A 55,204-nucleotide genomic window follows, 5' to 3' on the forward strand; every position below is an offset into this window, starting at 1 on the left:
TCAAATGCCGTGAAGCTGGCGCTTCACAAAACCATGCCGTCAGGGGTTGACGGGGGAGTCCATACATGAATTGTTAGCTGGCGGTGCCGGCAGGAGATTGAAATGCATTGGTACGCACTGAGCAAAACAAGCGGAATAGCAACGCTTTGCGCAAGCGAAAGTGATGCACGAAAGGCTGCGCAGGAATACGACGAGACATGGCCGATGGCGGCCCCGCATGTTGCAACGCGCCTGCAACCGATCGATGCATACGACGGAATAGACGTCGCCGAAGAATTGCGCAACGTGCTGAGGTGGGAAGAAAAACGCATGGGCGCGGTGTCGGCTGGCGTGCTTAAGGAAGTAATTGAGCGGCTGGGAAAGATGCTTGTACCGGCTAACTACAATTCGATGATAAATCGCTGCGTAATCCGACAACCTAATCCAGGATTTAGCAGCACGTTCAGAAAAAATCTCACATTAGATCAAACATTTGCGGGATCTCCACCACCTAATCCCACCACCTAATCTGCCCGCATTTGCAGTTCAGCTGAGGTCGCGGATCCATTCTCGCACAGGGTGGATGGGTGGACAAACAGTATCGCCGAGGCGCTCCTGCGGGCGTGGCATCGATTCCGGCGCCCTTGATGGTCACGAAGTCGGGTCGCTTGTGGTCTGGAGGCGCGGATTATGGAGAAATGCATGTATCAGCGGATTTTTCTGTGGGTTGTTCTGGTGGCTGTGCTTGCGGGCGTGGTCTGGTTTTCGTTCAACGGAGCCGAGTCATCCGCCCCGCCCGGGCTGGCCGCCGGCATCACGGCGGCCGCCCAGCAGGATGCTCTGGCAGAAGACCGCGCTGCACCCGCCCCGCTTCCTGCGATGGAGCTGGCATCGCTGCGAACACGCGTGATTGGCCATCCAGATCGCTGGAATATCGGTATGCGCAGGCAGTTGCTCGCGCTGGACCCCGCACAATTGCTCGATCTGCTCGACGACGACGAAATGCTGGTCCGTGAGGATGCCCGGCATCTGGCCGAGGAAATTTTCAGCGTCTGCGCCTTCGGGATCGCACGCGCCTCCTTGCCCGAAGATCAGGCCGGGCAAGTTTCCCGCCTGGCCCTGTCACTGGATTCACCCGGAAACACATGGTGCTAGCGCCTGCTCGGCGATGAACACGGGTCTGTAGCCTGGGATCGCCTGAAAACCCTGCTGGCGCTGGCGCAGCACGCTGATCCTGCGCATGTCCCGTATTACCAACGTGCCATCGAGGCCGCCGCCAGGGCCGATGGCAGTCTGTTGTCTCTGCTGCTGGAAGACGATTCCGTGCAGGTGACTGCGGCCTTGGCTGCAATGCTGGACGCGGGCGACGACAGCGTCATTGCGGACTGGAACAGCGTGGAACAACTGGACATTCAACAGCAAAACCAGATCTGGCACGCGCTGTGGCATGGCCTGGATTGCCAATGGACCGGCCACTGTTCGGAAAACAGCTTCGCCGTGGCGGCGTTGTGCAACCGGCCCAGCTTCCAGTGCGATGCGGGCGCTGATTACTACGCCATCGTTCGCCGCAGCCTGAGCCCGGCCCAGTTCGAAGCGTTGACGATGCTGATGAACCGGATCAATGCCTGGCGCCACCAGCACGGCGGGTGAGTGGTTCGAGCCGCTACTCGTCCCGCGTCACCCGCAGCACTTCATCGGCGCTGGTGATGCCGGCGATGACCTTGTTCCAGCCGTCTTCCAGCATCGCGGGCGTGTTTTTGCGGGCGTGGCGCAGGAGGTCGGCTTCGGAGACGCCTTCGTGGATCAGGCGGCGCATGGTTTCGTCGATGACGATCAGTTCGTAGAGGCCGGTGCGGCCTTTGTAGCCGGCATTGCGGCCGGCTGCTTCGGGGCCGGGGCGGTAGAAGCGCAGGTTGGGATCGAAGGGTTTACCGAAGGCGGCGCATTCGGCTTCGCTGGGGGTGTAGCTTTCGCGCGTGGCCGGGTCGAGCACGCGCACCAGGCGCTGGGCGAGCACGCCGAGCAATGAGGAGGAGAGCAGAAAGGGTTCGATGCCCATGTCGTGCAGGCGCGTGACCGCGCCGACGGCGCTGTTGGTGTGCAGAGTGGACAACACGAGGTGGCCGGTGAGGCTGGCCTGCACCGCGATTTCGGCGGTTTCCAGATCGCGGATTTCACCGACCATGACCACGTCCGGGTCCTGGCGCAGGATGGCGCGCAGGCCACGCGCGAAGGTCATGTCCACGCGCGCGTTCACCTGGGTCTGGCCGACGCCGTCGAGGTAATACTCGATCGGGTCTTCGACGGTCAGGATGTTGCGGGTGGCGTCGTTCAGGCGCGTCAGCGCGGCGTACAGCGTGGTGGTTTTGCCGCTGCCGGTGGGGCCGGTGACCAGCAGGATGCCGTGCGGGCGGTGGATCAATTGATCGATGCGCGCGGCGGTGGTGGCGTCCATGCCGAGCTGCGAGAGATCGAGGCGGCCGGCCTGTTTGTCGAGCAGACGCAGCACGACGCGTTCACCGTGACCGGCGGGAATGGTGGAAACACGCACATCGACCGGGCGGCCGGCGATGCGCAGGCCGATGCGGCCATCCTGCGGCAGTCGCTTTTCCGCGATGTCGAGCTTGGCCATGACCTTGATGCGGCTGACCACCGGCGCGGCGACGGCTTTTTTCGGTGCCAGCACTTCGCGCAGCACGCCATCGACGCGGAAGCGCACGACGAGTCGATTCTCGAACGGTTCGATGTGGATGTCCGAAGCGTTTTCGCGCACCGCTTCGGTCAGCAGCGCGTTGATCAGGCGGATGATCGGCGCGTCGTCTTCGCTTTCCAGAAGATCGGTGGGCTCGGGCAACGCCTCGGCGATCTGGTTGAGATCGAGCGCATCGTCCATGTCGGCGGCCACGGCCAGCGCGTCATCGGAGCCGCCTTCGTAAAGGCCGCGCAAGAGGCGTTCGTAGGCATCGGCATCGAGCCGTTCGAGCTTCAGCGGCAGGCCGGCGCTGCGGCGCAGTTCGGCCAGCACCTCGGGTTTGACGCCCGGGCGGCAGGCCACGCGCGCGGCGTCGGGCTCGAACGCGACGATCGTGGCGCCGTGACGCCGGGCGAATCCGAAGCCCGGCCGGGTGCGTGCCGGCGCGGTTTCAGTCATCGGCGGCGGGCCTGTCCGGCAGGTCGGGCATGATCGGCGGCGGATTGCGGAACAGATCGCGCGGCGCGATGTCTTCCAGCTCCGGCAACAGCGGCTGCTTGTCGCCGCGATAGCGCAGTTCCTTGTTCTCGCGCATGCGCAGCTGCTCGGTGCGCAGGTAGTTGTATTTCTCGCTGGATACCGCCGCCTCGGTGGCAGCATCGCGCAGGATGATCGGGCGCAGGAAGATCATCAGATTGCGCTTGCTGCGGGTCGCGCTGCGGCTCTTGAACAGGTGGCCGAGCACCGGGATGCGGCTGACGCCGGGCACGCCCTGCATGCTTTCGCTGGTTTCCTCCTGCTTCAGCCCGCCCAGCACCAGCAGGCCGCCATCGGGCACCAGCACGCTGGTGGTCAGCTCGCGCTTGTTGGTGATCAGGTCGACCGCGCCGGCCACGGTACTGGCCAGGGCCGAGACTTCCTGCTTGATCTCCAGCCGCACCGCGTCGCCTTCGTTGATATGCGGGGTGACGGTCAGGATCAGGCCGACATCCTTGCGCTCCACGGTCTGGAACGGGTTGTTCGGCAGGTTGCTGCCGCCGCTGGAGGTGTTGGTGTACTGGCCGGTCAGGAACGGCACTTCCTGCACCACCTTGAACTGCGCCTCGGTGTTGTCCAGCGTCACCACGGACGGGTTGGACAGCACGTTGGCGCGGCCATCGCCACGCAGCGCCTTGACCAGCGCGCCGACCTGGAAAATGGTCGTGGTGCCATCGCCGGTCGGCAATTCAATGCTGCCTCCGACCCAGCCCAGGTTCATGCCGTTGCTGCCGGCCAGTGCACCGAGCGGATTGGTCATCGCGCCCAGGATGCTGCCGGCACCGCCGACGCCACCGTAGTTGGTGCCGCCGATGTAGCCGCGTTCGCCATCGAAGTTGGTGCTCTGCCACTGCACGCCCAGCTCGTCGGCCAGCTCGTCGGTGACTTCGGCGATGATCGCTTCCACCAGCACCTGGGCGCGGCGCACATCGAGCTGGCGCACCACGGCGGAAAGATCGCGGAACACGGCCGGGGCGGCAGTGATGATCAGGGCGTTGGTTTCACCATGGGCCTGGATCGTCGCGCTCTTGACCGCGCCTTCGCCGCCGGCCTGGCCGGTCAGGGTGCCGGCGACCGAATCCAGGATCGGCACCAGTTCCTCGGCCTTGGCATTGCTCAGATAGATCACCTGGGTGTTTTCGCCGCCATCCAGGGGGGTGTCCAGATGCGCGACCAGGCTGCGCAGGCGCAGACGGTTGGCGCGGTCGCCGGAAAGCAGGATCGAATTGGTGCGCTCATCCGCGATCAGTTTCGGCCCGGCGTTGCCGGCACCGTTTGCGGCAGCCCCGTCGAGCGTGGTCAGCGTGCGTGCCACTTCGGCGGCACTGGCGTGGCGCAGCGGGATCACTTCGACCTCGGCATCCGAGGCGGTGTCCATGCGCCGGATCAGCTGCATCAGGCGCTCGACGTTGCCGGCGCGGTCGCTGATCAGGATCGAATTGTTGCCGGGGTTGGCGGTGAACGTGGCCTGCTGCGGCGCCAGCGGGCGCAGCAGTTTCACCACATCATCGGCCGACACGTGCTGCAGCGGGATCAGCCGCGTGACCAGCGCATCCGGGCCGCCGCCGCCATTGCCGACGCTGCCGTCCTGCGCCGCGACCGCATCGGGCACCAGCTTGATCATGTTGCCGGCCGACACCGCGGCAAAGCCGTGCACGCGCAACACCGACAGGAAGGTTTCGTAGATTTCCGCAGGCGTCTGCGGCTTGGCCGAAATCACCGTGACCCGGCCTTCCACGCGCGGATCAAGGATGAAACTCTTGCCGGTGATTTCGCTGACCGTCTGCACCAGCACGCCGATGTCGGCGGCGCGCAGGTTCAGCGTGTGGCGGCCGTCGGCGGTCGCGGTGCTGGCCGGTTCCGCTGTGGCCGGGGTCACGCCGGGCGGGGTTTGCGCGTGCAGCGGCAGGACAAGCGCCAGCAGGGCAGCACAGGCGATGGTGCGAAGGGGGCGGGATGAGCGCATGGTGCGGGACTCTTCAGACAAGCCGATCCCCTCTCCCCCGCTGACGGAGAAAAGGGACAGGGTGAGGGGCGAACGGCGGAGCCGCGAATGCTTTTGACTCGCGGCAGGAAAAGCCCCCCTCACACCAACCTTTTCTCCCGCTGGCGGGGGCGAGGGAGCAAGCAGGGCGAGCGGTGGACTTGAACGCATGGTGTCGATGTTTCCGTGATGGCCCAGGCTTACAGGCCAAGCTGAAGTTTGACGGTCTTGCCGTCACGTTCGACATCGACCTGCACCTGGCGCGCGTCGCGCAGGTTGGCGAGCAGTTCGCCCTGGCGGGTCGGGCTGTCGAGCGGGATGCCGTTGACGGCGGTGACGATGTCGTTGGGTTTCAGGCCAGCCTTTTCCAACAGATCCGAATCGCGCCCGACACTGATCCGCACGCCGCGCATACGGCCGTTGACGAAGGCCGGGATCACCTGCACCTGCTTGGCCAGTTCCTGCACATTCGGCAGGTTGGTGGTGCGGTAGGTCTGCATATCGACCGCGCCCGGCGCGATCACCGGATTGACCGAAAGCGAACCCATCACCGAACCGCTGCCACCGGGCAATGGCGCACGGGCCGGAGCGCGGACCGGAGATGCGGCAACACCGCCGGAATCGGTGACGCGCAGGCTCAGGGTTTCGTTGACGCCGCCGCGCGACAGCACCACGACGCCGGCCATGATCTGTTCCAGCTTGGCGTCACCGGGCAGCAGATCACCGACACGGTAGGAGCGGTCCACGCCCTGCTCATCGGCAATGATCGCGATGCCGCCTTCGGGCCGGGTTTCGTTGAAAGTGCCGCGCAGGGTGAGCTTGAGCGCGGTCTCCTGCATCCGGACCTGGGCCAGCGTGGCCAGATCGATGCCGGCTTCCGCCGTGCCGAACAGATGCCATTTCGCCAATTCCCCCTGACCGGCCGTCTGCACGGTCTGGCTGGGGGCCGGCACCGGCGTGGCGGCCGGCAGGTCCGGCCCGAGCAGCAGCAACCAGACGAACTGCACCGCCTTGAACACGAAAAACACGAAGGCCGCGGCCACGGCCACGCGCGCCAGCCAGGAGGAGGCGCGCAGCGGGCGGGGCAGGGTCAGCGCATCGAGCATGAGCAGGGCGAAGCCGGGTGGTGAAGCGCTGAACTGTAGCAAACCGTCCCGCATGGCGTCGCGCCGCAGCGGCCCGGTGGTGGGCACCACGGGCCGCATCCGCTGTTACACCTCCGCAACAGGCGTCAGTGACGGCCCGGGGGGCGGTTGAAGAAGCGCCCGACCCGGCGCTTCAGGCGCGACAGCAGGCTGTCGTCCTGGGTGCTGTCCTTGGCAGGAGGCGGTGCGGGCGGAGTGGCTGGTTCGATCCGGTCGCCGTGCAGTAGTCGGGCCTCGACACGCTCGCGCGCTTCGCGCTGGCGACGTCCGCCACGACGGCGGCGCGGCTTGCGCGCTGTGGCGTTGTCGCCCTCCGCACCGGCGGCGGGCGCGGGATGTGCGGGCTTGGCTTCCGCGCCGTTGCTGTTGTCGGCAGCGGCTGCGGCGTTGCCGCCATCACGCGGCGGACGACGCCGCGAGGAGGAGCGCGCGGCACCGCCTTCGCCGCCAGCGGCACGTTCGCCATGCGCAGCACCGGCGGCATTGCCACCGGCACCGCCACCGCTGCGGCGTCGACGGCGTGGCTGGCCTTCACGCTGGCCTTCGCGTGCGCCCCGGCCACCACGGCCACCATCGCGCTTTTCGGCCGCCTTCTGTTCGTGCACCTCGCGGAAAATCTCGCCGATGCTGTCGCCTTCTTCCTCATCGCCATCGCCGCCTTCGGGGCGGACGCGTTCGGGGCGCGGCAAGGCGGTCATCAATTCCGCAGTGACCTGACCAACCGGGATCTTCTGTTCGATGTAGGCCTCGATGTCGGGCAGGCTCATCGCGTACATCTCGCATGCGAAGCTGACCGCATCGCCTTCCTCGCCCAGACGCGCGGTGCGGCCGATGCGGTGCACATAGTCTTCGGCGTCGAACGGCAGGTCGTAGTTGTAGACGTACTTGATGCCGTCGATATGCAGGCCGCGCGCGGCCACATCGGTGGCGACGAGGATTTCGAGCTGGCCGGCCTGAAAGCGGCGCAGCAGGCTCTCGCGTTTTTTCTGCGGCACGTCACCGCTCAACACGCCGACGCGGTAACCGGCCTTTTCCAGCGCCCGGGCAACGCGCTCGACGAACACCTTGGTGTTGACGAACACCATCGTGCGCGCGCCTTCACTGCGTGACAGCAGGCCCAGCAGCAGCGGCAGTTTTTCCTCGTTGGCCGGGAAATAGACGATCTGGCGGACCCGCGCCGCGGTGATGGTTTCCGCTTCGACGACGAGCTTTTCCGGCTCGTTCATGTGCTCGTAGGCCAGTTCCAGCACGCGGTGGCTGAGCGTGGCCGAGAACAGCAGGGTCTGGCGCGTGGTGCGCGCCGGCATACGGCGCAGCAGGAAACGGATGTCCTTGATGAAGCCCAGATCGAACATGCGGTCGGCTTCGTCCAGCACGCAGATCTCGCAGGCGTGCAGCGAGACCACCTTGTGCTGCTTGACGTAGTCGATCAGGCGCCCGGGCGTGGCGATGATGACGTCGGCGCCCTGCTGCAGCAGTTCGCGCTGCTTGTCGTAATCCACACCGCCGTAGACCAGCGCGAACTTCAGGCCCAGATCAGCGCCCATCTTCACCGCGTCCTTGTGGATCTGGATCGCCAGTTCGCGTGTGGGCGCCAGGATCAGCGCGCGCGGATCTTCCGGCTTGCGCTCGGCCAATGCCGGCCGCGCGAGCAGGCGGTTCACCACCGCCACCAGGAAGGCCAGGGTCTTGCCGGTGCCGGTCTGGGCCTGACCGGCGACATCGCGGCCGGCCAGCGCCACCGGCAGGCTCATCGCCTGGATCGGAGTGCAGCGGGAAAAGCCGGCGGATTCGAGGCCGTTCAGCACGGAAGGTTCCAGCGGAAGGCTGGAGAAGGAAATATCGGTCAGCGGTTTGTCGCTCATGGGTTCCCTGATGGAAAGGCGTGGCTTTCCCTGGTGATGTGCGGTGGCCGGCGCAGAGGCTCAGCTCGCGGGAGGAGGAAATCGCGGAAGGGCCGTTTCGTCCCTGACATGCCGCCGGCTCATCTTGCATGAGCCTGAAGCGTACGGCCAGATTGCCGGGCAGCGGATGGCCTGCGGATTATAATCACCGGCCAACACTCCGTCGCAGGCGGCTGCCGGAAGCCGGCAGAGGCCTTGAAAAGGCGCCAGCGGCCACCAAGTGTAGCCGATACGGCGCCTTCCGGCGTGCCCATTCCCCCACAGGAGACCCAGATGAGCGACAACGTGATCCACGTCGGCGATGCCGATTTCGAAACCCAGGTACTGAATTCGGAGCAGCCGGTGCTGGTCGATTTCTGGGCCGAATGGTGCGGGCCGTGCAAGATGATCGGGCCGATCATCGACGAACTGGCCGATACCTATGCCGGCCGGGTCAAGGTCGCCAAGCTCAATGTCGATGCCAACCGCCAGACGGCGGCCAAGTTCGGCATCCGTGGCATTCCGGCGCTGCTGGTGTTCAAGAACGGCCAGATCCAGGCCAGCCAGGTCGGCGCCGTCGGCAAGGCGCAGCTGGCACAGCTGATCGAAAGCGCGATCTGATTTCCAAACCGGCATCGCGGCGGCAGGGCGCCAAGCGCGCCCCGCCAGCCCGGGCCGGTGCCGAAGCGACAGCATCAGCATGAATCGACGCTGCAATGCGTCTTTACGCCGCGCAGCCGGCGGTGTACCGTGGAACCCTGCTGCTGGCGCGCGTCCGCGCCGCTCCTTCTGATTTTCGACTCCCCCTTTCTCCCACTCGCACCTCAGGCGAGATCATTCCCGTGCAAGAAAACGAAACCGATACCCCGGTGGTCGATTCGACCGCTGCTGCGCGCGCCGGCAACGACGCCCAGCCCTCCACTCCCGCACCTGCCGCCACTTCCGAAGGCGCCGCCTCGGCGTCGGACGATAGCGGAGGCAACGCCCCCTCCAAGCCGGCCTCCGGCAATGGCGGCGGCGGTAGCAACCGCAATCGCAACCGTGACCGGCGCGATCGCCGGCGCGGACGCGAGCGGCCCAATGAGCGTCAGCAACGCGATAGCGACGACGACGGCGAGGATTTCGTGCCCGAGCCGCAGCGCGCGCCGGTCGCGTTGCCGCCGGATTTCCCGACCTACAGCCTGGCCGACCTCAAGCGCATGCCGGCGCACAAGCTGCTCGACATCGCCGAGCAGCTGGGCATCGGCGAGAGCGTGGCGCGCCTGCGCAAGCAGGACGTCACCTTCGCGGTACTGAAGATCCTGACCCGCCATGGCGACGGCGTGGCCGCCGATGGCGTGTTGGAAATCCTGCCCGACGGCTTCGGTTTCCTGCGCTCGGCCGATGCCAGCTACCTGGCCGGCCCGGACGACACCTACATCTCGCCCAGCCAGATCCGCCGCTTCAACCTGCGCACCGGCGACTTCCTGACCGGCCGCATCCGCAGCCCGAAGGACGGCGAGCGCTACTTCGCGCTGGCCAAGGTCGACACCATCAACGGCGAGCCGCCGGAAGCCTCGAAGAACAAGGTGCTGTTCGAGAACCTGACGCCGCTGTTCCCGCGCGAACGCTTCCATCTGGAGCGCGGCAACGGCTCGTCCGAGGACATCACCGGCCGCATTCTGGATCTGGTCGCCCCGATCGGGCGTGGCCAGCGCGGCCTGATCGTCAGCCAGCCCAAGGCCGGCAAGACGATGCTGATGCAGAACGTGGCCCAGGCCATCATGCACAACCATCCGGATGTGCATCTGATCGTGCTGCTGATCGACGAGCGCCCGGAAGAAGTCACCGAAATGCAGCGCAGCGTGCGCGGTGAAGTGGTGTCCTCCACCTTCGACGAACCGGCCGCACGCCATGTGCAGGTGGCCGAGATGGTGATCGAACGCGCCAAGCGCCTGGTCGAACACAAGAAGGACGTGGTGATCCTGCTGGATTCCATCACCCGCCTGGCGCGCGCCTACAACACCGTGGTGCCGTCCAGCGGCAAGGTGCTGACCGGCGGTGTCGACGCCAACGCGCTGCAACGCCCGAAGCGCTTCTTCGGTGCCGCACGCAAGGCCGAGGAAGGCGGCTCGCTGACGATCCTGGCCACCGCGCTGATCGAAACCGGCTCGAAGATGGACGAGGTGATCTACGAGGAGTTCAAGGGCACCGGCAACATGGAAGTGCACCTGTCCCGTCGCATTGCCGAAAAGCGTGTCTACCCGGCCATCCACATCAATGCCTCCGGCACCCGCCGTGAGGAACTCCTGATCGAGCCCGACTACCTGCAGAAGATCTGGATCCTGCGCAAGCTGCTGCATCCGATGGACGAGCTGGCCGCGATGGAGTTCATGCTCGACAAGATGAAGAACACCAAGACCAACGAAGAGTTCTTCAGCTTCATGAAGCGCTGAGTCCGATCCGCGCTTCCACACGAACGCCGGCGCCTGCCGGCGTTCGCGTTTGTGCAACAGGGTCCAACGCGCCCAAACGTGTTTGCGTGACCGCGAGGGTGCGAATCGGTGGCATCAAGCAACTGTCTGGTCCGTCCTCGGCTGATGACACGAGGCAGATCGTCGGCATCGCTGCGATTTGCGCGCGCCGTGCCGGAGATGCCGCGCCGGTTCCAAGCATCGGCAACGCCTGTTCCGGCTCGCCGCGGCGCGAGGGGGCTCAGCCCGCGTTCGCGGACCAGCGCATCAGATCGTAGACCCCGTGTTCACCGACCCGGATGAATCCCAGGCGCCGGTAAAGCGCCATCGCAGGGTTCATCTTCTCCACATGGATGCTGACATTCAGGGTATGGGACTGCGCCAGTGCGCAGAGCGCGTGCAGCAAGGTGCCGCCGATTCCAGCACCACGATGCTCGGGCAGCAGGGTGATATCGACGATGCGCAACTCGTCGTGGCGCCAGTGCAGGTAGAGTCGCCCGACTACCTTCCCGTCCTGCTCGATGACGAAGCGCTCCGCGTCTGCGTAATGGATACCGTAGTGCTGATGCTGGGCGTGGAACTGGAAACTCAGGAAAGCCGCCTTCTGCGCATCGTCCCAATCGGTTTGCGCCAGTTCCGCGGTGCGGGTGCTGGCGTAGATCCGTTCCAGCAACGGCATGTCATCCGTGGCCACCGGCCGCAGCCCCAGGCCGGAAGGCAACTCGAGCTGGGTGCCGCTGGGCGCCGTCCTCACGTGAAAACGGCCTCGTAGCGCATGCCTTGTGCGTCTGGCCCTAGGCAGACCAGAAACAGGTCCTGCGGCGGGAGCGCCGGATGCAGCACGCGATAAATGCCCTGATCCAGCACCGCACCCGGCGGGCCCCGCCAGACCAGCGAAAACTGCCGGCTCAGCCGACCTGCACCCTGGGCTTCGCGCAGGCTGCACGCCTCGATCAGCGTCGCAATCCGCTCGCCACCGTCCACTACGATGCGGAAATCCTGCCCCACCAGGGGCTCGAACATGTCCAAAGAAAATGACATTGCCGGTGCTGCCGTCAACGCTTCAGCCCCGCGCCCGGCGCAGGCGATTGATGCACGCCACCGCGCCCGTCGCGCCGGGTTGCAGGTACAACGGGTTTTCGCTGCCGCCGCAACGCAAGGCCTGGATCCCGGCAGCGCTGAACTCGCCCTGCAACACTTCGAAATGCAGATCGGCCTGCATCGTGTCCCGATCCACACGCACCGCCTCGACCTGCGTCAGGCGCAGGCGCAAGCCCTCGTCCGAGACGAACTCCTCGCCCAGCCATGCGCGCGGATCGTCCAGCAAGGCCGGGCGGCGCGCGGCGGACACGGCCAACGGCAGCGCCGTCCCCGTGGCGGCAACACCGGCACCCAGCAGGAAGTTTCGGCGTTTCATGTCAGCTCCTTGGTGGAAAGACGCCCTGCAGCGCGATACAGAAGTAGAAGGTGAGGTACGGCATCATGTTGTTGTGTGGCTGATCTCCACCACTTGGTATCAATGCCGAGGGTGACATCGGCACCGCGCCCACTGGAGCGCCGTACAACAGGCCGCCGGTGGAGCGCGCCAGTGCCGAATCCGGCGTCGGGATACGATCGTCACCGATATCGTTGACCACGACCAGCGCATGCGTGTGTGCCGGAATCTCCGATTCCAGCAGCGTCACGGTTTCACTGCCACCGGTCTCACCCAGATCGTGCAGGCTCAGCCCCGGCCCTTGGCTCGGGTGCATCGGAGCCCGGCCTTGCAGGTCCGGCAGCGCGAAATTGGACTTCCCATTACCGCCGTAGGTCGTGCCCAACAGCGAGAACAGCGCGGTGTTCTGTGACAGCGGCAGCAGCTGTCCATCACACCACGCCCACCCCTTGGGAGCGAAGTTGAAGGGGAAGATGCGGATCTCCGCAACAAATGGGTCGGCCATGGTCTTGCGTCCGCTCAGGTGGGCGACGGGAAAATCCCGAACAGTGAAATGATGAAATTCACGCACAGGTAGGGCTGGAAATTGGTATGTGGCTGGCTGCCACCCGTGCTCGTGATGGCCTGGGCATTCAATGCCGTGCCGGGTGCGCCGACGAAGTACGGCGTTGCCGTGGCCGGCGCCGCCAAGACGTTGCCGGCCGGGCTGGTCGTCGTGGCCGGATCGGTGGATACCAGCAGCGGATGGGAATGGGCCGGTATCTGCGAGGTGTTCAGGACCACCTCCTCCACGCCGCCGGTTTCAGCCAGGACGTAGCTGTTCCCCTGATGGATCGGCAAGCGTCCACGCAGGTCCGGCAGCGCAAATGTGCTCTGGCCGTCGCCGCCATAGGTCGTACCGATCAACTGGAACAAGGTTTCGTTGTCGGCAATCGACAGCAGCTGCCCTTCGCAGAACATCCAGCCACCGGGCGCGAAATTGCCGGCGAACATCCGGATTTCTCCAACATAGGGTTGGGCCATCGTGGGGCTCCTCAGGTCGGGGATGGAAAAATGCCCTGCAAAGCAATGCAGAAGCTCAGCGTCAGGAACGGTTGCATATTCAGGTGTGCCTGGCTGCCACCGACGTTGGACACACTGCCGGCATGCAGCGTCGACAGCGCCGTGGCCGCCCGATAGGCCTCGAAATTGCTCGACGCAGCCGGTATCAGGCTGCTGCCTGGAATCATCTGCGCCCCGGCGGCGGCACTGGCCATGGCGTAATGCGTGTGCATAGGCAGTTCCGCAGTCGACAGGCTATGCGCTTGCTCCCCACCCGACTCACCCAGGGTGTGACCATTGCCGACGTGGATCGGGGTACGTCCGCGCAAATCCGGCAAGGCGAAATTCACCTGGCCATTTCCGCCAAAGGTGGTGCCCAGCAACGAAAACAGCGCCTGGTTCTGGTTGATCGGCAACAGCTGGCCGTTGCACATCGCCCAGCCCTTGGGTGCGAAATTGAAGCTCATCAATCGCACTTCACCCAAAAACGGCTCTGCCATATGTTCTCTCCGTCAGCGGCACCGGTCCGGTGCCAGTTCGACCCTTGCTGCCCGCCCGCTCATGACGGGCGGGGCCGATTGTCTTTCCTGCTCAGGCCGGCGGCGCAGGACAGGTGCCATTGGGGACGACCGTGACACTCCCGGCCACCGCTGTAGTGGTTCCGGTCGGATGGTTGTCCTGCAATACCTGGGCGGCGGAATCGGAGCCGGATGCACCTCGCTCCAGTTGCACCGCACCCGGCACCACCTGGCGGACCCGGATCCCCGGGCCGACGACGACGTTGTCGCGGACGTTCAGGCACCCCGTGCCACGCCGTGCGCTGATGTCGCTCGTCACGCCGACGCCCGGATCGAAAACCGCGATGTCGTTGTTACGTACCGTCGCACTGAACATCGGCGTGGTGTTGGCATCCGGAGTATCAACGAGGATCGGGCGGGTCGCGCCCTCCATCAGGACCGTATTGGCCTCGATCACGATATTGGCGCGCGAGACCTGGCTGATCGTGCTGGTCAGGTACGCGATGATCGCGTGGTTGGTCGCCGTTGCCGGCGCGCTGACGGTGTTGCCGTCAATGCGCGCGATCAATCCGACCGCATCGCCGGGTAGGGCGTTGGCATTGCCGGGAACCTGACCCACGAAGATCGAGGTACCGCCGAAGTTGTTGAGTGTGTTGCCGGTGATCTGCGTGGCCAGACGGGCATTGCCGCCGTTCTGGATCACGAAGCCCTCGCTCCCCGCCGTCAGCCTGCGTGCAAAGGATTCGCTGATGCGGATCCACGCCACGGCGTATTCCAGCACCGAGGCCTGGACCGCCTGCGACCCGTTGTCACGGAACAGGCAACGCTCGATGTCGATGCTGGAAGCCGCAGTTCCTCTGGTTTCAATCTGGATGCCGTCGACCGCCGCACCATCAATGCTGCACGCGGCCACATCATCGGCAGGATCGAGGGTGTTATCGCCTTCACTGACCGCGATCGTCCCGTCGATGAGCAGCTCCATCGTGCCCCTCTGGTTGTAGATTTCCAGATTGTGTTCGACCCCCCCGCTGATGCGGACATTGCGAATCAACGAATGCCCCTGCAGGCCATTGGCGAACACCGGGCCGGGCAGGCCGAATACGATCGGCGCTTCCACCGCCGCCGCGTTGTCGCCGATGACGCCGTCGAGCACGCTGTCCTGCAACACGAAGTCGGTGACATTGCGGCCGATGATGCCAGAGTTGCTGAAACCGCTCAGATGCATCCAGCGCAGCGAAACGCCGGCGGTGTCCTGCAGCACGATGCCGGAACCCGCAGTCAGCTCGCTGGCGTCGCTGCCGGATTTGTTGGAAATGCTGCCACCCGAACCCGGTGAGCCATTGCCCTTCACCACCAGCCCGCCGTCGCTGCCGGTGTTGCTCAGCGCGATGCCGACGCTGCTGCCACCGCTGGACGTGATGCTCCGCAATTCCAGGTTGGCCGGCCCGATGCGGGTGTCGCTGACCTGCAGTGCAGTGGCCGTGGTGGTGCTCAGGGTATTGAGCAGCGAGCCGGTGGTTTCTGGATCGCAGGGATACTCGTCGCAGATTTCGATCGTGCCTCCCCCCGTGGCGACGAAAGCCGGCGCGGCGCCGGTCGACAGGCTCAGGCCGCCGGCCAGGCGCACGGTGGCGCCGGTATTGTTCGTCAGCCGCACGCCCTGGCCGGTGCTCGACACGGGGCCACGCAACACCACCACGCCGCCGGTGGCGTTTTCGATGTCCAACGGCCGCTGCCCGGGGCCGGCGAAGACACTACCCGCATAGTCCAGCGTGACGCTGCCGCCGGAGATCTGCCACGCGGTGCCGTCCGAGCCCTCCAGGCTGCCACCGCCCAGATGCGCAATGCCGTCGACATTGCTCAGCACGATGTTGTTCGGCCCGCTGGAGGAACTGATCTGGTCGAAGGCATCCAGCCCACTGATCTGCGCGAGGGTGCCCGCGGAAAGTGCCAGCGCCTGACCACTGCCGCTGATGCGGTTCTCGGCCAGCGTCAGCGTGCCGAAGCCGTTGCCGGACAGCGCCGCACCGGTGGTATGGCCGATCTCGATGCCACGCACGGTGTTGTCGGTGTCAAGCACGATACCCGGCGTAGCGACACCATCCGTGGTCAGCAGCGGCCGCGTGCCACCCACGGTGGGCCGTGGCAGGCTCTCCGTCGGCACGGTGATGCCGAACAGCGCATCAAAGCTGGCGGCCGTCGCGGCCTGGCCGATCAGCCGATGCCCTTTGAGCAGCGTGAAGCCGCCGCTGTAATTGCCGCTGGCGACAAAGATGCTGTCATTGGCCCAGGCAACGCCCAGCGCGGCAGCCACTGACTGGAACGGACGCGCCAGGGTGCCATCACCGCCGACCGGCGCGCTGGCATCGACAAACCAGATGTGCGGGCCGGACAGGGCCAGCGACACGGTGGCGGTAGTGCACTGGCGCGGCAGCGGCACGCCCTGATCGCAGACCTCGATGTCGAAGCTGTCGTTGTGAAGGGTGTTGCTGCCGGTGGCCGGCGGATCGTAATGCCAGCTGCCGTCGGCGAAAACGCTGTAGCGGCCTCCTTGCGCACTGGGCTGGCTGGTCTGCGGCGAGAGCTCGAACGGCGCCGCATCCGGTCCGTCGACATCGGTGACATGGGCCAGCAGATTGTGCGCATGCGAGGCGGGAATCCGGATGCCGATGTGGCGGTGTACCGGCACATTGGTCGGCGCCACAACGACGGGTGGATCGTTGACGGCGGCCACGCTCAGCATGAAGTCGACCGGATCGGACGTATCCCTTCCCGCGTTGGCCGTACCGCCATCATCCTGCAGGCGCACCGTGACGGTAGCCGTTCCGAAGGCGTCAGGCGCTGGAGTGAATGAGAGGTTGCCGCTCACGGCATCGATGGCAGGCGCCACCGCGAACAATGCCGGGTTGTCGTGGCTGACGATGAAGCTCAGGCTCTGGGTGCCATCATCCCCGTCATGGATGCCGCTGGCCCAGGGCAGATCCTGAGCGCCGGAATCCTCCAGCACGCCGACAGGCCCGCCCGAGGTGAATCCGGGCGCGTCATTGATGCCGGTCACCTGGATGCTGAAGCTGCGGCTGAAGCTGTCACTGCCGCCATCCGCGTTGCCGCCATCGTCGTGCAGCGTCGCGCTCAGGCTGGCACTGCCGTAGGCACCGGGGGCAACCGTATAAGTGAGCGTTCCGGTGGCCACATCGATGGCAGGGGCGGTACTGAAGGCCAGTGTCGCGTCGCTGCTGTCCAGGCTGACGGTGAAGCCGGTCAGCGTCTGGCCGGACTCGTTGGCCGGCCCGGTGACCAGGTTCGACGCGAAACCCGCCACGGCCTGCGCACCGGCATCCTCAAGCACGGCCGGTGCCGCCGCCGGAAGGTCGAAACCAGGCGGGTCATTGATGCCCTGGATGATGATCTCGAAAGTCGCCTCGCCGGAGGTGTCGGCACCGCCATTTTCGGTGCCGCCATCATCGCGCAGGATCAGCGTGATGCTGGCAGTGCCAAACGCGTCCGTCACCGGTTCGAAGGTCAGCTGGCCGCTGTCGGCGTCCACGTGCGGGCCGCTGGCAAACAGCTCGGGGTTGCTGTTGTTCTGGACGATGAACTCCAGCGCCTGCACCTCATCCAGATCACCGTCATCGATGTTGCTGGCCAGCGGTCCACTGTAAGGGCCGGAATCCTCATCCACCGCGACCGGTCCGCCCACGGTGAAGGTGGGTGGGGAGTTCACCCCCAGCACCTCGATCGTGAACGTTCGCACCTCCGAGGTGTCGATGCCGCCGTCTGCGGTGCCGCCGTCATCCACCAACCGCACCGCCACGGTCGCACTGCCGGAGGTGTTGGACTGCGGGGCGTAGGTCAAGGTGCCGGTTCCCGCATCGATCTGCGGTGCCGTGGCGAATGCCAGACTGCCGCTGGTCGCAGTGACTTCCAGCGTGAACGCCATGGTCTGGGCCGCTTCATCCGACGGTCCGGCGCTGATCGCGGTGGCGAAGCCGGCCACGCTCTGGGCGCCGCCGTTTTCCAGCACCGACGGCGCGACGGCCGGAATCGTGAAATCGGGTGCGTCGTTGACCGGCGTGATGTTGATTGAAAACACCTCGGCATCCGACGTGTCGCTGCCGCCATCGGCAGTACCACCGTCATCGCGCAGCGCCAGCGTGATCTGGGCGCTGCCATTGGCATCCTGGGCCGGGGTGAACGTGAGCGTGCCGGTGGCGGCATCCACCGCAGGTGCAACAGCGAACAGGCCAGGGTGGCTGTTGCTCTGGACCACGAAGGCCAGCACCTGGGTGCCGCCGTCGCCATCGTCGATCGCGGTGGCCCAGCCCGACACGGCGTGCGCGCCGGTATCTTCCAGCACCGTGACGTTCTGGCCCGGCTCGAAGCTCGGCGGATTGTTGATTGCTTCGACCGAAATCGTGAAGGTCTGCGGCCCGGACAGGTCCTCGCCGCCATCGGCGGTGCCGCCCTCATCACGCACCCGGACAGTGAAGCCCGAGTTGCCGCGTGCGCCGGTCGCCGGGGTGTAGCGCAGCGTCCCGGTGGCAGCCTCCACATTCGGCGGCACGCTGAACAACGCGGGATTGTCGATGTCCGAGACCTGGTATTCCAGCACCTGCTGCGTGGATTCGTTGGCCGCACCAGGATCGAACACCGCCCAGCCGGCTACCTCCGCTGCGCCGCTGTCCTGCAGCACCGGCGGCGGGTTCGAGGCGGCAAAACCCGGGGCATCGTTCACCGGCCTCACACTGATGTTCAGCAGATGCGACAAGGAGCTGTCCTGGCCACCCAGATCGGTGCCGCCGTCATCGCGCAACAACACGGTGATCTGGGCCGAGCCATTGGCGTCAGCGGCCGGGGTGAAAGTCAGATTGCCGGTGCCGGCATCAATCGCCGGCGCGGTGCTGAACAGTGTGGGGTTGCTGTTGACCAGCACGAACTCCAGCCCTTGGCCGCCGCCATCACCGTCGTCGATGGCGCCCGCCCAAGGGGCATCGAAGGCAGCCGAATCCTCAACAACCTCGACATCCGCCCCGGGTGTGAAGGTGGGAGGATCGTTCACATCGACCACGGTGATGCTCATCGACGCGGTGGCGTCCAGCGGCGGGCTGCCGCCGTCGCTGACCCTCACCTCCAGACTGAAGGGGGACTGTGCCGGGGTGATGGCGCTCGCGTCCGCCACGCTGATCTGACCACTGGCGGCATCGATGGCGAAGATCGCCGCACCGCTGCCACCGATGATAGCGAACGTCAGTTCACCATTGACGCCAGCATCCGGATCGCTCGCCACCACCTCCCCGACAGCGCTGCCGTCGGCGGCGGTTTCCCGCACGCTGAAACTCTGCGCCGCGAGCGTTGGCGCCTCGTTGACATCGCTCAGTTCGACCCACACCTGCCACGGCAGGCTGAAACCGGGCAGCGCCGCTGCGGTGACGCTGAATTCAAGCTCGAACTGCGGCTGGGTTTCGAAATCCAGTTCGCCCGAATTGGCCACCGTCAGCTGGCTGCTGGACGGATCAAAGGCGAATGCCGTGGCCGGCAGCTGGCTGTCCAGCACCAGCTGCAGCGCCGCGCCCAAACCTGCGGTATCCGTCACGACCGGACCCAGCACCGTGCCGTTGGCGGAATTCTCCGCCAGCGACCACTGTGACTCCAGATGCGCCGGCAACAGCTGCGACAAGCGGGTTTCGCTGACATCGATGCGGAAGTGCGCCTGTCCTGCAGATGCGGCGGCAAATACCTGACGGATGTCGATCGGCGGTTCATCCGCGCTGGCATCGTTTGCCGGATCGGTCAGCAGCGGGCTTGCGGGCCATTCGCCAATCTGCCCATCCAACACATGGGCGGCGGCCCAGACCAGACCGCTCAGGCCCGCGGCACCGACGACCAACAGCACCGAAAACAGCTGCGGATGGCGGCGCCCCAGCCGCACCACGACGATGGCCAGGGCCAGGGCCAACAGCGCCAGCGCGCCTACCGATGTGGTCGGAATCAAGGTGGGGGCCGCGCTGCCACCCAGCCCTTGCACCAGCACGGCATCGGTCATGTCGGCGCCGTCCAGCAGCGCACCGCGGCTGGTGAACACCAGGCGCCAATCCCCGCTCTGGCCCGCACCGGCGCCGAATGCCGCCAGCGGTGCTCCCAGTTCGATGACGTCGAAGCTTTCCGGACCCTGATCGAAACCGACCGCATAGGCACCGGCGATCGGCGTGGGCGCTAGCATGGCGCCGGCTTGGCAACGCGCCAGGTCCTGCCCCGATACACGCGGCGCTTCGACCGCGACGTGTGCGCTCAGTACCGCCTCGATGCCGCTGATCGTCCCTGCGGGCGTGGTGATGGTGCAACCGGTAGCGGGGTTGTTGTCCTGGTCCACATGGACCGAATAGGTATAGGTTTGCGCGCTGCCAGACGCACACCACGCCGCCCACAGGATCAACGCCGAGCCTGCTCGGAAGAAACCCATTTTCGTCCCCTTGGTTGCGCCCGGACGGGACACTTCCCGTGTTGAAGGCGGCAAAAGCGTATGCCTTTGCCGCGACGTTGTCGATAACGTCATGGAACAACGCTGCGCGACTGCCACTGCTAGAGTTCCTTCGATCCGCGATCGAGTCGTAGCTGCCATGTCACTGCGCGCGAAACTTTTGCTGCTTGCGCTTTCCACCCTGGTGCTGCCGGTGGCCGGCTGGTTGCTGGTGCGCCAGCTCGAAGTACTGCTGCGCGAGGGCCAGGCCCAGGTGCAGCTGGCTTCGGCGCAGATGCTGGCGCGCGCGGTGACGATGCAGGGCGATGTGTTTCCCGTCGCCGGGCCTGCGCTGTTCGTGCAAGCCGCCAACGCGCCACTGGTGCTGGATGGCTACGACCTGGACTGGCGCAGCCAGGATCTGCTCGATCACGGCATCACGCCGGGCCTGCGGCTGGCGCTGGCCCGTTCCGAAAACCAGTTGCACCTGCTTGCGACGGTGCACGATGCCAGCCGCGTGCGTGCCGATGCCCACTGGCCGCAGGCCGCCAGCGCCGACCACCTGCAGCTGGCGATCGAGGACGAGCACGGCCTGCATCGCCTGCGCCTTGCCAGTGCCGCGCCCGGCCCGCTGATTTCGGTATCCCTGGAGGGCGAGGGTGGGCCACGGCTGCGTGGGGAATGGCAGGAAGACGCGCAGGGCTACCGGATCGAACTGCGCTTCCCCCCCGGCTATCTGCCGCAGCGGCTGGGGCTGGACGTGGTGGATTTCTCCGATCCGGCTCTGCCGCCCCGACGCTTTGGCAGCGGCGCCGAACTGGCCGAAGGCCGCTGGACGGTACAGACCGCACCGCCCGGCCTGCAATTGCTGTTGGCACAACTGTTACCCGAAGGCGTGCAGGCGACCTTGACCCAGGCCGATGGCTGGGTGCTGGCCCGCGCCGGCGAATTGCCGTTGGATCCGCCGCAGGGCCGCACACCGTGGTGGCGCAGCCTGCTGTACCGCCTGCTGACACCGTCGCCACCGGCATCGGCGCCGCAGCACGCCAGCCCGATGCGGCTGGACACGCCGGAACTGTGGCAGGCGCTGTCGGACCGGCCGGCACTGACCTGGTACGAACTGGACGAAGGCCGTGGCCTGATGCTGGCCAGCGCGGTACCGATCCGGATTGATGGCCAGGTGCGCGGCGCACTGCTGCTGGAACGCCCCGGCGAAGCCCTGCTGCTCAGCGGCCAGGCATTGACCGGCCTGATGCTGGCCACAGTGCTGGCGATGTCGGCGGTCGGGCTGGTGCTGTTCGCCTTCGCCGGGCGCCTCAGTGCGCGTATCCGCAATCTCAGCCGTGCCGCCGAACGCGCGATTGCACGCGAAGGGCGCGATGCCGAAGCCGGTTTCGTGCCTTCGCGCGCCGGCGACGAACTGGGCGATCTGTCGCGAAGTTTCGGTCGTCTTCTGGAAGAGGTCGGCGCCTATTCGGACTATTTGCGCGGTCTGGCCGGCACCCTGTCGCATGAGCTGCACACACCCATCGCGGTGGTGCGCTCGTCGCTGGAAAACCTCGAGTCCGAACCGCTGCACGAATCTGCGAAAACCTATGTCGGCCGCGCCCGCGATGGCGTCACGCGGCTGGCAGCGATCGTGCGCGCGATGAGCGAAGCCAGCCGGGTGGAACGCGCGATCGCGCAGGCCGAGGCCGAGAATTTTGACCTGCGCGCGCTGCTGGCCGACTGCGCCGAAGGCTATCGCGCGCTGCTGGCGCCACGCACGCTGCAAACCATGCTGCCGCCCCAACCGCTGCCGTTCCGTGGTGCGCCGGATCTGATCGTGCAGGCGCTGGACAAGCTCGTCGATAACGCCAAAAGCTTCTGCCCACCCGATGGCTGGGTGCTGCTCGCGCTGGCGCAGACCGCCAACGGGGTCGAGATCGCGGTCGCCAATGCCGGCCCGCCGCTGCCGCCAACGATGCAGGAGCGCTTGTTCGATTCGCTGGTCAGCCTGCGCAGCAATGCGCAACGCGGTGACGGCAGCCCACATCTGGGCTTCGGCCTGCATGTGGTGCGGCTGGTGGCGCAGCGTCATCATGGTCAGGCGCGCGCCGCGACACTGCCGGGCGGCGACGGGGTCGAGTTCCGCCTGGTGCTGCGCGGCATGGACGCGGATTGAGCCCCACACAGCACACTGAACGCGGCGACTTGACCTTCCCACGATGGGAAGCCTTAGGCTGGGCATCCTCCAAGGCTGCACGGGAACCGTCATGAACACCTCCAGCGATGCCATCGTCCAGTTGCCGGTGCAGGGCATGAACTGCGCCTCCTGCGCGGGCCGGGTCGAGCGCGCGCTGGCCGCCGTGCCGGGCGTGAACCAGGCCAACGTCAATCTGGCCACCGGCAACGCCACGGTGCACACTGCGCCCGGCACCGCGCACGAGACACTGGTGCAGGCGATCGAACAGGCCGGCTACAAGGTTCCCGCCCGGCACATCGAACTGGCGGTGGAAGGCATGAGCTGCGCTTCGTGTGTGGGACGGGTCGAACGTGCGCTGGCCGCGGTGCCGGGCGTGAACCAGTCCAGCGTCAATCTGGCCACCGGGCGCGCCACGGTGCACGGCGTGGCCGATGTCGATGCGTTGGTGAAGGCCATTGCTTCCACCGGCTATCACGCACGTGCGGTGAGCGGCAGCGCCGCGCTGGACGAGGAACTCCAGGCCGAAAAGGATGCCGAACGCGATCACCTGCGTCGTGATCTGATCCTGGCCGCGGTGTTGACGCTGCCGGTGTTCGTGCTGGAAATGGGCAGCCACCTGTTTCCCGCCATGCACCACTGGATCGAGGCCACGATCGGCCTGCGCAACAGCTGGTATCTGCAATTCGTGCTGACCACGCTGGTGCTGCTGGGCCCGGGCCGGCGCTTCTACCAGCGCGGCCTGCCGGCGCTGGCACGGCTGGCGCCGGACATGGATTCACTGGTCGCGGTCGGCACCTTGGCGGCGTGGGGATTTTCACTGGTCGCAACCTTCGCACCGGGCCTGCTGCCTGAAGGCACCGTGCATGTGTATTACGAAGCGGCGGCAGTGATCGTCACGCTGATCCTGCTCGGGCGCTGGATGGAAGCGCGCGCCAAGGGCCGCACCTCGCAGGCGATCCAGCGTCTGGTCGGGCTGCAACCGCGTCTGGCGCGGGTGTCGCGCGATGGTCACAGCGTCGAGATTCCGATCAGCGACGTGGTGCTGGGCGATCAGGTCGACGTGCGGCCCGGCGAGCGCGTGCCGGTCGATGGCGAGGTCATCGAAGGCCGCAGCTTCGTCGACGAATCGATGATCAGCGGCGAGCCGGTGCCAGTGGAAAAGACCGCCGGCGCACAGGTTGTGGGCGGCACCGTCAACCAGCAGGGCGCACTGACCCTGCGTGCCACTGCGGTCGGCACGCAGACGGTGCTGGCGCAGATCATCCGTCTGGTGGAACAGGCGCAGGGCTCCAAGCTGCCGATCCAGGCGGTGGTGGACAAGGTCACGCTGTGGTTCGTGCCGGCGGTGATGGGCGCGGCGCTGCTGACCTTCATCGTCTGGCTCGCATTCGGCCCGACGCCGGCGCTGACCTTCGCACTGGTCAATGCGGTCGCGGTGCTGATCATCGCCTGCCCCTGCGCGATGGGGCTGGCGACGCCGACGTCGATCATGGTCGGCACCGGCCGTGGCGCGGAGATGGGCGTACTGTTCCGCAAGGGCGAAGCACTGCAACTGCTCAAGGACGCGCGCGTGGTCGCGGTCGACAAGACCGGCACGCTGACCGAAGGCCGCCCGGCGCTGACCGATCTGGAGCTGGCCGCAGGTTTTCAGCGGGACGAGGTGCTGGCACTGGTGGCGTCGGTGGAATCACGTTCCGAACATCCGATCGCGCGCGCCATCGTGCTGGCCGCCGAAGAGCAGGGCATCAGCGTGCCAGAACCGGCCGGTTTCCAGTCGGTCACCGGCATGGGCGTGCTCGCGCAGGTCGATGGCCGCCAGGTGCAGGTCGGTGCCGACCGTTACATGCAGTCGCTGGGGCTGGACGTGGCGGAATTTTCCGGCGTCGCGCAGCGTCTGGGCAGCGAGGGCAAGTCGCCGCTGTATGCCGCCATCGATGGTCAGCTCGCTGCGATCATCGCGGTGGCCGATCCGATCAAGCCTGATACCCCGGCCGCAATCGCCGCGCTGCACGCACTCGGTCTGAAGGTCGCGATGATCACCGGCGACAACGCCCGCACCGCGCAGGCCATCGCCGCACAACTGGGCATCGACGAGGTCATCGCCGAAGTGCTGCCGGAGGGCAAGGTCGAGGCGGTACGCCGGCTCAAAGTCGAACACGGCCGCGTCGCCTTCGTCGGTGACGGCATCAACGATGCACCGGCATTGGCCGAATCCGATGTCGGGCTGGCAATCGGCACCGGCACCGATGTCGCGATGGAAGCGGCTGACGTGGTGCTGATGTCCGGCAGCCTGCGCGGCGTGCCGAATGCGATCGCGCTGTCGCGCGCCACGCTGGGCAACATCCGCCAGAACCTGTTCTGGGCCTTCGCCTACAACACCGCGCTGATTCCGGTCGCGGCCGGTGTGCTGTACCCGGCCTTCGGCATCCTGTTGTCGCCGATGCTGGCGGCGGCGGCGATGTCGCTGTCCAGCGTGTTCGTGCTGGGCAATGCGCTGCGGCTGCGGCGCTTCCAGCCGCCGCAGGCGGTCGCGTGAACAGGCCGGGCGCATGAATATCGGAGAAGCCGCCAGCGCATCCGGCGTTTCGGCCAAGATGATCCGCTACTACGAGCAGGCTGGGCTGATCCCGCCCGCTGCACGCAGTGCGGCCGGCTACCGGCTCTACGGTGATGCCGATGTGCACCGGCTGCGTTTCATCCGGCGCGCGCGCGATCTGGGTTTTTCGGTGGCCGAAATCGGCGAACTGCTGGACCTGTGGCACGACCGCTCGCGCCGCAGTGCCGATGTGAAGCGTCTGGCGCAGGCGCATATCGCCGATCTGGAAGACCGCATCGCGCGCCTGCGGCAGATGGCCGACACCCTGCAGCACCTGGCCGGCTGTTGCGCCGGCGATCACCGCCCGGATTGTCCGATCCTGGCCGGACTCGAGCAGGCACCCTGATCCGTTCGTGATGATCCGGTTGGCGGGCAATCATCGCCGCTGCACATTGTTTGCTGCGATGCGGCATGCGGCGCTGGCATACTGGCCCGCCGCCCCTGCCTGTTGCCTGCTACCGTGATCGACGCCGACACCTTCCACGCCCTCGCCGCTGCCGGCCACACCCGCATTCCCGTCGTACGCGAGGTGCTGTCGGATCTGGACACACCGCTGTCGGTGTATCTGAAGCTGGCCGATGGGCCGCATACCTATTTGTTCGAATCGGTCGAAGGCGGCGAGCGTTTCGGGCGCTATTCGATCATCGGCCTGCCGGCACGGCGCGTGTTCTGTGTGTACGGCCACCGCCTCGACACGCTGGAACATGGCGAAGTGGTCGAATCGCGCCAGGTCGATGACCCGCTGGCGGAAGTCGAACGCCTGCGCCTGGCCTATTCGGTGCCGAAGATCGATGGCCTGCCCGGGTTCACCGGCGGGTTGGTCGGCTGGTTCGGCTTCGAATGCGTGGAATACATCGAGCCGCGCCTGGGCCACAGCGGCCTGCCGGACGAACTGGGCACGCCCGACATCCTGCTGATGCTGTCCGAGGAGCTGGCGGTGTTCGACAGCCTCAAGGGCCGGCTGTACCTGATCGTGCACGCCGATCCCTCGCAACCACAGGCCTGGGCGCAGGCGACGCGCCGGCTGGACGCGCTCGAACACCGGCTGCGCCACAGCGGCGCGCCGTATCCGGAAACGCTGCACGGCAAGGCGCTGGATGAAACCGATTTCGTCAGCGGTTTCACCCGTGAGGGCTTCATCGACGCGGTGCACCGCTGCAAGGACTACATCCGCGAAGGCGACGCCTTCCAGGTGGTGCTGAGCCAGCGCCTGAGCATTCCATTCCATGCGCGCCCGGTCGATGTGTATCGCGCGCTGCGCGGCATGAATCCCTCCCCATACATGTATTTCCTCGATACCGGCGCGACCCAGGTGGTCGGTTCCTCGCCGGAGATCCTGGTGCGGCTGCAGCAAGGTGAAGTCACGGTGCGACCGATCGCCGGCACCCGACCACGCGGGCGCACGCAGGAAGAGGATCTGGCGCTGGAAGCCGAACTGCTGGCCGATCCGAAGGAACGCGCCGAACACCTGATGCTGATCGATCTGGGGCGCAATGACGCCGGCCGTGTATCGGAACCGGGCACGGTCGAAGTCGGCGAACGTTTCGTCATCGAGCGCTACAGCCACGTGATGCATATCGTCAGCGAGGTCACCGGCAGGCTGCGCGACGGGCTGTCCTATATGGACGTGCTGCGCGCGACCTTCCCGGCTGGCACGGTGTCCGGCGCGCCCAAGGTGCGGGCGCTGGAAATCGTGCGCTCGCTGGAACCGGTCAAGCGCAACATCTATTCGGGCGCGGTCGGTTATCTGGGCTGGCACGGCGATGGCGATACCGCGATCGCGATCCGCACTGCGGTGATCCAGGACGGCCGCCTGCATATCCAGGCCGGCGCCGGCATCGTGCACGACTCGGATCCGGAAACCGAGTGGGACGAGACGATGAACAAGGGCCGCGCGCTGTTCCGTGCCGTGGCGCAGGCAGCGGGTGGGTTGTAAGCGGCCTGACGGAAGCGGAACTGCTTTCCCGGCCACAGGCATCGCGGGGGGAGCAGTGCTGCTGTGGAGTTCCGGGTTTCACATGCCACAGGAAAGCCGGAAGATCATCCACGCGCCTAACCGTGCTTCGTCAGCATCGCCCTGGCCATCAGTTTTGGTGATGGCAACGAAGCCTTACCCGGCAGTGCTCGCAACCGGGTTACCGGATGCGGTTTCCAGGTATTCGCGGATCTGCGCGGCGGCCAGTTCCGCCCATTGCGCATAGGCGAGGGCGCTGGGGTGAAAGCCGTCTGCCGCGATCAGGTCGGCGTCCGGATTCCAGTGCAATTCCAGAACCCGGCAATCCGGGCAGGATGCCGCCCAGCGCCGCAGATGCCGGTTGAACAGCGCCGCGCGTACGCCCAGATAGCCGCGCAGCGGGCGTGGCAGCGCGGTGAAATGCTGCATCGGCGGCAGCCCGGCGAACAGGATCAGCCGCGCTCCTGCATCCTCGCACAGCAAGCGCGCCAGCGCATCGACCTGTTCGATCCAGCGCGCTGCCTGCACATCGGACGTGACATCGTTGACGCCGGCGGACACCAGCGCGATATCGGTCTGCAACGGCAATGCCGCACGCAGGCGCGAGGTGATGGCCGAGGTTTTCAGGCCGGTGCGGGCCAGCAGTTTCCAGTGCACCGCATGGCCCTCTGGCAAGCCCTGCAGCAGGCGGCCGCACAACGCCTGATCCTGCTGTTCCACCCCGACACCGGCAGCGGCGGAATCCCCGAGCACCAGCAAGCGCAGCGCCGGGCCCGCCCCGACAACCCCTTCTCGCGGGCCGGAAGGTTCGGGCAGACGCATCATGTTCCGCCGCACCGAACGCGCCTGCGCCAGCAGGAGCGGAGCCAGCAACAATCGGCGCAATGACAGCAGCAATTCCGGTTCGGGACGGATCATGCGCGCCATTGTCGCAGGCTCGAACGGTTCTCCATGCCGCCACTGCCCCTATGCGACAAGGCGGCGCGCACGGATAATCGATCACTTGCGCGGCCCGCCGGATGGCCCGCGCACGCCACAGGACCGATGCCGTGCTTTTGATGATCGACAACTACGACAGCTTCACCTTCAACCTGGTGCAGTACTTCCAGATGCTCGGCGCCGAGGTGCGGGTCGAACGCAATGATGCGTTGACGGTGGATCAGATCGAACAGCTGGCGCCCAGCCACATCGTGATTTCTCCCGGACCGTGCACGCCGGATCAGGCCGGGGTGTCGGTGGAAGTGATCACGCGGCTCGGGCCGCATATTCCGACGCTGGGTGTCTGCCTGGGTCACCAGAGCATTGGCCAGGTCTACGGCGGCACCGTGGTGCGGGCCGGGCAGATCATGCATGGCAAGACCTCCGCGATCCGACATGGTGGGGAGGGCGTGTTTTCCGGACTGCCGGACGGTTTCCGGGCCACGCGCTACCACTCGCTGGTGGTGGACAAGGACCGCGTGCCCGAGTCGTTGGAAGTGACCGCTTGGACAGAGAACCCGGACGGCTCCATCGAGGAGATCATGGGATTGAGGCATCGCAGCCACCCGGTGCAGGGCGTGCAGTTCCATCCCGAATCGATCCTGACCGAGCATGGCCTGGCCCTGCTGGAGAACTTCCTGAAGCAGTAAGCCGCAAGAACAGCCGGGCAGGTATCAACCCGGGGATGCGTCATCGCGGGCGCCGGCCGATAATGGCGGCATGACCAGACTCAGTGTGAATCTCAACAAGATCGCGGTGCTGCGCAATTCGCGCGGCGGCGACCGGCCGGACATCGTGCAGGCGACGCACACCGTGATCGCAGCCGGCGCGCAGGGCATCACCCTGCATCCACGCCCGGACATGCGCCACGTCCGGCCTGCGGATGTACGCGCGGTGGCTGCAGCCATCGGTGGCCGGGTCGAGTACAACCTCGAAGGCAATCCCTTCGCGCCGGCGCGGGGCGAATATCCCGGTTTCCTGGCGCTGGTCGACGAGGTTCGGCCGGATCAGGCCACGCTGGTGCCGGATTCGGATTCGCAGATCACCTCCGATCACGGCTTCGATCTGGACAGGGATATCGAACGCCTTGCCGGGCCTGTGGCCGCGCTGAAACGTTCCGGTGCACGCGTCAGCGTATTCGTCGATGCCGGCGGTACTTCAGGTTTCGATCAGGCACGGGCAATCGGCATCGACCGGATCGAGATCTACACCGGTCCGTACGCCCAGGCACATGCCGACGGTGATGCGCTGAAGGCGCTGGAACAGTGTGCCGTGACAGCCCAAGCGGCCCTGGCGGCCGGGCTTGAGATCAACGCGGGGCACGACCTGAACCAGCTCAACCTGGGTCCGTTCCTGCACGCCTTGCCGACGGTAGCCGAGGTGTCCATCGGCCACGCGCTGATCGACGATGCGCTCTATGCCGGGCTGGATGCCACGGTCCGAGCTTATCTGGACGTGATCGGCAAGGCGTTTTCACGCTGAAGCCGACGGGCTGAAACCGGAAGGGAAGAACCGTTCCGGATTAAATAATGGCAGTGACTATGTCAGTTGCATTGCAGCGTAGGCACTGCAGGTTCCCAATGGCTGTCAGCGCATGAAGCAGGAAAGAAAAACGCCACCCGAAGGTGGCGTTTTCTGTTTTTCTGCGATGTCGCCGGAACTTACATCGTCTCCACGAAGCCGATCTTGATCATGCCGGCATTCTTGGCCGTGGCTAGCACTTCGGCCAGCACTTCGTAGCGCACCTCGGGGCTGGTTTCCAGCTCCAGGGTCGGCTGCGGATCACGCGATGCCTCGACCATCAGCGACGGCTTCAGCGCCGACTTGGGCAGCTGGCTGTTATCCCAGAACAGCTGGCCGCTTTCATCGATACGCAGGCGGATCGGTGCCGGCGGATCCGGCGGCGGATCGACCGGATTATTGGTCGGCTGCGGCAGATCGATCTGGATCTCATAAGACAACATCGGTGCGGTGACCATGAAGATGATCAGCAGCACCAGCATCACGTCGACCAGCGGCGTGACGTTGATGTCCGCCATTGCACCGCTGCCACCCGAACTGAAAGCCATGGGTCAGATTCCTTTTATGCGGTGGTGGGGTCAGCGATCCGGCGTCGCGACAAAGCCGACCTTGGCGATACCGACGTTCTTGGCCGTCTTCACCACTTCCTGCACCACGCGGTAGCGCGTGGTTCGGTCGGCGCGGATGTCGATACGCGGCTGCGGCTTCTTCTGAGCTTCAAGCGCAAGCTGGGATTCCAGCATGATCGCGGTGATCGGCTCGTCGTTCCAGAAGATGTCGCCATTTTCCTTGATCGCCAGTGTGATTGGGCGACCCGGATCGGTCGGAGTCAGGTCCAGATTGGCTTCGGGAAGCTTGATCTGGACCTTGTGGGCCATCAGTGGCGCCGTGATCATGAAGATGATCAGCAGCACCAGCATCACGTCGACCAGCGGCGTGACGTTGATATCGGCCATCGGTGCGCCGCCACCATTGTTGTTGCTGCTGAATGCCATCTTTAAGAACCTCTGTGCTTCACTGCGGCGACCGGACTCAGCGCTTGCCGGTGGCGTCGCTGACGCGCGAACCGGTGGCGAAGAAGTCGTGCAGGTCGTGCGCGAAGCTGTCGAACTTGGCGTTGGTGTCGCGGTTCATCCGGACGAACCAGTTGAACGCCACCACCGCCGGGATCGCCACGAACAGACCCAGAGCGGTCATGATCAGGGCTTCACCCACCGGGCCGGCCACGGCATCGATCGAGGCCTGACCGGTGGCGCCGATGCGGATCAGCGCTCCGTAGATGCCCCACACGGTACCCAGCAGACCGATGAACGGTGCGGTAGCACCGGTGGTCGCCAGCCAGGTCATGCCGGATTCGAGCTTGGCACTTTCGCGGGTCACGGCCTGACGCAGGGCACGGTCGATGAACTCGGAACGGTTCAGGGACTCGACCAGACGGCTGCCTTCGTTCCGCTGATGGTGCAGGGCTGCCTGCGCGGCATCCAGAGCGACCTTGGAGAACGGTTCGTTCTTGGGCTGCTCTTCCATGGCGCGGATGGCATCAGCCGGGTTCGGTGTATCCCAGAAGGTGCGGATGACCTTTTCGGCACGAGCGCGGATCACGCTGTTCTTGAGCCAATTGACGACGGTGTAGTACCAGGAGCCAATCGACATGATCACGAGCGAACCCAGCACGATCCAGGAGACCGCGAACTCGCCCGGCTTGGCGGTCATCTCATTGAGGAGATGACCGAAGCCCATCTGCGACAGGGCATCAGCATCGGATGCTCCGGAAAAGCCAGGAGCGGCCGTCTGGGCGGCTGGATCGACCGCAGTGGGCGCCGGAGGCGGTGGCGCGACCGGGGTCTGTTCTGCTGGCTGGGTGGAAGCTGCATCTTGTTGCATAACGCCTGTCCCTTCTTAGAGATCACTGAGCTTGAAAGAAATGGGTACGAGTACCCAGCTTTGGATGGCCGTGCCGTCACGCATGCCAGGGTTGAATTTCCACTCGCGGACCGCATCCATCGCGGCACGGTCCAACAAGCGGGAACGGCTGGATTTCTCGACTTCGATCTGTACCGGATCACCGTTGACACCGACCAGCACGCGCAGGATCACTTCACCTTCCTGACGCTGGCGCACAGCCTGCGGCGGGTAGCGCGGCGGACGGTAGCGGCGGTAGCTGGTGTCCTCGCTGGCCGCGTAGTTGGCGACCGGCGCGGGCGGAGCCGGCGGGGCCGGCGGCGGAGCCGGGATCGACATCGGGGTGGGATCGTCCAGCACCACCGGTGGTGCAGCCGGCGGAGCCGGAGGCGGCGGGGTCGGACGTTCGATGATCTTCGGTGGTGGACGCTTCGGCGGTTCCGGCGGCGGCGGCGGCGGGGGTGGTGGCGGCGGCGGCGGCTCGATGAAGGTGACCTCGACCGTTTCCGGCAGTTCTTCTGCTGCCTGGGGCGGTGCGGCCGGTGTCAGCATCAGCATGAACGCCGAGGCATGCAACGCGATCGCGAAGGAAAAGCCGGCCACGCGCGTCCAACTGAACTTGCGGGTGGGATCGACATCTGTATCGGTTGTGGAGTCGTATTGCGTCATGCGTAGGCTGGGATACGTTCGGGTTCTTGCACCCGCTGTGGCGGGACCGCAGGGCATGCCCTGCATTGCGTTGGCGGGAATGGGTTAGCTTATACCAAGGGGCCAGTCTGTGCCTACGGTTAACGGGAGGCGTTGCGCTTCAGCCAGTCTTCAGCGACCTGTTTCGTCTCCGGATATTTGGCTGCTTCGCGGTAGGCCGAAACCAGTCCGGCACGGTTGCCCAAACCATGTTCGGCCCTGCCGATGACAATCCATGCATCACCCGGCCGGCTCAGGCCCTTGGCAATGGCTTCCTGGGCATATTTCTTGGATTCGGCGAAGCGCTCTTCGTTGCTCAGAATGCGGGCCAGATTCAGTGCGCCATCCCCCTTGTCGGAGAACGGCAGCGCCTTGCGATAGGCCTCAATCGCTTCGTTCGGCTTGTCGGAGAAGTAGTAGGCCTGCCCCAGCATGGTGTAGGCCTCTGCGCTGGGCTTGATGATGTTCTTGGCCAGCCCGTCCTGGATCACCTCGATGACCTGGGCTTCCTTTTCGTCCATGTTCAGGTACAGGGCGTAGAGCTGGCGGTAACCGCGATCGTCGAGCAGGTTGGCGGCACGGGCACGCTCCAGCGTGGCGGTGGCTCTTTCTTCCTGCTCGATCTGCGCGTACATCGTGGCGACGTTGTAGATCAGACGTGGATCGTTCGGACTCTTGGCCAGCATTTCTTCGCCCAGGACGATGGCCTGGTCGTACTGCTCGGCGTTGATGTAGGACGCCAGCAGCATCTGGGTCCAGCTTTCCTGGGGCCCATCGCTCGCGGCGATGGCACGGCGAAGCGGGTCTGCGGCTTCGGCGTAGCGCTCGGCCTGATAAAGCACCGCACCCTTCAGCGCCAGGGTCTGGGCATCTTCCTTGCGGGTTTCGGCCAGCACACGGTCGAGGGTGTCGTTGGCGGCATCGAACTGGTCTTCCTGGTACTGCAACTGGGCGATCTGCAGCATCACCTGGAAGTGGTTGTTGTTGCTCAGGCCTTCGCTTTCCAGAGCCTTCTGATAGGCCTCGATGGCGCCAACGTAGTCGTCCTGCTCGGCCTTGGCCATGCCGATCAGCTGGTAGGCGAGGGCGCGCTCGAAGGCGCCGGCGGAACGGTGCCCGATCAGAGCCTCGGCCTGGCTGATGACGGCCGGATAATCCTGGTTTTCGTTGGCTTCCAGCAGACGCTGAAGGTCGCGCTGGGTACGCTGCGAAGCCTTGGTGCGGGGCTCGGCACGGGTAGCATCCGGAAAGAGCACTTCTTCCTTGGTCTGCCTTGACTCACCGCGGCGGTTACGCTGGGCGTCGGCGGTCTCGACGACGAACAGGCCAAGCAGCAAGAACAGCGCAGCGGCTTTAATGAAGGTGTGGGCGTTCATGATCTGGTGTCCCTTTCCGTACCGATTGAAGCGGCGCCTGGCGCCAGCTCCTCGAAGCGAGCGGGCAAGCCTAATGGCATTGGATGTCGTACTCAACCGTTGTTTTCGTTCAATTCCTTGAGGCCCTGCACGCTTTGACCCGACTCATCCGCAACGCGGGCTGCGACCGGCGCTCCGTGCGGCGTTGTAATCGTTCATCAGTTGCGGGGCGTTCTGCTTCAGCACTGCGGCGCGCTGGCCCGAATCCGGGTGCGTCGACAGCAGCCGCGGCGGACTGGCGCCACCACCGCTGGCGCGGATCATGTTCTCCCACAGCGTGGCCGCCTCACGTGGATCGAAGCCGGCCTTGGCCATCAATTCCTGACCGATGCGGTCGGCCTCGCTTTCATGCAGGCGCGAATAGGGCAGCAATACGCCGACCTGGGTGCCGGCGCCGAGCAGCGCGACGACCTGTTTGACCTGGTCGGGCGAGGCGTTGCGCCCGACATAGGCGCCGACCAGGCTGGTGCCGGCCTCGGCCAGCACGCTCTGCGACAGGCGCTCGTTCGAATGGCGCGCGATCACATGGCCGATCTCATGCCCGATCACCGCCGCCAGCTGGTCCTGGTTGCTCGCGACGCGGAACAGGCCGGTGTTGAGGCCGACCTTGCCACCGGGCAGGGCGAAGGCATTGGCCGAGTCGATCGCGAAAACCTGCACTTCCCACTGGTAGGCCTGCCACTGTTCGGGCAGCTGCCTGACCAGATGGCCGACAATGCATTCGGCGGTGGCGCGCTTTTTCGCATCGGTGGAAAGCTTGTCGGTGGCCTTCATCTGCTGGAACGTGGCCAGGCCCATCTGGTTGACCTCGGCATCGGACACCACCAGCAGTTGGCGGCGCCCGGTGGGGGAGGTCGCGCAGGCCGCCAGCAGCGCCAGCAGTACGGCGGCCAACATGATTCGCGGCAACATGGCAGTCTCCTCACGCGTTCGAGGTGGATGGGAAGCGATCATACGGCCAGAAGCAGGTGCTTGTCGTTGGGCGAACGTACAATGGCGCTCCCCTGCCCGCAGGACGCCATCGCCACAGACGCATGTACGGCATGCGGAGGCCGCCGGATCCGGCGTTCAACCCAGGGTCGGAAAATTGCGCCGCGAGAAGTCCACGCGTTCGTCCGGATCGGTTGACAGGCCGCCGGCCTCGGCCAGCGCTTCGACCTTGGCGAGGCGGTGGCCCAGGCCGTTGCCGTTGGCGATCTGGATGGCCAGGCCGGGACGTGCGTTGAGCTCCAGGATCATCGGGCCCAGATTGCGGTCCAGCACGAAATCCACGCCGACATAGCCCAGCCCGGACAGTTCGTAGCAACGTGCTGCCATCTGCAGCAGCTCCGGCCAGTGCGGGATCTGCAGGCCGACGATGCTGTGTTCGGTATCCGGATGTTCGCGGATGATTTCCGTGCCCCAGACCCCGCGCCGGGTCAGGCCGGTGGGAATATCGATACCGACCCCGATAGCCCCCTGATGCAGGTTGGCCTTGCCATCGGACATGCGCGTGGGCAGGCGGATCATCGCCATGACCGGATAGCCCAGGAAGACGATGATGCGCACGTCCGGCACGCCGCGGTAGCTCACCTGGTCGAAGATCGGATCGAACTGCACGCAGTATTCGATCAGCAGGTGATCCGGCTGGCCGCCGAGCGAAAACAGCCCGGACAGGCCGTTGGACAGGTGGTGCTCGAACTCGCCGCGCGACATCAGCAGGCTGTTGGAACGGCGGTACTTGTCGCCACGGCGGCCGCTGATCACCAGGATGCCGTCGCCGCCGGACCCATGCGCCGGCTTCACCACGAACTGGTCGTGGGGCGCCAGTTTGTCGTGCAGGTCGGCGATCTGGTGTTCCTCGCGCACCACCGCGTACAACTCCGGTACCGGCAGGCCAGCGGCAATCGCCAGCTGCTTGGTCAGCAGCTTGTCGTCCACGCGTGGGTAGAACTTGCGCGGGTTGTAACGCAGCACATAGCTGGCGTTGCGCTCGCCGATGCCGATCAGGCCGATTTCGCGCAGGCGCCGGGCGGTACGGAACAGGCCGTACATGGATCAGCCCGCCTTGTCCGCAGGTGGGGATGCATCATCCGGCAGCACATGCACTTCCGATTCGCGCGCCAGATTGCGGAAGCGCAGCAGTTCGGACAGGCGATAGCCGGAGTAGCGGCCCAGCACAAGCGTCAGCGCCAGCAGCAGCAGCAGCACTTCCGGGAACACGAAGACGAAGTGTTCCAGCGGATCCCAGCTCATCACCACATAGGCGATCGAGGCCACCACCAGGGTGCCGATCGCTTCGCGGATCGCCGGGCCAGCGCCGCGCTCTTCCCAAGCCACCGAAATGCGCTCGATGGTCATGGCCAGGATCACCATCGGGAACAGCGCCACCGACAGGCCCACTTCCAGGCCCAGACGGTTCGAGATCACCGATACCGCCGCCATCAGCAGTACCACCAGGATCAGCACCGCCGTCAGTCTGGGCACCAGCAGCAGGCGCAGGCGTTCCATGTAGAAACGCACCAGCAGGCCGGCGCTGATCACCACCACGAACAGGATGATGCCGGCCAGCAACTGGGTTTCGCGGAACGCCAACGCCACCAGCACCGGCATGAAGGTGCCATAGGTCTTGACCCCGACCAGGTTGCGCAGCAACAGCATGATGAATGCGCCCACCGGTACCATCAGCAGGATACGGTAGACCTCCTGCGCCTGCAGCGGCAGACTCAGCAATGAGTAATTGACGAGGTTGGCGTTCTGGACTTCGAGCCGGCGTTCGGCCACCGCCATGGCATCCGCGAGATTGCGGCTGACGCTGTAGCTGATCTGCGCGCCAGGAGTGTCATCCACCGTCATGATCTGGCTGTCGTCGCGGCTCCACAGGAACAGATCCTCGGGCCAGCCTTCGGCCGCGCTGCGCGGATCGATGGTGACCCAGCGCACTCCATTGTGCACCTGCAACCACGGCAGCATCGGCTCTTCGCGCTGGGTTTCGCCCAGCTCCAGCCCGTGCACCACGCGCGCCGGGATATGGCGGGTGGTCAGCAACCGGGTCAGAAAGCGGGCACGCTCGTCGGCGCTGTCCAGACGCTCGGACAGCAGCGCCACTTCCTGACTGGGGTTGTCGTGGTTGAAGCGCCGTACCAGCTCCTGCGCAAAGGTGGCGATGTCGGCCGAACCTTCGCGCACCTGGCCCAGCAGGATCTGCGCAGCAGTGGCGTAGGGTTCCTCCAGCTCCGCCGGTTCGCCCAGGCGCGGGGTTTCGTTGAACGCGGCATCGGACGGCGACGGACCGCGCACGACGGTGGCGCGGTAGTACAGCACCTGCTTGCCGCTGGCACGACGCGTGGTCCATTGCGCCTCGCGCGAGCCGCGCCGCACATCTTCCAGCAATGAGTAATTGCGCGCTATGAAGCGCTCATCCAGGATCGTGAAGCCCGGCGGATCGGCCGGCAGCAGCAGGCTGACCTTGTTCGCACCGCGGCGAGGCTGGTATTCGATCCGCGCCTGCACCGACCAGACCTCGACCTCGGCGGCCGGCTGCAGCGGAAAGCTCAGCACCTTCCACTTGTAGATGATCGCGCTCATCCCAGCCAGCGCGATCAGGAAGGCAAGCAGGTAAAGCTGGGTTTTCTTCATATTCAGATGTCGAGGTTGGCCACGCGCAGCGCGTTGTCCTCGATGAATTCACGGCGTGGCTCGACCACATCCCCCATCAGCGTGGAGAACACCTGGTCGGCCGCGACCGCATCCTCGATCCGCACCCGCAGCAACCGGCGAGTATCCGGGTTCACGGTGGTTTCCCACAACTGCTCCGGATTCATTTCACCCAGGCCCTTGAAGCGCTGGATGGTGCGGCCACGACGTGCCTCTTCCATCAGGAAAGCATGCACCTGGGAGAAGTCCTCCACCGGCTGGTTGCGGCCACCGCGACGCACCTGGGCGCCGGGCTGGATCAGGCCGGAAAGCTGGGTGGCCATATCGACCAGCGGGCGCAACTCGCCGCTGTCGAACAGCCCGGCCGGCAGCGACTGGTTGACGCTCAGACCGTGATGCAGACGTTCGATTACCAGCGCCCCGCCCTGCTCGGCATCGGCCGCCTGCACATGGATGCGGTAGCGCGGCTTGCCCAGACCGCTTTCGGCCAGGCGTGCTTCCAGCTTGCCGGCCCAGGCCTGCATCGCGGCCGCATCGGTGAAACTTCCCGATCCCAGCGGCGGCAACGACAGCATTTCCTGCAGCACCTGCGGATCAAAGCGGTGCGCCAAGCGGGCGATGCACTCCTGCGCAGCCACATAGGAAGTCATCAATGCCTCCAATGCCTGACCAGAAATTGCTGGAATATCAACAGCATAGGAGAATTCAGCACCCTCCACGGCATGGCTGATCAGATAACTGTTGAGGGCTTCATCGTCCTTCAGATAGATCTCGTTCTTGCCCTGCTTGAGCTTGTACAGCGGCGGCAGGCCGATATAGACGTGGCCGCGCTCGATCAGTTCAGGCATCTGCCGGTAGAAGAAGGTCAGCAGCAGGGTGCGGATATGGGAACCGTCCACGTCCGCGTCGGTCATGATGATGATCTTGTGGTAGCGCAGCTTGTCCGGGTTGTACTCATCACGGCCGATGCCGGTGCCCAGCGCGGTGATCAGGGTACCGACTTCAGCGGACGACAGCATACGGTCGAAGCGCGCGCGCTCGACGTTGAGGATCTTGCCACGTAGCGGCAACACCGCCTGATTCTTGCGGTTGCGGCCCTGCTTGGCCGAGCCGCCGGCGGAGTCACCCTCGACGATGAACAGCTCGGACAAGGCCGGATCCTTTTCCTGGCAATCGGCCAGCTTGCCCGGCAGGCCGGCGATATCCAGCGCGCCCTTGCGCCGGGTCAACTCACGTGCCTTGCGTGCAGCTTCGCGTGCACGCGCGGCATCGACCACCTTTTCCGAAATGGCACGCGCGTCCTGCGGGTGTTCCTGCAGGAAATCGGCCAGGCGCTCGGCGAACACCGATTCCACCACCGACTTGACCTCGGAAGACACCAGCTTTTCCTTGGTCTGCGAGGAGAAGCTCGGATCCGGCACCTTGACCGACAGCACCGCAATCATGCCTTCACGCATATCGTCACCGGACAGGTTGACCTTGGCCTGCTTGGCCAGACCGTTCTGCTCGATGTAACTGCTCATCGTGCGCGTCAACGCCGCGCGGAAGCCGGCCAGATGGGTGCCGCCATCCTTCTGTCCGATGTTGTTGGTGAAGCAGAACATGGTTTCCTGATAGGCGTCGGTCCATTGCAGCGCCACGTCCACAACAATGTCGTTCTGCTCGCCGGTGACGGAAATCACGTTCGGGTGCAGCGGCGTCTTCAATTGCGCCAGGTGCTCGACGAAGCTGCGGATGCCACCTTCGTACTGGAAGACATCGTGCTTGCCCTCGCCACGCTCGTCGATCAACTCGATCTTGACGCCTGAATTCAGGAACGCCATTTCGCGCAGGCGGCGCGCCAGCACGTCGTAGTGGAACTCGACATCGGAAAACACGTTCTTGGCGGGACGGAAACGGATGCGGGTACCGTGCCGGTCAGAGTCGGCCACCGCCTTGAGCGGATACAGCGGCTCACCCACGCGGTATTCCTGCTGCCAGTGCGAGCCATCGCGCCAGATGTCCATCCACAGATGCTCGGACAACGCATTGACGACCGAAACACCGACGCCATGCAGGCCACCGGACACCTTGTAGCTGTTGTCGTCGAACTTACCGCCGGCGTGCAGCACGGTCATGATGACCTCGGCCGCCGAAACCCCTTCTTCCTTGTGGATACCGGTCGGGATGCCACGTCCGTTGTCGCTGATCGAGACCGAGCCATCATTCATCAGGGTGACCACGACGTGATCGCAGTGCCCAGCCAAAGCCTCGTCGATGGCATTGTCGACCACTTCGAACACCATATGGTGCAGGCCGGTGCCATCGTGCACGTCGCCGATGTACATACCGGGCCGCTTGCGGACGGCCTCCAGACCACGCAGAACCGTGATCTTGCTGGAGTCGTATGCGGTGGTGTTCTGGGGATTCTGGTCTTCGCTCATATGCTCGCCGATGAGGCACGCGGAGCCGGGTGGGCACCGCGCCTGCCTTGTGAAATCACGATCCTTCATTATAGCAGTGGGGCAATCGCAGCATGTTCCACGTGGAACATCGCGCTCGGGCGCAACGCATCGGCGGGAAGCGGAATGGGTGAGGTGCCAGTAATGAACACCTGTGCCGGCACCTGGATCAGATAATCCAACGTCTGCGACAGGTGGTGGGCATCCAGTTCGGAAGCCAGATCATCAAGCAGCAGCACAGGCCATTGGCCACGGTCCTGGGAAAACCCCAGCGCCTGCGCCAGCAAAGCGGCCAACACCACGAGCTTTTCCTGTCCGCGTGAAAACATTTCCCGGGCCGGTGCGCGCTCGAACCCGATCGACCAATCGGCCCGGTGAGGGCCGACCGTGGTATGCCCAAGCAGCAGATCACGCGAGCGGGCGCTGGCCAGTGCTGCGGCCAACCCCTCCTCGCTGCTGTCACCGGACCAGCCAGGCAGATAGCGCAACCGCAGCTCACCCAACTCAGGCAGGAAGCGGGTCAGGCTTTGCGCCAGCAGTGGTTGGAAGGTCGCAAACCACTGTTGCCGCTGCCGGGTCAGTTCCGCACCCTGGCGCGCCAGCTCCTGCTCCCAGGAATCCAGCCCGGCCGCAGCACCGCCGGACTGCTTCAATAAGGCATTGCGTTGCTTCAATGCGCGCTGGTAACGGCGCCACACAGGCAAGAAGGCATGTTCCACGTGGAACAATGCCCAATCGATGAAGCGACGGCGGTGCTCGGACCCACCCGACACCAGGGCATGACTGTCGGGCTCGAAGCAGACCACGGCCAACTCCTGGAACAGGCGGCTCAACAGCTCGACCGGCTCACCGTCGAGCCGTGCGCTCCAGCCACGCAGACTGCGCGACAAGCCGAGACGGACCGGCCGGTCATCGGCTTCGGAAAGCAATGAGGCGAAAACGCGCAGCTCCGATTGGCCCTGGCGGATCAGCGAATCACGCACACTGCCGCGGAACGAGCGTCCGGACGACAGCAGATGGATAGCTTCCAGCACCGTGGTCTTGCCGGCGCCGTTGGCGCCGGTAATCAGGTTGATGCCGGGGGCGGGTTCGAACTGCGCGTGATCGAACACGCGCAGTTGTTCGATCGTCAGATTGCGGATTCGCATACGGCAACGGGCTGCGTCGGACGCAGCCGGTGACAGGTCACAGCCGCAACGGCATCACGACATGGCGGCAACGCGAATGGCTGGCTTCACGCACCAGCGCACTGGAGTTGGCGTCGCGCAGGCTCAGTGTGACTTCGTCTTCGCGCAGCGAGTTCAGGGCATCCAGCAGATAGGTGACGTTGAAGCCGATCGACAGGTCGCTGACGCTGGTGCGGGCTTCGATCTCCTCAACCGCCTCTTCCTGTTCCGGGTTGTGCGCCACGATGCGCAGCTGGTCCGGCGAGAACTCGATCTTCACGCCGCGGTACTTTTCGTTGGACAGGATCGCGGCGCGCTGCAATGCGGCCTTGAACACTTCGCGTTCGAGCGTGGCTTCCTTGTCGGCGCCGATCGGGATCACCGCGTCGTAATCGGGGAAGCGGGCGTCGATCAGCTTGGAGGTGAAGGTAACGTCTTCACGCCGCACCCGCAGATGGCTGCGGCCCACTTCCAGATCGATCGCGCGATCCCCGCCTTCGAGCAGACGCTGCAATTCCAACACGCCCTTGCGCGGCAGGATGATCTGGCGGCGTGTGGTGCTGCCGTTCTCCAGACTGGCTTCGCACAAGGCCAGGCGGTGGCCGTCGGTGGCCACGCAGCGCAGCTGGTCTTCGCGCAGGTCGAACAGCAGGCCGTTGAGATAGAAGCGCACGTCCTGCTGCGCCATCGCGAACGAGGTGCGTTCGATCAGCTCGCGCAAGGTGGCCTCGGGCAACTGCACCGTTTCGGTGACTTCCAGGCTTTCGGTGGAAGGAAATTCCCGCGCCGGCAACGTCGACAGGGTGAAGCGGCTGCGTCCGGCATTGAGACTGATGCGTTCTCCGTTCAGAGCAAACTTCAGCAGGCTGCCATCGGGCAGGGCGCGGCAGATATCGAACAGCTTGCGGGCCGGAATCGTGGTTTCACCGAACTCGGTGTCTCCTTCCAGCCCGGATCTGGCCACCATCTCCACTTCGGTATCGGAGCCGGTCACCGACAGGCCATTGGCATCGACGGATACCAGCAGGTTGGCCAGCACCGGCATCGTCTGCCGCCGTTCGACGACGTTGATGACCTGTTGCAGTGGCTTCAGCAGAACTTCGCGTTGAATGGCAAATCGCATGGTCGGTTCCAAGAACAAAAGTTGTTTTATAGAAACAGGTGGTGGAGGCGGTGTCGCGAAAAACCGGGTAAAACGCCTGTAACCTTTTGTTTCCCCTCGTTTTTATGCTGACATCAAGTCGCCGGAAAAGTGTGCGTCCGGTGCTGGAATACCTGTGGATAGTTTTGCCGCTGGCGCGGCCGTCCAAAGTTATCCACACCTTGTTCCGGGGGATGTGCCGCATAGAGTACCGATTCCCGCGTCCGGCTTCATTCGGTCAGCTTGCGCATCAACTTGTCCCAGTCTTCGCGCAGGATGCCGTCAGTCTCCTTGAGCTTGCCGATATGGCGGCAGGCGTACATCACGGTGGAATGGTCGCGTCCGCCAAAGGCATCCCCGATTTCCGGCAGGCTGTGCTGGGTCAGTTCGCGGGTCAGGGTCATCGCCATCTGCCGCGGCCGTGCCAGGTTGCGGGTGCGGCGCTTGGACAGCAGGTCGGCCACGCGCAGCTGGTAGTAGTCGGCCACCACCTTCTGGATGTTGCCGATCGAGATCGCCTGCTGGTGGGCACGCAGCAGGTCGCGCAGGGTTTCCTTGGCAAACTCGATGCTGATCGGCTTGCCGGTGAAATTGGCCCGCACCGCCAGCGTGTTGAGCGCGCCTTCCAGATCGCGCACGTTGGAGCGCATGCGTTCGGCCATCAGGTAGGCGACCTCGTCGGGCAGCGCAACCTGGCGTTCCTTCGCCTTGCTGATCAGGATCGCGGCGCGGGTTTCGAAATCCGGCGGCTCGACCGCGACCGAGAGGCCCCAGCCCAGGCGCGAACGCAGCCGCGGTTCGAGGTTTTCCACTTCCTTCGGATAACGGTCGCAGGTCAGGATCATCTGCTGCTTGCCGTCGAACAGCGAGTTGAAGGTGTGGAAGAACTCTTCCTGCGTGGTGTTCTTGCCGGCGAAGAACTGGATGTCGTCCAGCAGCAGAGCATCCACGCGCTGGAACTGGCGCTTGAACTGGTCCATGGTCTTTTGCTGCAGCGCCTTCATCATCTCGCTGAAGAACTGGTCCGAGCGCAGGTACAGCACCCGCATGCCGGGGCGCTGCGCCAGCATCAGATTGCCGGCGGCGTGCATCAGATGGGTCTTGCCCAGGCCGGTGCCGCCGTACAGCAGCAGCGGGTTGTAGGCTTGCCCGGGATTCTGCGCGACCTGCCAGGCCGCGGATTTGCCGAGCTGGTTGGACTTGCCCTCGACGAAGTTGTCGAAGGTGTATTCGACTACCAGGTTGGTGACGAAATTCTCGCTCGGCGTGCTGGTGTTCGGACGGGAGGTCTTGGCCCGTGGCGCCTCGCTCGCCAGGCTGCCCACCTCCAGCTGGGCCTTGGCTCCACCCTGCCCGGAAACCTGCTGCAGCAGCTCGACGATGCGGGCCAGATAACGCTCGCGCACCGTGTCCATGACGAAGGCGTTGGGCGCGAACAGCAGCAACGTGTTCTCCGCCGGCGAACTGCGGACTTGGAGCGGTTTGACCCAGGTCAGGAACTCCTCGGCGGGAAGTTCGGATTCCAGGTGGGAAAGGCACAATGGCCAGGCGGCAAGCATGGGGAACGGCACTCCACGCAGGACCGCTGGCGGCCTGCGATCAGAAAGACTCGGGAAGGCAGGCCAGTCTACCCGCAATCCCGGTGGGTGATGAAATCGGACCATTGGTCAGGTTCTTGACAGCGCAGGCTATCCGTGGGTATATTTTCCGGTTCTTCCGTCCACAATATCTTGGTGCCGCCATGAAGCGCACGTTCCAGCCCAGCAACCTCAAGCGCGCCCGTACCCATGGTTTCCGCGCCCGCATGAAGACCCCGGGTGGTCGCAAGATCATCAATGCGCGCCGTGCCAAGGGCCGCGCCCGCCTGTCGGCCTGATCCCCGTTCGTCACGGCCGCCTGCCGGCCGAACCGATCAGTCTGATTCAGTCAGTTTGATTCAGGTTGCACCCACACTGCCGGTCGTACCCGCATTTGCAGCGGGTGCCGGCAGTTGTCGTTGACAAGGGAAAAACGGATGCATGGCTTCGGTTTCCCGCGTACGGCCCATATCCGGGCCTCCGACGATTTCTCCCGTTGCTTCGCTACCGGCCGGCGTGCCGGCGGGCGCTATTTCCGTTGTGTTTTCCGGCCGGCCGATGCCGATGGGGCCGCAGCCGGTGCACGCTTGGGTCTGGCGATTTCGCGCAAGGTCGATCCGCGTGCGGTGGAGCGCAACCGGATCAAACGCCTGGTGCGCGAATGGTTCCGCCATCAGCGCCACGGCTTTGCCGCCGGCGACCTGGTGGTGACGGGCAAGATCGAGGCGCGAGGCGTGGACTCCGCGGATCTGTTCGCCGATCTGAATGGCATCGCCCGGCGGCTTGCATTGATGCGCGCTGCCACAGCGGTCACAATGCCGGGTTCTTCGCGCCCGTCAGCTGACAACGACGGTTCCTGATCCTCATTTCCGATTCTGGATGCAGTCCTTTTGCGCGGCTGCACGCCACCCACCGCCCATGACCCAGACCCGTACATTCCTCCTCATCGCCTGGTTGGTCGTTGCGTTCCTGCTTTGGGATGCGTGGCAGAAGGACTACAACCGCCCCGCTGCGGCACCGGCGCAGAGTGCATCGGTGGATGCGCTGATCCCGTCGGCCGCCGATCCCGGCGCCTTGCCCGCGCCAGGCGAGATCCCGAACGCCCCGGTGTCTAGCGAACGGCCCGAGGCCGATGTCCAGGTGCCGGCAGAAGCCAGTGTGGTGCTGGCCAATGATGTGCTGCGCCTGACGCTGGACGCGCGCGGTGGCACGGTGTTGGTGGCCGAATTGCTGGACTACGCGCAGCAACCCAAGGGCGAACAGGTTCCGGTGCAATTGCTCAGCCAGGATGCGGCGAATTATTTCGTGGCACAGAACGGCCTGGTCGGCAGCCCGGCGGCGCCTTCGCATGAAGATACGATGCAGCCGCAGCGCGGCGACCAGGTGCTGGCCGATGGCGCCGAGTCGGTCGAGTTGCCGTTTCTGTGGCGTGGCGCCGATGGGGTGGAAGTGGAACGCAGCTATCGCCTGGCGCGTGGCAGCTATCTGCTCGAAGTCACCGACACGGTGCGCAACAACGGCACCACCGCGTGGTCGGGCAATGCCTACCACCAGCTGGTGCGGGTGCCGCCGCCGGCCACGCGCGGTGGTTTCACCAATCCTGCGAGCCTGAGTTTTGTCGGCGCCGCCTGGTACAGCCCGCAGGACAAGTTCGAGAAGCGCAAGTTCGACAAGTTCGATCCGCGCAAGCCATTGCGCATCGACGTGACCGACGGCTGGATCGCGATGCTGCAGCATTACTTCACCGCCGCGATCATCCCGCCGGCAGGTGAAGCCTCGGTGTTCAGCAGCGCTGCGCTGTCCAACAACCGGTATCTGATGCGCGAGGTCGGCAGCGGCTTCAATGTCGCGCCCGGCGCCCAGGCCAGCACCACCACGCGCCTGTATCTGGGCCCGAAGATGCGGCAGGAGCTGGAAGCCATCAGCCCCGGCCTCGGCCTGACGCTGGACTACGGCATCTTCACGGTGCTGGCGCAGCCGATGCACTGGCTGCTGTCGATGCTGCACAAGCTCACCGGCAACTGGGGCTGGGCGATCGTGCTGCTGGTGGTGGTGATCAAGGGCGCACTGTTCAAGCTTTCCGAAGCGCAGTACCGCAGCTTCGCGAAGATGCGCAAGGTGCAGCCCCGCATCGAGGCGCTGAAGGAACGCTACGGCGATGACCGCCAGAAGTTCCAGACCGCGATGATGGAGATGTACAAGAAGGAAAAGATCAACCCGCTCGGCGGCTGCCTGCCGATTCTGGTGCAGATCCCGATCTTCCTGTCGCTTTACTGGGTGCTGGTGGAGGCGGTCGAGCTGCGCCACGCGCCGTGGATCCTGTGGATCCAGAACCTGACCGCGCCCGATCCGTACTTCATCCTGCCGGTGGTCAACCTGGTGACGATGTGGGCCACGCAGAAACTGTCGCCGGCGCCGGGCATGGATCCGATGCAGAAGCGCATGATGCAGGCCATGCCGATCGTGTTCGGCGTGATGTTCGCGTTCTTCCCGGCCGGCCTGGTGCTGTACTGGACCACCAACGGTCTGCTCGGCCTGCTGCAGCAGTGGCTGATCATGCGTCGGCATGGAGAACCGGCCGCCGCAGCCGCCAAATAAGTTCGCCTGGACAGGTGCGATGCGCTGATGCAGCACAACGACACCATTGCCGCGATCGCCACGCCGCCTGCTGCAGGCGGCATCGGCGTGATCCGGGTCTCCGGGCCGCAGGCTGGCGTGATCGCGGCTCATTGCCTGGGCAAAGCTCCCACGCCGCGCCATGCGCATTACGCACAGTTGCGCGATGCGCAGGGCGAACTGATCGACAGCGGCCTGCTGCTGTGGTTTCCCGGCCCGGCCTCGTTCACCGGCGAAGACGTGCTGGAACTGCAGATGCACGGCAGCCGGCCCTTGCTGCATGCGCTGCTGCGCGAGCTGTATCGCCTTGGTGCCCGCCCGGCGCGGCCGGGCGAATTTTCCGAACGCGCCTTTCTCAACGGCAAGATCGACCTGGCCCAGGCCGAGGCCATCGCCGACCTGATTGGTGCCGGCTCCGAAGCAGCGGCCCGCGCTGCGCAACGCAGTCTTCAGGGCGAGTTTTCACGCATGGTCGGGCAGTTGGTCGAAGATACGATCGGGCTGCGGGTCAGTGTTGAATCGGCGATCGATTTTTCCGATGAAGACATCCAGATGCTCTCGCCTGCCGCTTTGCTGGAACGGTTGGAGGCGCTGCGCACGCAACTGGAACAGGTGCTTGATGCCGCGCGTCGCGGTCAGCGCCTGCGCGACGGCTTGCACGTGGTGATCCTGGGCCCGCCCAATGCCGGAAAATCGAGCCTGCTGAATGTGCTGGCAGCCGATGACCGCGCCATCGTCACCGCCCAGGCCGGCACCACCCGTGATCTGCTGCGCGAAACCATCGAGATCGACGGCATCGAACTGACCCTGGTCGATACCGCCGGCCTGCGCGAAGCCGAGGATCTGATCGAACGCGAGGGCATCCGCCGCGCGCATGAGGAATCGGCGCGTGCCGATCTCATCCTGTATGTGGCCCCGGCCGTGCCGGAACCGGGCGCGACACCGGATCCGCCGCCCCGGCACAAAGGCGTGGAACTGATCCGGGTGCACAGCAAGATCGACCTGACCGGTGAACCGGCACGCCGCGAACAGCTGACCGATGGCGAACACCTCTGGCTCTCGGCCAGCAGCGGTGCCGGCCTTGATCTGTTGCGCCAGTCCCTGCGTGCGCATGCCGGTCTGGAGCACGGCGACGGCGGCTTCAGCGCCCGCGCCCGTCACGTCGAAGCACTGCTGCGCACCAGCACCCACCTGGATGACGCGGAGCAGAACCTGCAACATGGTGCCGAGCTGGAACTGGCGGCCGAAGACCTGCGCCAAGCCCAGATCGCGCTCGGGGAGATCACCGGCGAATTCAGTACCGAAGACCTACTAGGTCGGATATTTGCAAACTTTTGCATTGGCAAGTAGTGCAGCAGGGAACTTCAGCCAAAAATGCTTTTGCGCTTGTCCTGGCTTTGACTTAAGGTGCGGCATCGTGCACCGCGCAATCCGGGCCTGAAGCCAGACCGCTTCAGGCGTGGCTCCGGCCAGGCGCGTGCAGGCAGAATCCGACGTTTCACGATTCAGGGGGAAAACCCGATGGAAATGAGCTTTTCGATGCGACATGGCCGTCGCCTTGGCATCGTCGCCTTGGCCGCTGCGGCCCTGATCCTGAGTGCCTGCGGTGGCAAGGAAGAGGCTCCACCCGCACCACCACCGGCTGCCAGCGCTCCGGCCGCGCCGCCGCCGGCCGCACCCGAACCGGCCCCGGCCGAGGATGAATCGGTCGTCGTCTCGCCGACTCTGGTGGATACGCTGAGCAGCGAGGAACTGCTGACCCGCGCCGATCAGGCGATGAAGGAAAACCAGCTGTTCGTCCCGGCCGGCGAAAGCGCCTTCGAAATGTATCTGCGCGTCAACGAGCTGGAGCCCGAGCAGATCACCGCGCGCAACGCCCTGACCGACTTGTTCCCGTACGCGGTGCTGTATGTCGAGCAGCGCACAGCTGCTGGCGACCTGCCCGAGAGTGAGCGCATGCTCGACCTGATGCAGCGCGCCAATGAAAAGGCGCCAGCACTGGCACGCCTGCAGCGTGGCGTCAGCGAGCTGCGCAACCGTGTCACCGCCGAAGCCCAGCGCGCCGCCGCAGCCGAAGCGCAGCGTCTGGCTGCGGCACAGGCGGCCGCTGAAGCTGCCGCAGCGGCAGCGGCTGCTCCGCCTCCGGCCCCGGCGGCCGCGCCGGAACCTGCTCCGGCGCCGGTGGCCAGTGCGCCCGAGCCCGAGCCCAGCACTCCGGCCACGCCTGTGGCCAGCGCCCCGCCCCCGGCTGCGCCGGCCCCGCCACCGCCACCGCCGCCGGTCGAGCCTGCTCCGGTGACGCCGAGCGTGGTCTCCGCAGTCCAGCCGCGCTATCCGCCGAATGCACTGCGGCGTCGCGTCGAAGGCTCGGTCGAGCTGGGCTTCACGATCATGCCGGATGGCAGCGTCGCCAACGTGCGGGTGCTGTCCAGCCGTCCGGGCAATACCTTCGACCGCGAAGCGATCAATGCGATGGAGCGCTGGCGCTTCACCCCGCCGGGCCGTCAGGTGGAAAGCCGTCGCGTGTTCGACTTCAAACTCGACTGATCCGCGCCACCGCTGAACAACAAAAGGCCGCCCTAGGGCGGCCTTTTTTGTGGTCCTTCGATCTTCCATTCCCGGTACTGTCCGGGCAGCAACCGGATTCAACGGAAGCAGGCTTGCCCGCCCTCTGATCGCGATAAGTCCGCATCCATAAACCCCCGGTGATCAACCATAGGTCGGGGTGAGTTTTGCGAACCCCGACGCCTCGGTATCCGCTTGCATCACATAAATCCGTACTTCGGCATTGCACCGGTTCCCGCTGTTGCGGTTCGCGTTCGCTCACCGCCAACCTATGACAGCATCCTGTCTTTTGTGCGTGGGGGTTTGTCCGCGATGTGGCCTTTCCGGTGTCGGTGCTTGCGGCAAGGCCCACCCTCCAATCGCAGGCAAACCTGCTTGCACAAGGTGCCCGGAGCGGTGAAACAATGCGCTGCACAACCGCTCCGTATCCAGCCATCCATGGCCGGAGCGGACGTTGGAAACCTTGCTGGGCGTCAGGCGGAAACCGCCAGGCGCTCCTTGTGGTACATGCGGGCGGCGATGAACCACAGCACGCCGGCGATCGCCAGGCCGACCACCAGATAGAACACCCATTCCTGCAGGCCGAGCGGTTCGCCGCGCAGCACCTTCATGATCATCTGGTTCTGCGCCAGGAACGGCACCGCCAGCATCCACAGCTGGTTCTTGACCGGTGAAATCAGCAGGTAGAAGGTCGGCAGCATCGGCAGCAGGAACAGGATGCTCATATAGCTCTGCGCTTCCTTGACGCTCTTGACGCTGGCCGAGATCACCGTCAGCAGGCTGGTGCCGAACAGCAGCGTCGGCGCCAGGATCAGCAGCAGCTTGGACATCGCCAGCAGTGATACATCGACCCGGGTATTGCCCGGCGCCAGCCAGAACGCCAGTTTGAACGCGGCCAGCATCAATACCAGGCTGAACACGCCGAACACGCAGGCGGCCAGGATCTTGCCGCTCATGATCGCCGCGCGCGAGGCCGGTGTGGCCAGCAGCGGTTCCAGCGATTGCCGCTCGCGCTCACCGGCGGTGGCGTCGATAACCAGATAGGCGCCGCCCACGAAGGCGCTCATGATCAGGAAGTAGGGCAGGAAGGCCAGCGCCTGTCCGACCTGACTGCTGGGCGTGGACAGATCGGTCTGCGCCACCATCACCGGCATCCCGACAGCAGGGTCGATGCCACGCGCCAGCAGCCGCAAGGCGCCGACCTGTTGTCCGTAGCCTTGCAACACGGCCATCACGCGCGTCACCGGAATGCGTGAATCATCGCGCGTGCTGTCGTGCAGGATCTCGACCAGGGCCGGCTTGCCGCGCCGCCAGTTGTCGGCGTAATCGGGCGCGATGCGCAGGATCACATCCTCGTCCTGCGCTGCGATCGCCGCTGCCGCATCTTCCGGTGCCGGCATCGGTTCGATGTTGCTGCGACGCAGCCAATCGACCAGGTTCGGCGCATGCTCGGCGCCGATCACCGGCACCTCCAGCGTCTTCTGCATCTGGGTGCTGAATTTCTTCTGCATCACGCTGCCCATGCCGACCACCAGGCCGACGATCAGCAGCGGCCCCATCAGCAGCGAGATCAGCACGGTGCGCCGGTCGCGCGCCAGATCGAGCAGTTCCTTGTTCATCACCACGAACATGGATTTCATCCGAACAACCCCTCTTCCGATCCGATCACGCGCACGAAGGCGTCTTCGAGATTCTGTTCACCGGTCTGCGCGCGCAGTTCGTCCGGCGTGCCCTGCGCCACCACCGTGCCCTGCGCGATCACCACGATGCGGTCACACAGCGCGGCGACCTCCTGCATGATGTGGCTGGAGAAGATCACGCAGCGGCCCTCGTCGCGCAGCTGCCGCAGAAAGCCACGCATCGCGCGCGTGGTCATCACGTCCAGGCCGTTGGTGGGCTCGTCCAGGATCACATTGCGCGGCTCGTGCACGATGGCGCGGGCGATCGCGGTCTTGGTGCGCTGGCCCTGCGAGAAACCCTCGGTCTGCCGGTCCAGGATGTCGTCCATCTCCAGCGCCTGCGACAAGGCCGTGACGCGGCGCGCGATGGTCGTTTCATCCATGCCGTGCAGGCGGCCGAAATAGGCGATGTTCTCGCGTGCGGTCAGGCGCTTGTAGACGCCGCGTGCATCCGGCAGCACGCCCAGGCCACGACGCACACGGTCCGGCTGAGCCACCGCATCGATGCCATCGACCCGGACCGTGCCCCGATCAGGCCGCATCAGGGTGTAGAGCATGCGCAGCGTGGTGGTCTTGCCGGCGCCGTTGGGGCCGAGCAGGCCGGTGATCTGCCCGTCGTGGGCGGAAAAACCGACATCCTTGACCGCCTGCACCGTGCCGGTGCGGGTCTTGAAGGCCTTGTGCAGGCCGCTGACTTCAATCATCTCAGGGCTCCCAGCCGTGATAGCCGGAGAACGGCGGTGTGGGGGACAGGCGATCCAGACATTCGGTTTCCAGTGACTTTGCATCGGCGGATTCAATGAACTGCGCCATCAGGCGCGGCATGCAGCCGGCACCGATCACGTTGTGGCCCTGCCCGCGCAGCACCAGATGTACGCCGTGGTCGAGGCCTTCGAGCACCTGCTCGCCATAGCGCGCCGGGGTGACCGGATCCAGTTCGCCGGACAGCAGCAGTACCGGCGTATCGGTGCTCAGTGGCTGGCGGAAATCATCCGGCCGCGTGCCGCGTGGCCAGACCGCGCACTGCGCCTGCGAGTATTCGATGAACTCGGTGCCCAGCACGCTGCCGGCGTCATCCGGATCCACACGCAATTCGTCGGCGTCTTCGCTGCAACTGACCGACAGGCCCATGCCGTGCGCCATCGAGCCGCCGAGCGAACCCAGCAGCATCTTCGCCTGCGCCATCGCGGCATCGGTCTGGCCCTGCGCCAGTTCGTGCAGCAGCAGCGGCAGGGTCGAGGCCACGGCCGGCTGATAGGCATACATGCGCAGCAGCGCGGACAGCATCGGCCAGCTGAAACGGCCTTCGTGCACCTGACCGGTGGTGGCGTCGCGGTAACGCACCGGGCGCGGTTGGGCCTGGAGTTCGGCCTTCAGGGTCTGAAGATGCTGGCGCGGATCACCCAGCGCCGTGCTGCAGCCCGGATCCTGCTGGCAGCGCAGGAACTGCGCGGCAAGGGAATCTTCGAGATTGGCGGCATGCTCCTGCCCCAGCACCAGGGTATTGGGCACCACGCCGTCGAGCACCACGCTGCGGACCCGCTCGGGATGGCTGCCGGTGTACTGCTGCGCGACGCGGGTGCCGTAGGACACGCCAACCAGATTGATGGTTTCCGCGCCCAGCGCCTGCCGTACCGCCTCCAGATCGGCGACAGCATCGGTGGTGGTGTAATGGCGCACATCGGCGTGGCTGGAAAGCTTCTTCAGGCACTGGAGGGTGAAGTCGGCGAGGTATTCGGGGGTCGGGTCAAGCTGGTCCCAGTCCTGTTCGTCACTTTCGCACTGCAAGGCGTTGGAACCGCCAGTGCCGCGCTGGTCCAGCAGGATCACGTTGCGCTGCTTGAGGATCTCCGAAAACGCCCCGGCCGTGGAGGGATAGCTGTCGCGCGCCGACTGCCCCGGGCCGCCGGCGAGCAGGAATACCGGGTCCGGCTCCGAAGCGCCGGCGGCCGGCCCGATCCAGGCCAGAGCCAGCGAAATGCGCCGCCCATCCGGCGCGGAACGGTCTTCCGGCACCTCCAGCTGCGAACACCAGGCCTCGACCGGCGGCAAGCCGGATTCGGCAGTCAGGGTGCAGGGCGAGAATTCAAGCTCGCCCAGGGTGCGGGCCGGGGCCAGCGCCGGCAGCAGCAGGGTGGCGGCAAGCAGCAATCGGGGATTCATGGGTTCACCATCGGCAGCAATCGCAAAATCGGGGGGAACATACAGACGGGTGGTGCGTCGGGCTGTGACCGCAGCGCGGGGAACTCGCGTTGCGCAGCAGCGGCAGCCGCTCCGGACCGGCATCAACCCGACGCCACATAGCGCTCGCGCCGGATGCGTGCTGGCGGCAGGCCGGCGTTGCGCAGCAGCTGGAAGCATTCATCGACCATGTCCGGGTTGCCGCACAGCAGCGCCAGGTCGTCGGCGCGCGGTGCCAGTGTTTCAAGTACGGTCTGGACCCGACCGGCGCGCAGATGCGGGTCGGTGTCGGGCACCGCTTCGCGCGTGATGCAGGCGATATAGTCGAAGCCCGGCAGGCGTGCGGTCAGCGCCAGGAATTCGTCGTGCCAGGGCAATTCGTCGCGTTTGCGCGCACCCAGCAGCAGCGTGGCGCGCGCGCCGTTGTGCAGGATGCGCCGTTCCAGCTCCGGCAGCATCGCGCGTAGAGGTGCCACACCGGTACCGGTGGCGACCAGCAGATGGCGCTGTGCGATGTCGTTGGCTTGCAGCCCGAAGCGCCCGAACGGACCCAGCGCCTGCACCGTGTCGCCCGGTGCCATGCCCTCGAACAGGGCCGAGGCGATGCCGCCAGGCATCAGGCTGACCGCCAGTTCCCAGCGTCCGGGCAGGGCATCGGCATCGGGTGCATTGGCCAGCGAGTAGCTGCGGCGCTGCACCTGGCCATCGGCATCGGGCACCAGTACCTGCACGAACTGGCCGGCGCGGAACGGCAGCGCCAGACCTTGCGCATTTTCGAAACCCAGGTGCAGCACGCCGGGCACCAGTTGCCGGCGGTCGCGCAGGCGCAGCGGAATCGGATCGGACACGGGCACACCCGGACAGGACAGGGCCGATATACTAACCGGCTTGGCTTCACAGGCAGGACAGCACCTTGGCGACCCCGGCGTTGCACATTTCCGCCCTGCGCAAGCGTTACGCCAATGGCGTGGAGGCCTTGCGCGGTATCGATCTGGATGTGGAGGAAGGCGATTTTTTCGCCCTGCTCGGCCCCAACGGCGCCGGCAAATCGACCCTGATCGGCATCGTCAGTTCGCTGGTCAATGCCAGCGAAGGCCAGGTCGAGGTGTTCGGCGTGGACATCGCGCAGCAGCGCCAGCAGGCGATGCGGCTGATCGGTCTGGTGCCGCAGGAAATCAACTTCAACCTGTTCGAAAAACCCTGGGACATCCTGGTCAACTACGCCGGTTTCTTCGGCGTGCCGCGGGCCGAGGCGGCGCGGCGTGCGGAACAGGAACTGGAGCGCGCCCAGCTGTCCGAAAAGGCCCACAGCATCAGCCGCACCCTGTCCGGAGGCATGAAGCGCCGGCTGATGATCGCGCGCGCGCTGATGACGCAGCCGCGCCTGCTGATCCTGGACGAACCCACCGCCGGCGTGGACATCGAAATCCGCCGCGGCATGTGGAAGCAGCTGCGCCAGATCAACGCCGCCGGCACCACGGTGATCCTGACCACGCATTACCTGGAAGAAGCCGAAAACCTGTGCCGCAACATCGCCATCATCGACCACGGCCGTATCGTGCAGCACAGTTCGATGCGCGCGCTGCTGGCCACGCTGGATGTGGAAGGTTTCGTGTTCGATATTGACGGCCAGTTGCCGCCCACCTTGCCGGACATCCCCGGCGCGCGCCTGACCGCGCTGGATGACCACACCCTGGATCTGGAAATGCCGCGTTCGATGGACCTCAACAGCGTGTTCGCCACACTTGGTGCGCACAACATCACGGTGCGCTCGCTGCGCAACCGCGCCAACCGGCTGGAAGAACTGTTCGTGCGCCTGACCGGCAGGGACGCGGCATGAGCGGCCAGCACCACCCCAACCTCGTCGCGTTCCACACCATCGCGCGGCGCGAGATCGTCCGCATCCTGCGCATCTGGGCCCAGACCCTGGTGCCGCCAGTGATCACGATGACGCTGTATTTCCTGATCTTCGGCAAGCTGATCGGGGCGCGCATCGGTGACATGGGCGGTTACAACTACATGGATTACATCGTCCCCGGCCTGGTGATGATGAGCGTGATCCAGAACGCCTACGGCAACATCGCCTCCAGTTTTTTCGGCGCCAAGTTCGGCCGCCATGTCGAGGAACTGCTGGTCAGCCCGGCGCCGAATCTGGTGATCCTGGCCGGTTACGTCGCCGGTGGCGTGATGCGCGGGCTGATGGTGGGTGTGATCGTACTGCTGGTGGCGATGTGCTTCACCCAGGTACGCATCCCGTATCCGCTGGTGACGCTGAGCACGGTGATCCTGGGCGCGACGATCTTCGCGCTGGCCGGCTTCGTCAACGCCGCCTACGCCAAGAAGTTCGACGATATCACTATCGTGCCGACCTTTATTCTGACCCCGCTGACCTATCTGGGCGGCGTGTTCTATTCGATCACGCTGCTGCCCGGCTGGGCCCAGGCCGCGACCCACGCCAACCCGATCTTCTACATGGTCAACGCCTTCCGCTACGGCCTGCTCGGCGTCTCGGACGTGCCGCTGTGGATCGCCTATGCACTGATGCTGGGCTTCGTGCTGGTGCTGGGCACGCTCGGTGTGTGGCTGCTCAAGCGTGGCGTCGGCCTGCGCAGCTGAGGGCGAAAGGACCGGCTCTCGTATTCAAGTAGCCCTGACACGTAGCCAGGGTAAGCGAAGCGCACCCGGGAGGGGCTTTCCCTATGATCCGTGCATCCGGAACAGGCGTTCCAGATCAATGCGGCCCCGGGTGCGGCTGCGCCTTACCTGATGGGATGGACTCCTCCTCCCACGGACGGCATCGCGATGTGCCAGATTGCGGCGAGCCGAGGAGGCATCGTTCG

Annotated in this window: 46 protein-coding genes; 18 read left to right on the top strand and 28 right to left on the bottom strand. The window is 65.3% G+C overall.

Annotation, left to right across the window (positions count from 1 at the left end; genetic code table 11):
* The first annotated feature begins 102 nt into the window (after positions 1-102).
* The 3 genes from WDB66_RS14065 to WDB66_RS14075 all read left to right on the top strand — a co-directional run bounded on the left by WDB66_RS14065 (position 103) and on the right by WDB66_RS14075 (position 1,629).
* Positions 103-507 (top strand): hypothetical protein, encoded by a 405-nt coding sequence (locus WDB66_RS14065; RefSeq protein ID WP_339399241.1) that lies wholly within the window; start codon positions 103-105, stop codon positions 505-507.
* Between the two features lie 174 nt (positions 508-681).
* Complete coding sequence (locus WDB66_RS14070; RefSeq protein ID WP_339399242.1) at positions 682-1,134, top strand: hypothetical protein; 453 nt, start codon at positions 682-684, stop codon at positions 1,132-1,134.
* 141 nt (positions 1,135-1,275) lie between these two features.
* Positions 1,276-1,629 carry a hypothetical protein gene (locus WDB66_RS14075; RefSeq protein WP_339399243.1) on the top strand — a complete coding sequence of 118 codons (354 nt, stop codon included), beginning with the start codon at positions 1,276-1,278 and terminating at the stop codon, positions 1,627-1,629.
* A gap of 13 nt (positions 1,630-1,642) precedes the next feature.
* Here WDB66_RS14075 and gspE read toward each other — a convergent pair whose 3' ends face one another.
* From gspE to rhlB, 4 genes are all read right to left on the bottom strand, one after another.
* Positions 1,643-3,130 carry a type II secretion system ATPase GspE gene (gene gspE / locus WDB66_RS14080; protein WP_339399244.1) on the bottom strand — a complete coding sequence of 496 codons (1,488 nt, stop codon included), beginning with the start codon at positions 3,128-3,130 and terminating at the stop codon, positions 1,643-1,645.
* Entirely contained in the window at positions 3,123-5,174 is a 2,052-nt protein-coding gene (gene gspD, locus WDB66_RS14085) for a type II secretion system secretin GspD (protein ID WP_339399245.1), read from the bottom strand. The genes gspE and gspD overlap by 8 nt, the downstream gene beginning before the upstream one ends.
* Before the next feature lie 218 nt (positions 5,175-5,392).
* Positions 5,393-6,388 (bottom strand): type II secretion system protein N, encoded by a 996-nt coding sequence (locus WDB66_RS14090; RefSeq protein WP_339399246.1) that lies wholly within the window; start codon positions 6,386-6,388, stop codon positions 5,393-5,395.
* Between the two features lie 35 nt (positions 6,389-6,423).
* Complete coding sequence (rhlB, locus tag WDB66_RS14095) at positions 6,424-8,202, bottom strand: ATP-dependent RNA helicase RhlB (RefSeq protein ID WP_489670870.1); 1,779 nt, start codon at positions 8,200-8,202, stop codon at positions 6,424-6,426.
* 312 nt (positions 8,203-8,514) lie between these two features.
* Here rhlB and trxA point away from each other — a divergent pair, with 312 nt between their 5' ends.
* Entirely contained in the window at positions 8,515-8,841 is a 327-nt protein-coding gene (gene trxA, locus WDB66_RS14100) for a thioredoxin TrxA (protein ID WP_339399247.1), read from the top strand.
* Between the two features lie 95 nt (positions 8,842-8,936).
* Complete coding sequence (gene rho / locus WDB66_RS14105) at positions 8,937-10,655, top strand: transcription termination factor Rho (protein ID WP_489670871.1); 1,719 nt, start codon at positions 8,937-8,939, stop codon at positions 10,653-10,655.
* A gap of 259 nt (positions 10,656-10,914) precedes the next feature.
* Here the strand turns inward: rho and WDB66_RS14110 are convergent, their stop codons facing one another.
* The 7 genes from WDB66_RS14110 to WDB66_RS14140 form a co-directional block, all read right to left on the bottom strand.
* On the bottom strand, positions 10,915-11,427 hold the full coding sequence (locus WDB66_RS14110) for a GNAT family N-acetyltransferase (RefSeq protein ID WP_339399248.1): 513 nt from the start codon (positions 11,425-11,427) through the stop codon (positions 10,915-10,917).
* Entirely contained in the window at positions 11,424-11,714 is a 291-nt protein-coding gene (locus WDB66_RS14115; RefSeq protein WP_339399249.1) for a DUF6916 family protein, read from the bottom strand. The genes WDB66_RS14110 and WDB66_RS14115 overlap by 4 nt, the downstream gene beginning before the upstream one ends.
* Before the next feature lie 22 nt (positions 11,715-11,736).
* Entirely contained in the window at positions 11,737-12,090 is a 354-nt protein-coding gene (locus tag WDB66_RS14120) for a hypothetical protein (RefSeq protein WP_339399250.1), read from the bottom strand.
* A 1-nt stretch (position 12,091) separates the two neighbouring features.
* Positions 12,092-12,613 carry a phage tail protein gene (locus WDB66_RS14125; protein WP_339399251.1) on the bottom strand — a complete coding sequence of 174 codons (522 nt, stop codon included), beginning with the start codon at positions 12,611-12,613 and terminating at the stop codon, positions 12,092-12,094.
* A gap of 14 nt (positions 12,614-12,627) precedes the next feature.
* Positions 12,628-13,131, bottom strand: a complete 504-nt coding sequence (locus WDB66_RS14130; RefSeq protein WP_339399252.1) for a phage tail protein — start codon at positions 13,129-13,131, stop codon at positions 12,628-12,630.
* 11 nt (positions 13,132-13,142) lie between these two features.
* Positions 13,143-13,649, bottom strand: coding sequence for a phage tail protein (locus tag WDB66_RS14135; RefSeq protein WP_339399253.1), 507 nt, complete (start codon positions 13,647-13,649; stop codon positions 13,143-13,145).
* A 91-nt stretch (positions 13,650-13,740) separates the two neighbouring features.
* On the bottom strand, positions 13,741-20,127 hold the full coding sequence (locus WDB66_RS14140) for an Ig-like domain-containing protein (protein WP_339399254.1): 6,387 nt from the start codon (positions 20,125-20,127) through the stop codon (positions 13,741-13,743).
* Between the two features lie 157 nt (positions 20,128-20,284).
* On the opposite strand from WDB66_RS14140, the gene WDB66_RS14145 reads away from it, so the two are divergent.
* The 4 genes from WDB66_RS14145 (at position 20,285) to trpE (ending at position 26,841) form a co-directional block, all read left to right on the top strand.
* Positions 20,285-22,288: an ATP-binding protein gene (locus WDB66_RS14145; RefSeq protein ID WP_339399255.1), complete on the top strand. Its 2,004-nt coding sequence runs from the start codon at positions 20,285-20,287 to the stop codon at positions 22,286-22,288.
* A gap of 91 nt (positions 22,289-22,379) precedes the next feature.
* Positions 22,380-24,845, top strand: coding sequence for a heavy metal translocating P-type ATPase (locus tag WDB66_RS14150; RefSeq protein ID WP_339399256.1), 2,466 nt, complete (start codon positions 22,380-22,382; stop codon positions 24,843-24,845).
* 13 nt (positions 24,846-24,858) lie between these two features.
* Positions 24,859-25,251, top strand: coding sequence for a Cu(I)-responsive transcriptional regulator (cueR, locus tag WDB66_RS14155; RefSeq protein WP_339399257.1), 393 nt, complete (start codon positions 24,859-24,861; stop codon positions 25,249-25,251).
* Positions 25,252-25,365: 114 nt separating this feature from the next.
* Positions 25,366-26,841: an anthranilate synthase component I gene (gene trpE / locus WDB66_RS14160; protein WP_339399258.1), complete on the top strand. Its 1,476-nt coding sequence runs from the start codon at positions 25,366-25,368 to the stop codon at positions 26,839-26,841.
* Between the two features lie 174 nt (positions 26,842-27,015).
* Here the strand turns inward: trpE and WDB66_RS14165 are convergent, their stop codons facing one another.
* Positions 27,016-27,777: an SGNH/GDSL hydrolase family protein gene (locus tag WDB66_RS14165; RefSeq protein WP_339399259.1), complete on the bottom strand. Its 762-nt coding sequence runs from the start codon at positions 27,775-27,777 to the stop codon at positions 27,016-27,018.
* 131 nt (positions 27,778-27,908) lie between these two features.
* On the opposite strand from WDB66_RS14165, the gene WDB66_RS14170 reads away from it, so the two are divergent.
* Complete coding sequence (locus WDB66_RS14170) at positions 27,909-28,487, top strand: anthranilate synthase component II (RefSeq protein ID WP_339399260.1); 579 nt, start codon at positions 27,909-27,911, stop codon at positions 28,485-28,487.
* Between the two features lie 70 nt (positions 28,488-28,557).
* Positions 28,558-29,319: a pyridoxine 5'-phosphate synthase gene (locus tag WDB66_RS14175; protein WP_339399261.1), complete on the top strand. Its 762-nt coding sequence runs from the start codon at positions 28,558-28,560 to the stop codon at positions 29,317-29,319.
* Positions 29,320-29,498: 179 nt separating this feature from the next.
* On the opposite strand, the gene WDB66_RS14180 is transcribed toward WDB66_RS14175, so the two are convergent.
* The 12 genes from WDB66_RS14180 to dnaA form a co-directional block, all read right to left on the bottom strand.
* The gene (locus WDB66_RS14180; RefSeq protein WP_339399262.1) at positions 29,499-29,906 is read right to left on the bottom strand and encodes an ExbD/TolR family protein; all 408 of its coding nucleotides are present in this window, start codon (positions 29,904-29,906) and stop codon (positions 29,499-29,501) included.
* A 30-nt stretch (positions 29,907-29,936) separates the two neighbouring features.
* A complete protein-coding gene (locus WDB66_RS14185) occupies positions 29,937-30,353 on the bottom strand; it encodes an ExbD/TolR family protein (RefSeq protein WP_339399263.1) in 417 nt (138 codons plus the stop codon).
* 37 nt (positions 30,354-30,390) lie between these two features.
* The gene (locus WDB66_RS14190) at positions 30,391-31,098 is read right to left on the bottom strand and encodes a MotA/TolQ/ExbB proton channel family protein (RefSeq protein ID WP_339399283.1); all 708 of its coding nucleotides are present in this window, start codon (positions 31,096-31,098) and stop codon (positions 30,391-30,393) included.
* Positions 31,099-31,257: 159 nt separating this feature from the next.
* On the bottom strand, positions 31,258-31,929 hold the full coding sequence (locus WDB66_RS14195) for an energy transducer TonB (RefSeq protein ID WP_339399264.1): 672 nt from the start codon (positions 31,927-31,929) through the stop codon (positions 31,258-31,260).
* 119 nt (positions 31,930-32,048) lie between these two features.
* The gene (locus WDB66_RS14200; RefSeq protein ID WP_339399265.1) at positions 32,049-33,323 is read right to left on the bottom strand and encodes a tetratricopeptide repeat protein; all 1,275 of its coding nucleotides are present in this window, start codon (positions 33,321-33,323) and stop codon (positions 32,049-32,051) included.
* Positions 33,324-33,467: 144 nt separating this feature from the next.
* Positions 33,468-34,271 (bottom strand): M48 family metallopeptidase, encoded by an 804-nt coding sequence (locus WDB66_RS14205; RefSeq protein ID WP_489670872.1) that lies wholly within the window; start codon positions 34,269-34,271, stop codon positions 33,468-33,470.
* 159 nt (positions 34,272-34,430) lie between these two features.
* The gene (locus WDB66_RS14210) at positions 34,431-35,396 is read right to left on the bottom strand and encodes an alpha-L-glutamate ligase-like protein (protein ID WP_339399267.1); all 966 of its coding nucleotides are present in this window, start codon (positions 35,394-35,396) and stop codon (positions 34,431-34,433) included.
* Positions 35,397-35,399: 3 nt separating this feature from the next.
* Positions 35,400-36,980: an inactive transglutaminase family protein gene (locus WDB66_RS14215; RefSeq protein WP_339399268.1), complete on the bottom strand. Its 1,581-nt coding sequence runs from the start codon at positions 36,978-36,980 to the stop codon at positions 35,400-35,402.
* A 2-nt stretch (positions 36,981-36,982) separates the two neighbouring features.
* Entirely contained in the window at positions 36,983-39,421 is a 2,439-nt protein-coding gene (gyrB, locus tag WDB66_RS14220; protein ID WP_339399269.1) for a DNA topoisomerase (ATP-hydrolyzing) subunit B, read from the bottom strand.
* 68 nt (positions 39,422-39,489) lie between these two features.
* The gene (recF, locus tag WDB66_RS14225) at positions 39,490-40,587 is read right to left on the bottom strand and encodes a DNA replication/repair protein RecF (protein ID WP_339399270.1); all 1,098 of its coding nucleotides are present in this window, start codon (positions 40,585-40,587) and stop codon (positions 39,490-39,492) included.
* 37 nt (positions 40,588-40,624) lie between these two features.
* Entirely contained in the window at positions 40,625-41,728 is a 1,104-nt protein-coding gene (dnaN, locus tag WDB66_RS14230) for a DNA polymerase III subunit beta (RefSeq protein WP_339399271.1), read from the bottom strand.
* Positions 41,729-41,976: 248 nt separating this feature from the next.
* Positions 41,977-43,305, bottom strand: a complete 1,329-nt coding sequence (dnaA, locus tag WDB66_RS14235) for a chromosomal replication initiator protein DnaA (protein WP_339399272.1) — start codon at positions 43,303-43,305, stop codon at positions 41,977-41,979.
* Positions 43,306-43,487: 182 nt separating this feature from the next.
* On the opposite strand from dnaA, the gene rpmH reads away from it, so the two are divergent.
* The 5 genes from rpmH to WDB66_RS14260 all read left to right on the top strand — a co-directional run bounded on the left by rpmH (position 43,488) and on the right by WDB66_RS14260 (position 48,486).
* A complete protein-coding gene (gene rpmH / locus WDB66_RS14240) occupies positions 43,488-43,622 on the top strand; it encodes a 50S ribosomal protein L34 (RefSeq protein WP_339399273.1) in 135 nt (44 codons plus the stop codon).
* A gap of 138 nt (positions 43,623-43,760) precedes the next feature.
* Positions 43,761-44,183: a ribonuclease P protein component gene (gene rnpA, locus WDB66_RS14245; RefSeq protein WP_339399274.1), complete on the top strand. Its 423-nt coding sequence runs from the start codon at positions 43,761-43,763 to the stop codon at positions 44,181-44,183.
* 58 nt (positions 44,184-44,241) lie between these two features.
* On the top strand, positions 44,242-45,921 hold the full coding sequence (yidC, locus tag WDB66_RS14250; RefSeq protein WP_339399275.1) for a membrane protein insertase YidC: 1,680 nt from the start codon (positions 44,242-44,244) through the stop codon (positions 45,919-45,921).
* 27 nt (positions 45,922-45,948) lie between these two features.
* Positions 45,949-47,289: a tRNA uridine-5-carboxymethylaminomethyl(34) synthesis GTPase MnmE gene (gene mnmE / locus WDB66_RS14255; RefSeq protein ID WP_339399276.1), complete on the top strand. Its 1,341-nt coding sequence runs from the start codon at positions 45,949-45,951 to the stop codon at positions 47,287-47,289.
* 177 nt (positions 47,290-47,466) lie between these two features.
* Positions 47,467-48,486 (top strand): energy transducer TonB, encoded by a 1,020-nt coding sequence (locus WDB66_RS14260; RefSeq protein WP_339399277.1) that lies wholly within the window; start codon positions 47,467-47,469, stop codon positions 48,484-48,486.
* A gap of 491 nt (positions 48,487-48,977) precedes the next feature.
* On the opposite strand, the gene WDB66_RS14265 is transcribed toward WDB66_RS14260, so the two are convergent.
* From WDB66_RS14265 to WDB66_RS14280, 4 genes are all read right to left on the bottom strand, one after another.
* Positions 48,978-50,144, bottom strand: a complete 1,167-nt coding sequence (locus tag WDB66_RS14265; RefSeq protein ID WP_339399278.1) for an ABC transporter permease — start codon at positions 50,142-50,144, stop codon at positions 48,978-48,980.
* Positions 50,141-50,887 carry an ABC transporter ATP-binding protein gene (locus WDB66_RS14270; RefSeq protein ID WP_339399279.1) on the bottom strand — a complete coding sequence of 249 codons (747 nt, stop codon included), beginning with the start codon at positions 50,885-50,887 and terminating at the stop codon, positions 50,141-50,143. Before WDB66_RS14270 ends, WDB66_RS14265 begins: the two co-directional genes overlap by 4 nt.
* Before the next feature lies 1 nt (position 50,888).
* The gene (locus WDB66_RS14275) at positions 50,889-52,346 is read right to left on the bottom strand and encodes an alpha/beta hydrolase (RefSeq protein WP_339399280.1); all 1,458 of its coding nucleotides are present in this window, start codon (positions 52,344-52,346) and stop codon (positions 50,889-50,891) included.
* A 122-nt stretch (positions 52,347-52,468) separates the two neighbouring features.
* Positions 52,469-53,212 (bottom strand): ferredoxin--NADP reductase, encoded by a 744-nt coding sequence (locus WDB66_RS14280; protein WP_339399281.1) that lies wholly within the window; start codon positions 53,210-53,212, stop codon positions 52,469-52,471.
* A gap of 86 nt (positions 53,213-53,298) precedes the next feature.
* On the opposite strand from WDB66_RS14280, the gene WDB66_RS14285 reads away from it, so the two are divergent.
* On the top strand, positions 53,299-54,204 hold the full coding sequence (locus WDB66_RS14285; RefSeq protein WP_339399284.1) for an ABC transporter ATP-binding protein: 906 nt from the start codon (positions 53,299-53,301) through the stop codon (positions 54,202-54,204).
* Complete coding sequence (locus WDB66_RS14290) at positions 54,201-54,980, top strand: ABC transporter permease (RefSeq protein WP_339399282.1); 780 nt, start codon at positions 54,201-54,203, stop codon at positions 54,978-54,980. Before WDB66_RS14285 ends, WDB66_RS14290 begins: the two co-directional genes overlap by 4 nt.
* Positions 54,981-55,204: the final 224 nt, after the last annotated feature.

The organism is Denitratimonas organivorans, from assembly GCF_037478135.1.
Lineage (GTDB): Bacteria > Pseudomonadota > Gammaproteobacteria > Xanthomonadales > Xanthomonadaceae > Denitratimonas.

What these genes read in the sequence shown, in the direction of transcription:
- rpmH (WP_339399273.1), top strand. Translation starts at nt 43,488, where the DNA reads ATGAAGCGCACGTTCCAGCCCAGCAACCTCAAGCGCGCCCGTACCCAT.
- cueR (WP_339399257.1), top strand. Translation starts at nt 24,859, where the DNA reads ATGAATATCGGAGAAGCCGCCAGCGCATCCGGCGTTTCGGCCAAGATG.
- trxA (WP_339399247.1), top strand. Translation starts at nt 8,515, where the DNA reads ATGAGCGACAACGTGATCCACGTCGGCGATGCCGATTTCGAAACCCAG.
- WDB66_RS14190 (WP_339399283.1), bottom strand. Translation starts at nt 31,098, where the DNA reads ATGGGCTTCGGTCATCTCCTCAATGAGATGACCGCCAAGCCGGGCGAG.
- mnmE (WP_339399276.1), top strand. Translation starts at nt 45,949, where the DNA reads ATGCAGCACAACGACACCATTGCCGCGATCGCCACGCCGCCTGCTGCA.
- dnaA (WP_339399272.1), bottom strand. Translation starts at nt 43,305, where the DNA reads ATGCTTGCCGCCTGGCCATTGTGCCTTTCCCACCTGGAATCCGAACTT.
- WDB66_RS14165 (WP_339399259.1), bottom strand. Translation starts at nt 27,777, where the DNA reads ATGATCCGTCCCGAACCGGAATTGCTGCTGTCATTGCGCCGATTGTTG.
- WDB66_RS14275 (WP_339399280.1), bottom strand. Translation starts at nt 52,346, where the DNA reads ATGAATCCCCGATTGCTGCTTGCCGCCACCCTGCTGCTGCCGGCGCTG.
- WDB66_RS14290 (WP_339399282.1), top strand. Translation starts at nt 54,201, where the DNA reads ATGAGCGGCCAGCACCACCCCAACCTCGTCGCGTTCCACACCATCGCG.
- WDB66_RS14195 (WP_339399264.1), bottom strand. Translation starts at nt 31,929, where the DNA reads ATGACGCAATACGACTCCACAACCGATACAGATGTCGATCCCACCCGC.
- WDB66_RS14130 (WP_339399252.1), bottom strand. Translation starts at nt 13,131, where the DNA reads ATGGCCCAACCCTATGTTGGAGAAATCCGGATGTTCGCCGGCAATTTC.
- WDB66_RS14175 (WP_339399261.1), top strand. Translation starts at nt 28,558, where the DNA reads ATGACCAGACTCAGTGTGAATCTCAACAAGATCGCGGTGCTGCGCAAT.
- WDB66_RS14200 (WP_339399265.1), bottom strand. Translation starts at nt 33,323, where the DNA reads ATGAACGCCCACACCTTCATTAAAGCCGCTGCGCTGTTCTTGCTGCTT.
- yidC (WP_339399275.1), top strand. Translation starts at nt 44,242, where the DNA reads ATGACCCAGACCCGTACATTCCTCCTCATCGCCTGGTTGGTCGTTGCG.
- WDB66_RS14180 (WP_339399262.1), bottom strand. Translation starts at nt 29,906, where the DNA reads ATGGCTTTCAGTTCGGGTGGCAGCGGTGCAATGGCGGACATCAACGTC.
- gspE (WP_339399244.1), bottom strand. Translation starts at nt 3,130, where the DNA reads ATGACTGAAACCGCGCCGGCACGCACCCGGCCGGGCTTCGGATTCGCC.
- WDB66_RS14145 (WP_339399255.1), top strand. Translation starts at nt 20,285, where the DNA reads ATGTCACTGCGCGCGAAACTTTTGCTGCTTGCGCTTTCCACCCTGGTG.
- WDB66_RS14140 (WP_339399254.1), bottom strand. Translation starts at nt 20,127, where the DNA reads ATGGGTTTCTTCCGAGCAGGCTCGGCGTTGATCCTGTGGGCGGCGTGG.
- WDB66_RS14070 (WP_339399242.1), top strand. Translation starts at nt 682, where the DNA reads ATGTATCAGCGGATTTTTCTGTGGGTTGTTCTGGTGGCTGTGCTTGCG.
- rnpA (WP_339399274.1), top strand. Translation starts at nt 43,761, where the DNA reads ATGCATGGCTTCGGTTTCCCGCGTACGGCCCATATCCGGGCCTCCGAC.
- WDB66_RS14065 (WP_339399241.1), top strand. Translation starts at nt 103, where the DNA reads ATGCATTGGTACGCACTGAGCAAAACAAGCGGAATAGCAACGCTTTGC.
- WDB66_RS14115 (WP_339399249.1), bottom strand. Translation starts at nt 11,714, where the DNA reads ATGTCATTTTCTTTGGACATGTTCGAGCCCCTGGTGGGGCAGGATTTC.
- dnaN (WP_339399271.1), bottom strand. Translation starts at nt 41,728, where the DNA reads ATGCGATTTGCCATTCAACGCGAAGTTCTGCTGAAGCCACTGCAACAG.
- WDB66_RS14215 (WP_339399268.1), bottom strand. Translation starts at nt 36,980, where the DNA reads ATGAAGAAAACCCAGCTTTACCTGCTTGCCTTCCTGATCGCGCTGGCT.
- WDB66_RS14120 (WP_339399250.1), bottom strand. Translation starts at nt 12,090, where the DNA reads ATGAAACGCCGAAACTTCCTGCTGGGTGCCGGTGTTGCCGCCACGGGG.
- WDB66_RS14150 (WP_339399256.1), top strand. Translation starts at nt 22,380, where the DNA reads ATGAACACCTCCAGCGATGCCATCGTCCAGTTGCCGGTGCAGGGCATG.
- WDB66_RS14260 (WP_339399277.1), top strand. Translation starts at nt 47,467, where the DNA reads ATGAGCTTTTCGATGCGACATGGCCGTCGCCTTGGCATCGTCGCCTTG.
- WDB66_RS14270 (WP_339399279.1), bottom strand. Translation starts at nt 50,887, where the DNA reads ATGATTGAAGTCAGCGGCCTGCACAAGGCCTTCAAGACCCGCACCGGC.
- recF (WP_339399270.1), bottom strand. Translation starts at nt 40,587, where the DNA reads ATGCGAATCCGCAATCTGACGATCGAACAACTGCGCGTGTTCGATCAC.
- rhlB (WP_489670870.1), bottom strand. Translation starts at nt 8,202, where the DNA reads ATGAGCGACAAACCGCTGACCGATATTTCCTTCTCCAGCCTTCCGCTG.
- WDB66_RS14135 (WP_339399253.1), bottom strand. Translation starts at nt 13,649, where the DNA reads ATGGCAGAGCCGTTTTTGGGTGAAGTGCGATTGATGAGCTTCAATTTC.
- WDB66_RS14125 (WP_339399251.1), bottom strand. Translation starts at nt 12,613, where the DNA reads ATGGCCGACCCATTTGTTGCGGAGATCCGCATCTTCCCCTTCAACTTC.
- rho (WP_489670871.1), top strand. Translation starts at nt 8,937, where the DNA reads ATGCGTCTTTACGCCGCGCAGCCGGCGGTGTACCGTGGAACCCTGCTG.
- gyrB (WP_339399269.1), bottom strand. Translation starts at nt 39,421, where the DNA reads ATGAGCGAAGACCAGAATCCCCAGAACACCACCGCATACGACTCCAGC.
- gspD (WP_339399245.1), bottom strand. Translation starts at nt 5,174, where the DNA reads ATGCGCTCATCCCGCCCCCTTCGCACCATCGCCTGTGCTGCCCTGCTG.
- WDB66_RS14210 (WP_339399267.1), bottom strand. Translation starts at nt 35,396, where the DNA reads ATGTACGGCCTGTTCCGTACCGCCCGGCGCCTGCGCGAAATCGGCCTG.
- WDB66_RS14265 (WP_339399278.1), bottom strand. Translation starts at nt 50,144, where the DNA reads ATGAAATCCATGTTCGTGGTGATGAACAAGGAACTGCTCGATCTGGCG.
- WDB66_RS14185 (WP_339399263.1), bottom strand. Translation starts at nt 30,353, where the DNA reads ATGGCATTCAGCAGCAACAACAATGGTGGCGGCGCACCGATGGCCGAT.